The following is a 53,352-nucleotide window of genomic DNA, read 5'->3' on the forward strand; positions in this document are numbered from 1 at the left end:
TCCACGCACAGGGTGCGACGAAGGTCGGCGGCGTCGGCTTCTGCCTTGGCGGGCGTCTGGCCTATATGGCGGCGGCGCGGACCGACATCGACGCGTCGGTCGGCTATTATGGCGTCATGATCGACCAGATGCTCGGCGAAAGCCATGCGATTGCCAAGCCGCTGATGCTCCACATCCCGACCGAGGATCATCTCGTCGACCATGCTGCGCAGAAGGTCATTCACGAAGGGCTCGATCCGCACCCGAAAGTGACGATCCACGATTATCAGGGTCTCGATCACGGTTTTGCCGCGACGATGGGCAACCGCCGCAACGAGGACGGCGCGCAGCTCGCCGACGGCCGCACCCGCGCCTTCTTCGCCGAGCATCTCGCATGAGCGCGCATGAGGGTCTCGCCGCATGGCACGCCTATATGACGGGCGGCGGCGACCCGCAGGCGCTGAAAGATCTGCTCGCCGAGGATGCGGTCTTCCACTCGCCGGTGGTCCACACTCCGCAGGAAGGCCGCGACAAGGTCTTCGCATATCTCCATGCGGCGAGCCACGTCCTTGGCGGCGACGATTTCCGCTATCTGCGCGAGATCGTCGATGGCGATCAGGCGATGCTCGAATTCCAGAGCAGCCTCGACGGTATCCAGATCAACGGCGTCGATATCATCCGCTGGAACGAAGATGGAAAGATAAGTGATTTCAAAGTGATGGTTCGCCCGCTCAAGGCCATCAACAAGGTGTGGGAAAAGATGGCGGCAATGCTCGCGGCGCAGGCCGGATAGACGCGAAGCGCGGCCCATGCCCCGTCTGATCGCCTTCCCGATCCTGATCGCCGCGATCGCGCTCGCAGCCTGGTGGGCGCCGGCGCGCTGGACCTTGCTACTGTGGGTGCCGCTGCTTCTCGTCGCGATCTACGACGCGGTGCAGCGGCACCACAGTCTGCGCCGCAACTTTCCGCTGATCGCCCGCATCCGCTGGATGTTCGAGGAATTGCGCCCCTTCCTTTATTCCTATGTCGTCGAAGGGCCGCTGGACGGCCGCCCCTTTGCCCGCACCGAACGCGACATCATTTATGCCCGCGCCAAGGGCGAACTCGACAGCCATCCCTTCGGTACCGAACTCGACGTCTATTCGGACGAATATGAATGGATGAGCCACAGCATCGCGCCGAAGACCGGTGTCGACCGCAGTCAGCGCGTCCGCGTCGGCACCGGGCAATGCACGAAGCCTTATGACGTCGCGCTGCTCAACATTTCGGCGATGAGCTTCGGATCGCTCGGCGCGAACGCGATCGAGGCGCTCAATCTCGGCGCCAGGATGGGCCATTTCTATCATGACACCGGCGAAGGCGGCTACAGCCCCTATCACCGCAAACATGGCGGCGACATCGTCTGGGAACTCGGCAGCGGCTATTTCGGCTGCCGCGACGAGGGCGGTCAATTCGACCCCGAGCGCTTCCGCGACCGCGCCCAGAACGAGCAGATCAAGATGATCGAGATCAAGCTCAGCCAGGGTGCGAAGCCAGGTCATGGCGGCGTCTTGCCGGGCGCGAAGGTCAGCGCCGAAATTGCCGCGACGCGCGATGTGCCCGAGGGGCGCGATTGCGTCTCGCCGGCCGCGCATTCGGCTTTTTCGACGCCGATCCAGATGCTCGAATGGGCCGCAAAGCTGCGCGATCTGTCGGGCGGCAAGCCGGTGGGGATCAAACTCTGCGTCGGCCAGCCGCACGAGGTTTATGCCGTCATGAAGGCAATGATCGAGACCGGCATCCGGCTCGATTATATCGTCGTCGATGGCGCCGAGGGGGGCACGGGGGCCGCGCCGGTCGAATTTTCGAACAGCATCGGCATGCCGCTTCGCGAAGGGCTGATCTTCGTGCGCAATGCGCTCGTCGGCTGCGGGCTGAAGGAAGAGGTGCGGCTCGCCGCGTCGGGAAAGGTGCATTCGGGCGCTGGGCTCGCAGTCAACTGCGCGCTCGGCGCTGACTGGTCGAACGCCGCACGCGCCTTCATGTTCACGCTGGGCTGCGTCCAGTCGCTCAAATGCCATACCGACAAATGCCCGACCGGGGTCGCGACGCAGGATCCGGGCCGCCAGCGCGGGCTCGTCGTCGAGGACAAGGCCGAGCGCGTCCGGCGCTTTCAGGCCGCGACGGTATCGGCGCTCTGGGACATCAGCAGCGCGATGGGACTCGATAGCCCCTGGCAGATCCAGCCGCACCATCTGCACGAACGGTTGAATTCGGCGCGCTCGGACTCGATCGACCGCATCTATAAATTCTACGACCGCGGGGTGCTGCTCGAAGACCCGGACTCGGTCGCAGGTGCCCGCTATTGGGCCATGGCGCGCGCCAACAGCTTTCGCGCCGCTGTCTAGATCAGGCTGAGTTCCGCGAGTTCGCGATACAGTTCGGGCGGCAGATCGCCGATCCCGTCGCCATCACCGACACCCTTGGGTGCATCGCCTTCGGTCAGATAGCGCCACCCCTGATGCGCGCGCTTCGGCTGCGGATGCACGCGTTCGAGCAGGGCGGCGCAGACGATATCGATCCGCCCGTCGTCGCGATCGTCGAAGCGGAGGATTTCAACGCGCCCGACGAGCGTATGTTTGACGATGAAGTGCAGCTTGCCGCCGATCAGCTCGTCGGCACGCTTCGGCTTGAACCGCGTCGTGAACCGAACCTCGCCCTGCTCGGCGCGCGATGCAATCCGGTCGGCAAGCGAGGGATAGTCGGGACATCCAACGGCAACGCGGGTCATATGAAGCTGGGCCATCGTCAAGAAATCGGGTCGGAGGCCGGAGAGTTCAACTCCCCTCCACGATCAAATAATAGTCGCCGCGGCCTTGGGGCGATACCGGCGTCGCAAGCATCGAAAGCGGCACCATCAGCGCCGTCGATGGCGTCAGCTCGCCGATCGCGAACAATATATACCCCGTCGGCAAGCTGATAGTCAGGCCGACGATCCCGACCAGCATCAGCACGCGCCGACGCAATGCATCGCTGAACGTCACGGGTTCCGCCAGATATTCGCGCAGGATGGCACTCGCCTCTTCGTGCTGCGAGGCGGGAACGGTCAGGCGGAAACCCCCGATCGCCAACACCTCCAACGTCGATCCGGCATAATGCTCGCCGCCGACGTGAACGATGATTCCAGCAGCATCCAGCATCGCGGCGACGGTCAGGGCCTCGCTGCGGCTCACCAGCTCGGCAATCGGGACCATCGCATCGTCGGACATCGTCAAACGATGCGATGGAAGCCCGATAAAGTCTAGCCGAACAGCGTGCCCATTCCGACCGCGGGGTCGATCCAGCCTTCGTAGATCATCTTGACTGCGACATAGAGGATCACGGCAAGACCGATGTAAGCGATCCAGCGATAGCGCTCGATATATTTGGCGATGATATTCGCCGCGACGCCCATCAACGCGACCGCGAAAATCAGACCGACGATCAGGATTCCCGGATGCTCGCGCGCCGCGCCGGCGACCGCAAGCACATTATCGAGGCTCATGCTGACGTCGGCGACGGCAACCGCCCATGCCGCGCCGGCAAAGCTTTTCGCAGGTTTCAGGCCCGATTGCTCGTCGCCCTCGATCTCGGGCGATCCATGCGACTGACCGGTATGACGCAGCTCGCGCCACATCTTCCATGCGACCCAGATCAGGAGCAGGCCGCCGACGAAGATCAGCCCGACAATCTGCATCAACTGCGTCACGACAAGTGCAAAGGCGATGCGTAGCACCAGCGCCGCGAGCACGCCGATCAGGATCACTTTCTTGCGCTGTTCGGCGGGCAGGCCGGCCGCCAGCGCGCCGACGACGATCGCATTGTCTCCGGCCAGCACCAGGTCGATCATCAGCACCTGAAGAAAGGTCGCGAAGGCTGCAGGCTCGGTGATGTTCGAGAAATCGTTGACGATATGGCCCCAGATTTCGGCGGGACCGCCAAAACCACCAGCCGCCGCACCGGCCTGGACCATCAGTTCAAACATCACAGCGCGTCTCCGAAATAGCTGACCTCGGGTATCGGGTCATAAAAGGGGTGCAGCAGGCTGCGCCACATCTGATAGCGTTCCGATTGCCGAAATCCATCCCGATGATCTTCAACCGACCGCCATTCCGCCAACAGCAGATAGGGTTGTCCGGTTCCTGTCGGACGGTGAATATGAAGCGAAATAAATCCGGGCGACGCCTCGATCAGCGGCCGCGCTTCGGCGACGGCCGCTTCGAACGCCGCTTCGCTGCCCGCACGCACGGGAAGCAGCGCCTGTTCGAGAACGGCCATCGCCGCGGCTTACTGGTTCATGCTGTCGAAGAAATCCTCGTTGGTCTTCGAATCCTTGATCTTGTCGAGCAGGAATTCCATCGCGTCGATCGTGCCCATCTGCATGAGGATCCGGCGCAGCACCCACATTTTGCTGAGCTTGTCCTTCTCGACGAGCAGCTCTTCCTTGCGGGTACCCGACTTGCCGACGTCGAGCGACGGGAAGATGCGCTTGTCGGCAACCTTGCGGTCGAGGACGATTTCGCTGTTACCCGTGCCCTTGAATTCTTCGAAGATAACCTCGTCCATGCGGCTGCCGGTATCGATCAGCGCGGTGGCGATGATCGACAGCGAACCGCCTTCCTCGATATTACGCGCGGCGCCGAAGAAACGCTTGGGACGCTGGAGCGCATTGGCGTCGACACCGCCGGTCAGCACCTTGCCCGACGACGGGACGACGGTGTTGTAGGCGCGGCCGAGGCGGGTGATCGAGTCGAGCAGGATGACGACATCCTTCTTGTGCTCGACGAGGCGCTTGGCCTTTTCGATTACCATTTCGGCGACCTGGACGTGGCGCGTCGCGGGTTCGTCGAAGGTCGAGGACACGACCTCGCCCTTCACGCTGCGCTGCATGTCGGTGACTTCCTCGGGACGTTCATCGACGAGGAGGACGATCAGATAGACCTCGGGGTGGTTGTCGGTAATCGCCTTGGCGATATTCTGCAGCAGCACCGTCTTACCCGTGCGCGGCGGCGCGACGATCAGCGCGCGCTGGCCCTTGCCCTGCGGGCTGACGAGGTCGATGACGCGCGCCGACTTGTCCTTCACCGTCGGGTCGACCGTATCGAGCGACAGCTTCTGGTTCGGATAGAGCGGCGTGAGGTTATCGAAATTGACGCGGTGACGCACCGCCTCGGGATCGTCGAAGTTGACCTTGATCAGCTTGGTCAGCGCGAAATAGCGTTCGCCGTCGCGCGGCGCACGAATCTCTCCCTCGACCGTGTCACCGGTGCGCAGGCCATATTTGCGGACCTGGTTCGGCGAGACATAGATGTCGTCGGGGCCGGCGAGATAATTGGCGTCCGACGAGCGCAGGAAACCGAACGAGTCCGGGAGAACCTCGATCGTCCCCGATCCGATGATTTCCTCGCCCTCTTCGGCGAGTTCTTTCAGGATCGAGAACATCAGGTCCTGCTTGCGCAGCGTCGAAGCGCCTTCGACGCCCAGTTCCTCGGCCATTTCGACGAGCTGCGCGGGCGCTTTGGTTTTGAGTTCTTTAAGATGCATGGATGGATTCCAGGTAGAGATACAGGGAGATATTTGACTTAAATTCGTCGCACCGGTGGGTGCCTATCCGGCCGTGGGACGACCGTTTTCGATAGCTCGGCGCAGCGGGGCGCCGCCCGCAGGAAGCGGGGTTGATCGGCCCCTATAACCGGCTTTTGTCCAAGTCAATCGCGGCTGCGCCGAGATGGTGCCTCAGAAGGGGCGGACGACCACCAATATGACGATCAGCACCGCGGCAATGCCGGGAACTTCGTTGAGCAAACGCAGCTGCTTTTCGGTGAGCGGCCGCTGCCCCTTTGCGAGCTTCTTCGCATAACCGATCATCCAGCCATGATAGCCCGACAGGGCAATCACGAGCAGGAATTTGGCGAGAAACCAGCCCTCGTGCCAAAGGTCGCCGTTGAACGCGAGCATCAGCCCGAAGACCCAGACGAAGATGATCGCGGGTGCAAGAATGATCTTGCGGAGCCGGTCTTCGCGCTCGATCCATTTTGCGTCTTCGTCCGATCCGACCGCGGTCTGGTGATGATAGACGAAAAAGCGCGGCATCATGAACAGGCCGGCCATGAAAAAGATCACGAAGATGACGTGCGCCGCTTTGATCCAGAGCGTTGCCGACCCCAGGAAACCCGCCAGTTCCATGCCTATCCCCGCACGCGTTTGATCAGATGCTCGACATGGGCGATCGGCGTATCGGGCACGATGCCATGACCGAGATTGAAGATATGGGGCCGCGACCGGAACGCTGCAAGGATGCGGTCGATCGCCGCATCCAGCGCCTCGCCGCCCGCGACGAGCGCGAGCGGGTCGAGATTGCCCTGCACCGGGATATGTGCGGGCAGCGCCTTGTCGGCCCAGACCGGATCGACCGTCTCGTCGAGCCCGATCGCATCGGCGCCGACCTCGTTCGCATAGGCCGTCAATTTTCCTCCGGCGCCTTTCGGAAAGCCGATGACCGGGGTGTCCGGATGCAGCGCCTTCAGCCGGCGGACGATCTCGGCATTGGGCGCGATCACCCAGCGCTCGAACTGCGCCGGGGACAGGCTGCCCGCCCAGCTGTCGAACAGTTGCACCGCCTCGACGCCGTTCTCGATCTGACCGGACAGATAGGTCACGCTCAAATCGACGATTGCATCGATGATCGCCTGGAATGCGGCGGGATCGCCGAACGCCATGCGCCGGGCCTGCGCCTGATCCTTCGACCCCTGCCCTGCCACCATATAGGTCGCGACGGTCCAGGGACTGCCGGCAAAGCCCAGAAAGGTCGTCTCGGCCGGCAGCGATGCCGCGACGCGCGCCACGGTGCCATAGACCGGGTCGAGCCTCTCATGCGCGGCGTCGAGTGACGCCAAGGCGCTATCGACGAGCGGTGGCGCGAGCCGCGGACCTTCGCCGGCCTCGAACCACAGCTTCTGGCCGAGGGCGTGCGGGACGACGAGAATGTCGGAAAACAGGATCGCGCCGTCGAAACCGAAACGGCGGATCGGCTGCAAGGTCACCTCGGCAGCCGCTTCGCTGTCGTAGCACAGCTCGAGGAATCCGCCCTTGGTTTCGCGAAGGGCGCGATATTCGGGGAGATAGCGTCCCGCCTGGCGCATCAGCCACATCGCGGGCTTTTCCTGCCGCACCCCGTGCAGCGTAGCGAGCAAGCTCTTCGACGACGCCTTCACGCGGCCCCTCTTTCTCTCTTCATATATAATTAAATAGAATTGTGGTGGTTTGTTGGTCGGCGGACAGCGGGGCTTTAGGCCGGAGCGTCCCTTTTGCCAACATATTGACTCTGGCTGTCACTGGTAACGTCACGGAGTCGCTGCGTGCTCTCCCCGATATTCACAGCCTGTGGATAAATTTCATCCCTTGTGGACAACAGGTGGAGCGGAATCGGCAGCGCCGGGGATGAATCCACAGTCCAGATTCTGTCCCTGCGGTTATCCGAAACTTATCCACAGCCACCTTTTCGTCACGCCGTGTTTGATCCGGGATTGCCTTTTTCCGCGGCTTTCCGCCATGGTGGCGCGATGAGCCGCCTCCATCTGCACCTCATATCCGATTCCACGGGTGAAACGCTCGAAAATATCGCGAAGGCGGCAATCGCCCAGTTCGACGATGTCGAGGTCGTGCGCCATTTCTGGCCGATGGTACGGTCGGAATCGCATCTCGACCGGATCATTGCCGAAGTTCAGGCGAGCCCCGGAATGATCCTCTTCACCCTCGTCAATGGCGAGTTGCGCGCCAGCCTCGAACGCCGGGCTGCGGCGCTCAACCTGCCGACCGTGCCCGCGCTCGATGCGGTCACCGACGCACTGTCGCGAATGCTGGGACAGGAAGCCAAGGCGCGTCCCGGCCGTCAGCACCAGCTTGATGCCGCTTATTTTGCACGCGTCGAGGCGATCCAGTTTACCGTGGCCCACGACGACGGCATCGGGTGGGAGAATTGGGAGCAGGCCGACATCGTTCTTGCCGGCGTGTCGCGCACCTCGAAGACCCCGACGAGCATCTATCTCGCGAACCGCGGCTACAAGACTGCGAACATTCCGATCGTGCCCGAATCGCCGCCGCCGCAAGCGCTCTATCATCTGAAACGCCCGCTCGTCGTCGGGCTCACCACCGGTCTCGACCGGCTCGTTCAGGTTCGGCGCAACCGCCTGCTCTCGCTCAATCAGGCGCCTGAGACCTCCTACGTCGACGACGAACGCGTAAAAGCCGAACTCGCCTATGCCCGCCGGATGTTTGCCGACAATGGCTGGCCGGTGATCGATGTGACGCGCCGCTCGATCGAGGAAACCGCCGCGGCGGTTATCAAGCTTGTCGAGGACCGCACCGAAACATGACCTTGCTCCTTGCCTCGCAAAGCAGCGGCCGCGCCGCGATGCTCCGCGCCGCCGGCCTCGCCTTCGAGACGAGCCCCGCGCATGTCGACGAGGAGGCGCTGACCGCCTCGTTGCTTGCAGCTGGCCAAACCGCGCGCAACATTTCCGACGCGCTCGCCGAGGCGAAGGCGATCAAGATTTCGTCGCGGCTTCCCGGCGTGACGGTCCTTGGCGCCGATTCGACGCTCGCGCTCGATGATGGCGCGATGCTGTCGAAACCGGCGACCCCCGAGGAGGCGGCTGACCATCTTCGCCGCATGGCCGGCACCCGCCACCGCCTGTTCAGTGCTGCGGTCGCGGCGCGCGACGGCGCTCCCGTCTGGCGCGCGATCGGCGAGGCGAAGCTGTGGATGCGACCCTTGTCGGACACCTTCATCGACGACTATGTCGCGCAGAACTGGGACAGTATCCGCTGGACCGTCGGCTGTTACGAGATTGAGGGAGCGGGCGTGCAACTATTCGATCGGGTCGAGGGCGACCCCTGGACGATCATCGGCATGCCGATGCTTCCGCTGATGGCATGGCTGCGCGCCACCGGACTCGCACCGCAATGAGCAAGCCCTATGCAGAGGTGATCGGCGATCCGATCGCCCATTCGAAATCACCGCTGATTCATGGCTTCTGGCTCGATGCGCTCGGCCTCGACGGCGATTACCGCCGCGAACATGTGAAGCCCGCCGATCTCGATGCCTATATCGCCGGGCGCCGCGACGATCCCGACTGGCGCGGTTGCAACGTCACGATTCCGCACAAGGTCGCCGTCATGGATCTGGTCGACGATCCCGGCGATATTCGCGGCACAATCGGTGCGATGAACACGATCGTCCGCCAGCCCGATGGTTCGCTGATCGGCACCAATACCGATGCCGCCGGCTTTTATGCGCCGCTCGCCGAACTCGACCTCGAAGGCGCGCCCGTCGCAGTTGTCGGCGCGGGCGGTGCTGCCCGTGCGGTGCTGTTTGCGCTCGCTCGTGCCAATGTCGGCCGGGTCACCATCCTGAACCGTTCGCCGCTCAAGGCGATGGGCCTGCTTGCGACCTTCGGGCTCAAGGGCGATGTGGTCGCCCTCGATGCCCAGCTTCCGCCCGTCTCGCTGCTCGTGAACAGCAGCAGCCTCGGCATGACCGGCCAGCCACCGCTCGACCTCGACCTCGGAGCGCTGCCCGAGGATGCGATCATATATGATCTCGTCTACGCGCCGCTCCAGACCGGACTTCTCAAAGCCGCAGAAGCACGCGGGCTCGACACCGTCGACGGGCTCGACATGCTGATCGGGCAGGCCGCGCTCGCCTTCGAGCTGTTCTTCGGCCAGTCGCCCCCCGAGGGTCGCGACGAAGACTTGCGGGCCTTGCTTACCGCATGAGCTTTCGCAAGCACCTCGGCGAGCAACTGCGGCGGCCCTTCATTCTAGGCCTCACCGGCTCGATCGGGATGGGCAAGTCGACCGCTGCGCAGATGTTCGAGCGCGAGGGCGTCCCCGTCTTCGACGCCGATGCCGAGGTGCACAAGCTGCAAGGCCCGGGCGGCGCACTCGTTGCGGCGATCGAGGCGCGCTTTCCCGGCACCACCGGGCCGAACGGCGTCGACCGGCAAAAGCTCGGCGCCCGCGTCCTTGGTAACCGCCACGAACTCGCCGCGCTCGAAGCGATCATCCATCCGGCGGTGGGCAGGGCACAGCGCAAATTCCTGATGCGGCACCGCGCGCGCGATGTCGTCATCCTCGATATCCCCTTGCTCTTCGAAAAAGGCGGTTGGCGCCGCGTCGGTGCGATCGCGGTCGTCTCGGCGCCGGCGTGGATGCAGACGAAGCGCGTGCTGCGCCGCCCCGGAATGACCCGCGCCAAGCTGAAAGCGATCCGCCGCCTGCAGGTTCCCGACCGGGTCAAGCGCGCGCGCGCCGATTTCGTTATCGAAACGGGCCGGCCCAAAAGCGTGACGCATCGTCAGGTTCGCGCCATCGCCTCTTGTTTCCGCGCGCGATAAGGTCCAGATTAGCCGTTCAATGCGTGAGATTATTTTCGATACCGAAACCACGGGATTTGATCCCAAGTCCGGGGACAGGCTGGTCGAAATCGGGTGCGTCGAATTGATCGACCGTCGCGAAACGGGGGTCACGTTCCACGCCTATTTCAACCCCGAGCGCGACATGCCCGCCGCCGCCGAAGCCGTGCACGGGCTTTCGATCCAGTTTCTGTCCGACAAGCCGCTGTTCGCGACTCGCGTTGACGAGCTGATCGAATTTCTCGGCGATGCGCCGATGATCGCGCATAACGCCGCCTTCGACTTCGGCTTCATGAACGCCGAGCTCGCCCGGGCCGGGCGCCCTGGCCTCGATATGGGGCGGATGTGCTGCACTGTGCAGATGGCGCGCAAGCTTCATCCGGGGGCCAAGCACAGTCTCGACGCGCTCTGTACGCGCTATGGCATCGACCGCAGCCACCGGGTCAAACATGGCGCGTTGCTTGACGCCGAGCTGCTCGCGCATCTCTATATCGAAATGACGGGGGGGCGGCAGATCGGCCTCGGTCTCGGCGCTGCACCTGCGGCCGCCGCGCTTGTCGCCGATCCTGTTCGCGCCGTGGCACCGCCGCGGGCATTCCGCGAACCCCGCCCGCACACCGCGACCGCCACAGAGTTGGCGCGGCATGCCGAATTCGTCGCCGCACTGAATCAACCTTTGTGGCACGATAGTCCGTGACGGCTGCTCCCGGTTGTCACCGAGACCTTGAAGGAGAAGAAAGATGGAAATCCGCGTCTCTGGCCACCAGATCGAAACCGGCGAAGCGCTTCAGTCGCATGTGTCGGACCGGATGAACGCGATTGCCGACAAATATTTCTCCCGCGCGATCGGTGCGCACGCGACCTTCGGCAAGGGACCGCACGAGAGTTTTCAGTGCGACATCGTCGCGCATGTGATGCAGGGGCTGGTGCTCAAGGGACACGGTCAGGCGCAGGATGCGCACGTCGCGTTCGAGGGCGCGGCCGACCGTATCGAGAAGCAGCTGCGACGCTACATGCGACGATTGAAGGATCGTAACAATGGTCCCGTTGCGCCGTCGCCGACGGTCGACGAGATCGATGACAACGCCGCCTATGTCGTATTCGACGCCGGTGCCGAGGATGAGGATGCTGGCGATGCGCCGGCGATCATCGCCGAAACGCGCGTCGATATTCCGAGCAGCAGCGTATCCGACGCCGTGATGATGCTCGATCTGCGCAACACCAACGCGCTGCTCTTCGTCAACAGCAAGACCGGAACGCACAATATGGTCTATCGTCGCGATGACGGTACGATCGGCTGGGTCGAGCCGCGCTAGAACGCCGCCGGGTCCGGGCTGCTTGCGGCCCGGACATCCGGAAGGGGCACCCGATCGTTATACGATAGGACTGGATTTTCTTCGCCATCCAGCCTAAGGGCCGCGCCCAATGACGCCCGATGCCGGGTTGCGGGGCCAGGATTGTTCCCGATCGATTGCAAACAACGATGACCCCGGGCGCTTGTCCGGTGCCTATGCAGATTTGACCAGAACGATGAATCTTTCTTCCCTTCTCTATCCTGCGACCGTGCGCGCGCATGTGCAGCTCGATTCGAAAAAGGCACTTTTTCCGTTCGTCGGCGATCTTGCCGCGCGTTCGCTGGGGCTCGATGCCGGAGAAGTCAGCGAAGCCCTGCTTGAGCGCGAGCGCCTCGGCTCGACCGGTTTCGGTCGCGGGATCGCATTGCCGCATGCCAAGCTGGCCGATCTTTCGGGCGTTCGCGGACTGTTTCTGCAGCTTGCGCGGCCGATCGATTTTCAGGCGGTCGATGGCTTGCCGGTCGACCTGCTGTTCGTCCTGCTTTCGCCGCTCGATGCCGGCGCCGACCATCTGAAGGCGCTGGCCGGCGTGTCGCGGATGCTCCGCAACGACAGCATCGCCGAACGGCTGCGCGGCGCGAAGAATGACGAAGCGCTCTACGCGATGCTGCTCGACACCGAAACGCGCGATGCGGCGTAACGCCGCGCTGCTTTTTCCATGACCCGGCTCAAGAGCCGTTTTCTCGTCGACCTGTTGATCCGCCGCGCCGAAGCGGCCGGCGGCTTCGCGGCTGTGCTCGCCAGGGGCGACGAAACGTCCGGAATCATTCTGGTCCAGTGCAGCGAACGCGGCGAGCCCGGCCCGCTGCTCGAGCGCCGCTTTTCACCGCAGGGCGACTATATCTGGGAGGCGGTCGGACCCGACGACCCAAAAGATGGTGAATCCCTTGCAAACTACCAGGAACGGCGGCGACGCGCCGATCCCGACCTTTGGATCGTTGAACTGGATATCGCAGATGCGCCACGACTCGTCGCGGAGTGGGCGGCGTTAACTTGACTCTGTTGCGGCGCACAATAGGTGGCGCCCACCCCATAACGCGTAGGTCGTTCCGCGGGTTGCTTCGCTTTTTGTGAAGCATCCGGAAAAACGGTTCGGACACGCAGTCGGATGATGGCCGCAGGTGACATAGGGCAAATCAGCTCCCTCGCCTGTTTTTAGGTTCGGTCCATCAGCCGCCCTTTTGACGGAATATATGAGTCGCATTTTGAACGCTGCCAGCGTGGCTGCCGTCGGTATGACCGCAACCGCCATGCTGATGCTGGCCGAACCGGGCTTCGCGAGCGATCTCGCTGAAAGCGCGAATCTTCCCGCCATCACGCTGCCGGGCGCCGATGCGCCGGCCGCTGCTGAACCGGCGGATCTGTCGACCGAGGCTGCCCAGCCCGTCGCCACCCCCACCCCCGACAGCAAGGAAGAATCCGACGTCGAGCCGAAAGCGGCTCCGCTGGATTTCGACTCGCTCGCTGAACTCGTCGCCGCGACGCCCAAGCCGACCGATGTGGACCCCGAACTGCGCTGCCTTGCCGGCGCGGTCTATTTCGAATCGCGCGGCGAATCGCTGCCGGGCCAGCTTGCGGTCGCGCATGTCGTGATCAACCGCGCCAAGTCGGGCCGCTTCCCCAAGAGCCTGTGCGGCGTCGTCCATCAGCCGAGCCAGTTCAGCTTTGTGCGCGGTGGCAAGATGCCTGCGGTCCGCAACGCCACCCAGTGGAACAATGCCGTGGCGATCGCGCAGATCGCGCGCGACGGCAGCTGGAAGACGCAGGCGCCGGGCGCGCTGTTCTTTCACGCGCGCTATGTCTCGCCGGGCTGGCGCAAGACGCGCGTCGCGTCGATCGACAACCACATCTTCTATCGCTGATCGTGTGACCGGGGTGCGGCCACCGCATCCCGTTCATTGCCAAGCCATATTTCGTGGCGCATGATGTGGCGATGATGCGTCCTCTTTCTGCCGCCCTGCTCGTCGCAGCGGCGCTTGCGCTCGGTGGCTGTGCCACCGCGGTTCCGCCGGTCGAAGTGACCCGCTTCCACAATGCTGTCCCCGGCTGGGCGCCGGGCACCCGCTATGCCATCGCGACAGCGCCGGTTGACGGGCCGGCGGCGGGCATGCCCTCGCTCGAATGGAACAGCTACCGCGCCGCGGTGGATCAGCAACTGCAGCGGCAGGGACTCGTCGCGGCAGGTGGCAACGAAAAGGCGCCGCTCCTCGTCCGCATCGCTTTCGAGCGCGCCGAACAGGCCGATCCCGGTCGGCGGTCGCCGGTGTCGGTCGGCGTCGGCGGTTCGACCGGCAGCTATGGCTCGGGTGTCGGGCTCGGTATCGGAATCAATCTTGGCGGTGGTCCCAAGCGGATGGCAGATCTGCAGCTTTCGGTGCGGATCGACGATGCGGCGACGGGGCAGGCGATCTGGGAAGGCCGCGCGCTGACCGCGGTGCCGGTGAAGGCACCCGCCGCACAGCCGTCACTCGCGGCCGCGAAATTGGCCGAGGCCTTATTCAAGGACTTCCCCGGCGAATCGGGACGCACTATCAGCGTCCCATGACCATCAGCATCAACGCCGCTTTCGACAGCGGCAATATCGTCGTGGAATCGATCGACGGAACGTCGGCACGCCTGTCGATCCGCAAGGATCGCGAGTCCGATTTCTTTCAGTGGTTCCACTTTCGCGTCGCGTGCAACGTCGGCGATGCGCTCCAGCTTGCGATCACGGGGCTCGCCGATTCGGCCTATCCCGACGGCTGGCCGGGCTATGCCGTCTGCGCAAGCACCGACCGCGACCATTGGTTCCGCCTCGACACCGACTATGATTCGGCGAGCGGCACGCTCACCGTTCAGCACACCGCCGAAAGCCCGATCCTGTGGGTCGCTTATTTCGCTCCCTATTCGATGGAGCGTCATCACGACCTGATCGCTTCGGTTGCCGAGTGCGAGGGCGTCACCTATCGCTGCCTCGGCACCAGCATCGAGGGTCAGCCGATCGATTGTATTGAAATGGGTACCGGCGATATCCATGTCTGGCTCTATGCGCGTCAGCATCCCGGCGAATCGATGGCAGAGTGGTGGATGGAAGGCGCGCTCGAAAAGCTCACCGATCCTGCCGATCCCTATGCGCGTTCGCTGCGCCGGAAGTGCCGGCTGCACATCGTGCCGAACATGAATCCCGACGGCTCATGCCGCGGACATCTTCGCACCAACTATGCCGGCGTGAACCTCAACCGCGAGTGGGACAATCCGACGGCCGAGCGCAGCCCCGAAGTGCTGTGCATGCGCAATGCGATGGACGAAAGCGGCGTCGACTGGGCGATGGACGTCCATGGCGACGAGGCGATCCCTGCGGTCTTCCTTGCCGGGTTCGAAGGCATCCCGTCGCTGAAGAGCGAACAGATGGACAAATATAAGGCGTTTCAGACCGCGTTGGCGGCGAACACCCCCGACTTCCAGGTCGATCTCGGCTATGTCGAATCGGCGCCGGGTCAGGCCAACCTCAGCATGTCGACGACGCAGCTTGCCGAACGCTTCGGCGCGGTGTCGATGACGCTCGAAATGCCGTTCAAGGATAACCGCGATCTGCCCGATCCGGTGCAGGGCTGGTCGCCCGAACGGTCGAAGCTGCTCGCGCACGCGTGCCTCGCGACGCTGGACCAGCTGCTCTGATGCCCGAATCGGCGGCCGTCTGGCGGATCGTCGAGGATGATCTGTCGGGCGCCCCGATCCGCGCGCTGCTTGAGGTGCATTTCGCGGGGATGCTTGCGAACTCGCCGGCCGAAAGTTGCCACTTTCTCGATTTCGACGGGCTGCGCGCGGGCGACGTGACCTTCTGGTCGATCCACCGCGGCGACGAGCTTGCGGGCTGCGGCGCGCTCAAGATGCTGGGCAATGCGCAGGGGGAGATCAAATCGATGCGCACCGCCGAGGCGTTCCTGCGCCAAGGCGTCGCCGCGCACATGCTCGTGCATATCGTCGATGAAGCGCGAAACCGCGGCCTTGAACGCCTCAGCCTCGAAACCGGATCGAGCCCCGCGTTCGAGCCCGCGCTGGCACTGTATCGGGCGCACGGGTTCGCGGACTGCGAACCCTTTGCCGATTACCGGCCCGACCCGTTCAGCCGCTTCATGACCCGCGCGCTCTAGGCACGAAAACGGGGTCCGGAAGGGACTCCGGACCCCGCAATTCCCGTTCCAACCGGTTGGCTGTTAAGCGGCCTTCTTGTCCGCGTCGAACAGCGTCGGCGGCGTTCCGCCGATCGCGATCTTGTGCGGCTTCATCGCCTCGGGCACTTCGCGGACCAGGTCGATGATCAGCAGGCCGTCGGCCAGGTCGGCCTTGTCGACGCGCACGAAGTCGGCGAGCTGGAAGCGGCGTTCGAACGCGCGCGTCGCGATGCCGCTGTACAGCAGCTGGCGGGTTTCGCCCTCGGCGGCGGGCGCCTTGCGACCGCTCACGGTCAGCATGTTCTGCTGCGCGGTGATGTCGATCTCGTCACCCTTGAAGCCCGCGACCGCAACGATGATGCGGAAATGATCGTCGCCGAGCTTTTCGATGTCGAAGGGCGGATAGTTTTCGGCGGCCGAACCGCCGGTTTCCAGAAAGTCGAACAACCGGTCGAAACCGACGGTCGAACGGCGATAGGGGGTCCAGTCGAAACTGTTACGCATGACTCAATTCTTCCTTTCACAAGCGAAGCGAGGGACCGCGGACACGCGCCGCGATCGCCGTCCGGCCCCATGTCGGCGGCCGGATGATGCGAATTTGGTAACCGTCGGAACCTTTTCAAGAGGGCGGTTGGCCTTTGCGCAAAAGCCGCGCTAAGGGGCGGCAACGCTCGCCAGCCGAAGGACGAAAACATGCCGCAGCTCATCCTCATCCGCCACGGACAGTCGCAGTGGAATCTCGAAAACCGCTTCACCGGCTGGTGGGACGTCGATGTCACCGAAAAGGGCGCGGCCGAGGCGTGGGCGGCGGGCGAGCTGATGAAGGCCAAGGGCATATCACCCGATACCTGCTTCACCTCGGTCCAGACGCGCGCGATCAAGACGCTGAATCTGGCGCTCGAGGCAATGGGACGGCTCTGGCTGCCCGTGACCAAGGACTGGCGCCTCAACGAACGTCACTATGGCGGGCTTACCGGGCTCGACAAGGCCGAGACTGCGGCGAAGCATGGCGACGATCAGGTCAAGATCTGGCGCCGCAGCTTCGACATTCCGCCGCCGCCGCTTGACGCCGGTTCAGAATGGGATCTTGCGAGCGACCCTCGCTACGCCGGCATCGCGATCCCCTCGACCGAAAGCCTCAAGGACACGATCGCGCGCGTCCTGCCCTATTATGAAGCGGCCGTCGCGCCGCAGCTTGCGGCCGGCAAGACGGTGCTGATCTCGGCACATGGCAACAGCCTGCGCGCGCTGGTCAAGCATCTGTCGGGCATTTCGGACGCCGACATCACCGGCCTCGAGATTCCGACCGGCCAGCCGATCATCTATGAACTGAACGACGACCTGACCGCGCGCGACCGTTATTATCTCAGCGAGCGCTGAGATTTTGGTCCACTGACGTGGAACACGGCACCGGCCCGCTCCCCCACCCGGCCTCCCAACAGCCTATCCTGAAATGGGAGGCCGGGTGGGGGAGCGGGCCGGTGCCGCACGCTTCCGCACGCGGAAGCAGATTTAGAGCGTCCCGGTCACCGTCAGCTGGAAATATTGTCCGAACCGGCGCTGACGGCTTTCGCTGAACGCGATCGGCCCGTCGCGCCGATCGACGAACAGCGTGCGGTCGAGACCGTCCTTCATCCCGGCCAGATTGCGGTACGACAGCTTGACCGTAAAGCCCGCGACATCCTTGTGCTCGATATAGGCGGTCACAAACGGGCCGACCGTATATTCCTTCTCGATCGCGTCGAGCCGCAGGCCGGGCGCGTAGCGTTCGTCGAAATAGCCCGCCCCCCACGCCAGATCGCTGCCGGGTATGTCGTGGCGCAGGCTGAGGTCGACGACATAATCCTGCCCGTAGCTCTGGTCGCGCCACAGCCCGGTCAGCGGGTCGCGGACACGGTTGCGGCGCCAGGTGATGTCGCTATTGATCCGCGCCCCCGTCCAGCCGAGTGGATCGAGCAGAAGCGTCGCCTTCGAACTGATACGATACAGGTTCGCGGGTGGCAGATTGCCCTTGCCCTCGGTCGTCGGTGACAGCGGAATCTGGTCGACCAGATCCTGCGCATAGGCATAGGCGAACTGAACCGACGCATTGCCCCAGCGGCCGAAGTCCTGCACGAATTCCAGTTCGGTGCGGTTGACCACCGGCGGAACGAGTTGGCCGTTGCCCTGATTACCCTGATTGTTCGCGACATCGACCGAACTCGCGAAATCGAAGAAATCGAGCTGATCGACGCGGCGCTGGATGTGCCAGTTGATTGTCGTCTTCGGCCCGACCTTCCATGCGAAGGCCAGCTTGCCCTTCGGCCGGATGAAACGCCGCGTCAGCCCGCCCGGGCCCGACGAGGTCAGCTCGCTATATTCGGCGGCCAGATTGAGCTGCGCGGTCAGGTTCGCGGCCAGCGCGCGACCCCAGCTCAGCGAGGCCTCGGCGCGCTTCTCCTCCACCTTGGTCCGCTCGCCGCCGAAAACGACCGGCAGGAAGCTTCCATCGGGCTGCAGCGTCGCGAACTCGGCGTCGACGTCGAGTGTATTGTACGCTCCCTCCAGCGCGACCTGCCAATCGGTGCCGCCTGCGGTGCGCCAGCTATATTCGCCGCGCAGGATCGACTCGCTTTCGTCGGCGGCCTGCGTGAAGCGGTCGCCGCTCGTCCCGCCGACCGCGCGGTCGACGACGAAGCTGCTCACGGTCGGGCTATGTTCGAACCGGTAGAGGCCGATCAGCTTCAACCGGCCCTTGCCGAGGCCAAACTCATAGTCGCCGCCGATATCGAAATTGCGTTCGTCTTCCCTCGAACGATAGGTTTCGGTGACGCGCCCGGTCGCGGCGCGCGTCGACACTCCGTCGACCGCTTCGGTCAGATACTGGATCTGGGCGCCGGCGTTGAAATTCCATTTGTTGCCGTTCGCCGTGGTCCGCGACAGCGCCGCCGACAGTCGCGGACGGTCGCCATCGAAGGCGCCGAACTCATCGCGCGTGAACAGCAGAACGCCATTGCCGTCGTAAACCCGCTCGGGCCCCCAATGGCCTTGCCGGCTGGCTTCATTCTTCAGGCTGAGCGTCAGATCGGCGCCGCCGAGCTTCCCGGTCGTCGATACTTCGCCGTTCAGCCAATTATCTTCGAGCCGTGGCCGCCATTCGGGTTGCCAGCGGATCGTCGTTCTGAACCCGCCGCCGGATGCGCCGCGTCCCGCGACGAGCACGACATTGGCGACGCGTCCGGTCAGCCCCGGAACATTGAGGCTCGCGCCATCGACGATGTCGATATAGGCGACCTGCGCGGCGGTGATCCGCGACAGCGCGGTGCGCGCGTCGGTCGTCTTGCTCGCAACGCGCTCGCCGTTGATCAGCACATTTTCGGTCGCCTGCCCCAGCCCGCGGTCGCCGCCATTGGTACCGGTGACGATCAGGAATCCCGGAACCTTCTCGACCATGTCGAGTGCTGTGCGCGGCGCGAAGCGGGTGAAATCGGCGGGCAAATAGCGCTCGGCGCCGTTCACAGCCACCGGGATCGCCGGCGGTGCGTCGCCCGTAGGCGCAGGCGTTTCCTGCGCCACGGCCGGACAGATCAGACAAAAAGCCAGTGCCAGCGACGATGCCCTTGCGGCCACGCGCATAATTCCCTCCCCCGATTGCTGCCTTGAAACAGCTATTTGGCTGCAGCAGCGGAGGGCGAAATAGTCAAAACCCAATCCACCAACAACGGGTGGAGTCGACCGGCGCCAGGCTGTTCAGTCGCGCAGCAGTTCGTTGATCCCGGTCTTGGCGCGCGTCTGCGCGTCGACGCGCTTGACGATGACGGCGCAATAGAGCGAGGGTCCCGGCGTTCCGTCGGGCAGCGGCTTGCCCGGCAGCGAACCCGGCACGACAACCGAATAAGCGGGAACTTCACCGATGAAGACTTCGCCCGTTGCGCGGTCGATGATCTTGGTCGATGCGCCGAGGTAGACGCCCATCGAGAGCACCGCGCCCTCGCGCACGATCACGCCTTCGGCGACCTCGGCGCGGGCGCCGATGAAAGCGCCGTCCTCGATGACGACGGGTCCTGCCTGCAACGGTTCTAGCACGCCGCCGATCCCGGCGCCGCCGGACAGATGGACGTTCGCGCCGATCTGCGCGCAGCTGCCGACGGTGGCCCAGGCGTCGACCATCGACCCTTCACCGACATAGGCGCCGATGTTGACGAAGCTCGGCATCAGCACCGCGCCCTTGCTGATGAACGCGCCGCGGCGGACGATCGATCCCGGAACGGCGCGGAAGCCCGCCTCGCGAAAGCGGTTCTCGCCCCAGCCGGCGAATTTCGACGGCACCTTGTCCCACCAGGTCGCGGCGCCCGCGCCGCCCTCGATGATCTCCATATCGTTGAGCCGGAACGACAGCAGCACGGCCTTCTTCAGCCACTGGTTGACCTGCCATGTTCCCGATGCGTCACGCGCGGCGACGCGGTAGCTGCCGTCATCGAGTCCGGCGAGTGCGGTCTCGACCGCCTCGCGCACCGCGCCGGTGGTCGTCAGGCCCAACGTGTCGCGCGCGTCCCAGGCGGCTTCGATCGTGGCTTGCAGGTCGGTGCTCATGAAATTCCCCAAGGTAAAGGCAAGGTATCGAGCCAGTCGGCGATGTCGGTCGCGTGGAAATCGACATGCTCCGGCAGGTGGTCGCGATGGCCGCTTTCGCTGCCATTGTCCAGCCAGACGGTCGTCATGCCCAGCGCTTTGGCGGGGGTCAGATTGCGTGCCATATCCTCGACGAACAGGCTCTTCGCCGGATCGACGCCCAGATGCGACACCATCATCGCATAGGCGGCGGGATCGGGCTTGGGCGTATAACGTGTCGCGCGGATGTCGCAGATGCCGTCGAACAGGTCGGCGATACCCCGCGCCTGGAGCACCCGCGCCGAGTAATCGGCATCGGCGTTGGTAAAGATCAGCTTGCGGCCGGGAAGGCGTTCCAGCCCGGCGCGCAGCCGCGCATCGCTGCTCAGCCGGTCGAGCGCGATGTCATGGACGTCGACCAGAAAATCCTCGGGGTTCACGCCATGATGTCGCATCAGCCCCGCCATCGTCGTGCCATGGTCGTGGAAATATTGCTTCTGCACGCGCCGTGCCTCGACTGCGTTGACACCCAGCAGGCGCATGATGAAGGCGCCCATGCGCTCGTCGATCAGGTCGAACAGCTTCGCCGACGGCGGATAGAGCGTGTTGTCGAGATCGAAGATCCAGCTTTCGATATGGTCGATCGGCGCGGTCATGGCCCGGCCGCATAATGGGCGTCGCGCGCGGCCGCAAGGCGGATGCTTTACCTTCCGGCAACCGACAGGGGGCTAGCGTCGTGTGGGCCGGCCGGACTACAAGGCGGGTGTCAGAAGCAGGGGGACCGGCCATGGCCGATGTGCGTCGATTGAGCTCTATCCGGCGGATTGCGGGACGGCCCTTGCCGATGCTGCTTGGCATTGCGGCGTTGTCGCTCGCGGGTTGCGGCGGTGGTGGAGCGCGGCCTTCGCCGACGCCCGCGCCGACGCCGGCTCCTACTCCCGCGCCGACCCCCACACCGACGCCCACGCCGGCCCCGACTCCAACCCCGACCCCCACGCCGACGCCGCCCACCGGCAATTTCAACACCGCCGAGACGCGCCGGTCGGACGGGGTGAATTATCATGGCGCGATCACCGCCTATCAGGCGGGGGCGACCGGACAGGGCATTCTCGCCGGGGTAATCGACGACGGGATCGACGAGGACAGTCCCGAGTTTGCCGGACGCATCTCGTCGCTTTCATTGGACCTCGCGGGATCGCGCGGAATCAATGCGGAGGGGACGCACGGCACCAATGTCGCGCAGGTTCTGCTTGGCGGAAAGAATGACGCGGGCACTTTCGGTATCGCGTTCAACGCCAATTTGCTCGTGCTGCGCGCCGACCGGCCGGGAAGCTGCGCGACCACGGCGCCGGGCGATGACGAAAGCGGATGCCGCTTTGGCGAGACAGCGATTGCCGCGGGGCTCGACCGCGCGATCAGCGCCGGCGCGCGCGTCGTCAACATTTCGCTCGGCGGCGAGGACGCGCCGGGCGCAACGCTGCGCGCCGCGGTAGCACGCGCGACCGCGGCGGGAATCATCGTCGTCCTGTCGGCAGGGAACGAGGGCGATACGACCGCGAACGGCAACGACCCGAACAATCCCGAACCCTTTGCGCAGGGGCTGCGCGATGCCGGCGGCGGGCTCGTCATCATCGTCGGCTCGGTCAACGAGAATGGCGTCAGTTCGGGCTTCAGCAACCGCGCGGGCAGCTATGCTGCCTCTTATCTGTCGGCGCTCGGCGAAGGGGTGTGTTGTGCTTATGAAAATGGTGTCCTCAAGACCGACGGCAATTTTGTCTTCGTCCTGAACGGCACCAGCTTTGCGGCGCCGCAGGTGGCGGGGGCGGTCGCCCTCATCGCGCAGGCCTTTCCCAATCTGACCGGTCAACAGATCGTCCAGCTTCTCTATCAGTCGGCGCGCGACGCCGGTGCCGTCGGCGATGACGGGGTCTATGGTCAGGGCATTCTGGACATTGCGCGGGCGTTTCAGCCGATGGGGGCGACGACCCTTGCGGGTACGGCAACCGCCGTGCGGCTCGACGGCGCGCTGGGACTGCTCGGCGGGCCGATGGGCGATGCGGGAATGCGCGGCGCCGGAACCACCACCGGGCTCGTCACCGATGGCTTCGGCCGCGCCTTCAATGTTGATTTCGGCGGCTCGCTGGTGCCGCGTCGTCCCGATTTCAAATTGTCGGGAGCGATCGGCGGGCTGGTTCGCCAGCAAAGCGCGGCATCGGGCTCGCTCGCGCTGTCGGTGCTGACCGCGCCGGGCGGCGATGCGTTGACGGGCCTGTCGTACAGCGATGCGCAGCGCGCGCGGACGATCGCCGCCTCGATGGTCGCGCGCCTCGACGACCGGACGCGCATCGGTTTTGCTTCGGGACGCGGTCTCGGCGGGCTCGCGGCCGGCGAGCGCGGTGAATCGGGGCATGCGATGCTGATCGGCGACGGTGCGCAGGAAGGGCTGGGTTTTGGCGCCAGTCCCGGAATCGGAGTCCTGCTGCGCCGCCAGATCGGCCGTGGTCACGCGCTGACGCTGACCGCCGAAAACGGCTGGGTGTCGGGCTCGCGTTGGCAGGACGACCCGCTCGCCCGCTATCGTGCCGGCCGTGACAGTCGCTACCAGCGGCTCGGCGCGGCCTGGGACGGACGCTTCGGCCCGGTCCGCGCAATGCTCGGTGGCGGCTGGGTTCGCGAATCGGACAGCTTGCTCGGTGCCCGCCTTGGCCCCGTCTTTGGCAGCGGCGGCGCGACCAGCCTTGTCGGTGATGCCAGCCTCAGCCTGAATCTCGACGGCGGCTGGCGCTTGTCGACGGCGTGGCGCCAGATGTGGACGACGCCCGATCGCGGCGGACTCGTCGCGGGCGGCGCGCTGCGCTCGACCGCCTTCTCGTTCGACGTCGCGAAGGCGGGCCTGTTCGGCCCCGGCGATCAGGCCGCGCTGCGCTTTGCCCAGCCGCTCCGCGTCGCGCATGGCGGGATCGATCTGATGCTGCCGGTCGCCTATGATTATGATACCGCGACCGCCACCTTCGACCGCCGCACCTATAATCTCGCCCCGACCGGGCGCGAGCTGGTGGTCGAGGCAAGCTATGCCATGGCGCTGTTCGGCGGCGACCTGATCGCCAATAGCTGGTGGCGGCAGGATCCCGGACATATCGCTGCCATGCCCGACGACAAGGGCGTGGCGCTGCGCTTTACGACAGGCTTCTAGAGCGCGGTACGCAGCGCGGTCCACCGCTCCAGCTTGGCTGAAAAGCCGACCGTGTGCGCGGCGCTGCTCGATGGCAGATCGACGAGCGCGATGCTGCCCGGCCGCAGCAATTGCCTGCGTCCGATCGTCGCCGCCTTGCCGCCATTGAACGCGATCATGCGAAGGTCGGGCAGGGTTGCGACCAATGTCGCCAGATCCTGCACCTCGACCTCGCGGATATCCGAATCGCTGCTGCTCTGCCGTTCGGCGGTGCGGATCACGTCCCACAGCCCGATCTTCGCGTCGCGCAGCGCAGCGAGCCGGTCGTCATAGGGCATGTTCGCGAGCGGTCGATCGATCACCTCGCCCAGCAGGCGCCAGAACTGGTTCGTCGGGTGGGCATAATATTGCCGTTCGGCGAGCGACCGGGCGCCGGGCAGGCTGCCCAGAATCAGCAGGCGCGTATCGGGCGCGACGTGCGGGGCAAAGCTGGCGTGGCGAGGGGCGGCCATGACCAAAGCGCTACCGGCCCGATTTCCGCGCCGCAAGCGGTATCGCTCCACCCCTTATCGCTTGACCCGACCGGGAATCACCGCTAGGGGCGCCACCGTTCGAAAGTCACGGACTTCCGTATCTTTCGAGCGACAACAGCGCTTGAACATTGCTGGCGCGGATGGAGCCTCCGGAGGACGAACGAGTCCGCCGGGGTCTTTTGCTGTTATCAGGTCGGTCGTTTTTCGCCCTTTCGGGTGGTGCGGCCGGAGCTTCGTCCACCGCAGTACAGTAACCGTTCGCTCCCCCATGATATGGGGCGATGCGGACACATAAAGGTGAAGCATTCATGCCCACGATCAACCAGCTGGTCCGCAAGGGCCGGACTCCCCAGAAGGTGAAGTCCAAGGTCCCGGCGATGGACGCAAACCCGCAAAAGCGCGGCGTTTGCACCCGTGTCTACACGACGACCCCGAAAAAGCCGAACTCGGCGCTCCGCAAGGTTGCCAAGGTCCGCCTGACCAACCAGCGCGAAGTCATTTCGTACATCCCCGGCGAAGGCCACAACCTCCAGGAACACAGCGTCGTGCTGATCCGCGGCGGTCGTGTCCGCGATCTTCCCGGTGTGCGTTACCACGTCCTGCGCGGCGTGCTCGATACGCAGGGTGTGAAGGACCGCAAGCAGAGCCGTTCGAAGTACGGTGCGAAGCGTCCGAAGTAAGGACCGCTTTTCGGCTATTTGATCATCCCTGGCTGCGTATGCGCCGGGATGCTGTTGTAAAAGGAATTACCTATGGCTCGTCGTCGTCGTCCTGAACGCCGCGAAATCCTGCCCGATCCCCGTTTCGGGGATGTCGTGCTGTCGAAGTTCATGAACAGCGTCATGCTGGACGGGAAAAAGTCCGTTGCCGAAAGCATCGTTTACGGTGCGCTCGAATCGGTTGAAGCCCGCGCCAAGAAGGAACCCGTCGGCGTGTTCCACGAAGCGCTCGCCAACATCCGCCCGAACATCGAAGTTCGCAGCCGCCGCGTCGGCGGTGCGACCTATCAGGTTCCGGTCGAAGTTCGTCCCGAACGTGCACAGGCACTCGCGATCCGCTGGCTGATTACGGCTGCGCGCAACCGCAGCGAAACCACGATGGCTGCCCGCCTGTCGGGCGAACTGCTCGACGCGTCAAACAACCGCGGCAATGCGGTCAAGAAGCGCGAAGACACGCACCGCATGGCCGAAGCGAACCGCGCCTTCAGCCACTACCGCTGGTAAGCGCTGGCGGGGCGGCCCGCTTTCCGGAATCCGCCGTCTCGCAATCGTAACAATCGTTCCTATATCGGGGGTGGCTCAAAAGGCCTCCCCCCAAATCCAAGGAAAAGACCATGGCACGCAGCCATTCGCTCGAACATTATCGCAACTTTGGGATCATGGCGCACATCGACGCCGGCAAGACCACGACGACCGAGCGCATCCTTTACTACACCGGCAAGTCCTACAAGATCGGCGAAGTCCATGACGGCGCCGCGACGATGGACTGGATGGAGCAGGAACAGGAACGCGGCATCACGATCACGTCGGCTGCGACCACCTGCCTCTGGAAAGCTGACGAAGGTCAGGGCCCCGAGCATCGCCTGAACATCATCGACACCCCCGGCCACGTCGATTTCACGATCGAAGTCGAACGTTCGCTGCGCGTGCTCGACGGCGCGATCACCGCGTTCGACGGCGTTGCCGGCGTCGAGCCGCAGTCGGAAACCGTGTGGCGCCAGGCCGACAAGTATCGCGTGCCGCGCATGTGCTTCATCAACAAGCTCGACCGCACCGGCGCCGATTTCTATTATTGCGTCCAGACGATCATCGATCGCCTCGGCGCGGTTCCGGCTGTGCTTTATCTGCCCATCGGTTCGGAAGGCGGCTTCAAGGGCCTCGTCGACCTCGTCAACGAGCGTGCGATCATCTGGAAGGACGAAAGCCTCGGCGCCGAATTCTTCTATGAAGAAATCCCCGCCGATCTCGCCGACAAGGCAGCCGAATATCGCGAAAAGCTCGTCGAGCTCGCCGTCGAACAGGACGACGACGCGATGGAAGCCTATCTTGAGGGTACCGTTCCCGATGTCGCCACGCTGAAGAAGCTGATCCGCAAGGGTACGCTGGCGCAGGCGTTCGTTCCGGTCCTCTGCGGTTCGGCGTTCAAGAATAAGGGCGTCCAGACGCTGCTCGACGCGGTTGTCGACTATCTGCCTTCGCCGCTCGACATTCCTGACGTTCAGGGCATCAATCCCGACAACGACCAGCCCGACACGCGTGCGACGTCGGACTCGGCGCCGCTGTCGCTGCTCGCGTTCAAGATCATGAACGACCCGTTCGTCGGCTCGCTCACCTTTGCCCGCATCTATTCGGGAACCCTGAACAAGGGCACCTACCTGAACTCGGTGAAGGACAAGAAGGAAAAGGTTGGCCGCATGCTGCTGATGCATGCGAATAGCCGCGAAGACATCGAAGAAGCCTATGCGGGCGACATCGTCGCGCTCGCCGGCCTCAAGGAAACCACGACCGGGGACACGCTCTGCGCCACCAACGCGCCGATCATCCTCGAACGGATGGAATTCCCCGAGCCGGTCATCGAGCTGTCGGTGGAACCGAAGACCAAGGCCGACCAGGAACGTATGGGCATCGCGCTCAACCGTCTGGCTGCCGAGGATCCCTCGTTCCGCGTGTCGACCGACCATGAATCGGGTCAGACGATCATCAAGGGCATGGGCGAGCTTCACCTCGACATCCTCGTCGATCGCATGAAGCGCGAGTTCAAGGTCGAAGCGAACGTCGGCGCGCCGCAGGTGGCGTACCGCGAATCGCTCGCGAAGGCCGTCGACGTCGACTACACCCACAAGAAGCAGTCGGGTGGTTCGGGCCAGTTCGGCCGCGTCAAGGTCAGTGTCGCTCCCGGCGAACGCGGCGCGGGCATCACCTTCATCGACGAGATCAAGGGCGGCAACATTCCGCGCGAATATATCCCGTCGGTTGAAAAGGGCATGCGCGAGTCGGCTGAGAACGGCCACATGATCGGCTTCCCGATCATCGACTTCGAAATCAAGCTTACGGACGGCGCGTATCACGACGTCGACTCGTCGGCTCTGGCGTTCGAAATCGCGGGCCGTGCGGCGATGCGCGAAGTGGCGGCAAAGGCCGGCATCAAGCTGCTCGAGCCGGTGATGAAGGTCGAGGTTGTTACCCCTGAGGAATTCATGGGCGACGTGATCGGCGACCTTAACAGCCGTCGCGGGCAGATTCAGGGCACCGACAGCCGGGGCATCGCCCAGGTCGTCGAGGCGATCGTTCCGCTGGCAAACATGTTCGGCTATGTGAACCAGCTGCGCAGCTTCAGCCAGGGTCGCGCGAGCTACTCGATGCAATTCTCGCATTATGAAGAAGTGCCGACCAACGTCGCCGAAGAAGTGAAGGCCAAGATGGCCTGATGGGGTTTTAGGGACCCTGGGCCGCGCGGGCTTGCACCGCGCGGCAAGACCCTCTAAGGGCGGCGCCTGATTCAGCAGGCGCGTCCAGGACTGATCAACGCAAACATTGAACAAGAAGGTTGTTACATCATGGCCAAGGCTAAATTTGAGCGGACGAAGCCGCACTGCAACATCGGCACCATCGGTCACGTCGACCATGGCAAGACCTCGCTGACCGCAGCGATCACCAAGATCCTTTCCGAAAACGTCGCCGGCAACGCCGCCGTCGATTTCGCGAACATCGACAAGGCTCCCGAAGAGCGCGAGCGCGGCATCACCATTTCGACCGCACACGTCGAATATGAAACCGAAGGCCGCCACTATGCGCACGTCGACTGCCCGGGTCACGCTGACTATGTGAAGAACATGATCACCGGTGCCGCCCAGATGGACGGCGCGATCCTCGTCGTGTCGGCCGCTGACGGCCCGATGCCGCAGACCAAGGAGCACATCCTGCTCGCGAAGCAGGTTGGCGTTCCCACCATGGTCGTCTTCCTCAACAAGGTCGACCAGCTGGACGATCCCGAGCTTCTCGAGCTCGTCGAGCTGGAAATCCGCGAAGAACTTTCGAAGCGCGACTTCGACGGCGATAATATTCCGATCATCTCGGGTTCGGCTCTCGCCGCGCTTGAAAGCCGCGACGAAAACATCGGCAAGGACGCGATCCTGAAGCTGATGGCTGCCGTCGACGCATGGATCCCGCAGCCGGAACGTCCGCTCGACAAGCCCTTCCTGATGCCGATCGAAGACGTGTTCTCGATCTCGGGTCGCGGTACGGTCGTCACCGGTCGTATCGAAACCGGCGTCGTCAAGGTTGGTGAAGAAGTCGAAATCGTCGGCATCAAGGACACCAAGAAGACGACCGTTACGGGCGTTGAAATGTTCCGCAAGCTGCTCGACCAGGGCCAGGCTGGCGACAACGTCGGTGCGCTGATCCGCGGCGTCGGCCGTGAAGAAGTCGAGCGTGGCCAGGTTCTGGCGAAGCCCGGCTCGATCACGCCGCACACCGAGTTCACCTCGGAAGTATACGTCCTGTCGAAGGACGAAGGCGGCCGTCACACGCCGTTCTTTGCGAACTATCGTCCGCAGTTCTACTTCCGCACCACGGACGTCACCGGTGAGGTCATCCTTCCCGAGGGCACCGAGATGGTCATGCCGGGCGACAACGTCCAGCTGTCGGTCAAGCTGATCGCCCCGATCGCCATGGACCCGGGTCTGCGCTTCGCAATTCGCGAAGGTGGCCGTACGGTTGGCGCAGGGGTTGTCGCGACCGTTACAAAGTAATATAGGGCCGCGAGCCGCGCGATTCGGAACCGATTCGCGCGGCTCGTAGCTTAAAGATTTTCGATGGCCGATCCGGCTTCCTTGCGGAAACCGGAGCAGGCCATTTCGGCTCTTTCGCATCGTCAGACGGGATTCGACTGGATAAGTCATGGAAACGCAGAATATTCGCATTCGCCTGAAGGCCTTTGATCACCGCGTGCTCGATCAGGCCACCACCGACATTGCCGACACGGCACGTCGTACGGGCGCACTCATTCGCGGTCCGATCCCGCTGCCGACGCGTATCGAGAAATTCACCGTGAACCGCGGTCCGCATGTCGACAAGAAGTCGCGCGAGCAGTTCGAGGTGCGTACCCACAAGCGGCTGCTCGACATTGTGCAGCCCACCCCGCAGACGGTCGATGCGCTGATGAAGCTCGACCTCGCCGCTGGTGTGAACGTCGAAATCAAGCTGGCCTAAGCCAGCGAAGCCCCGGACTTGATCCGGGGTCTCTATCGGCCAGGCGCTTCGGTGCTGGCACAAGTCCGGAGCGATCCGGACCGACGATAGGGTGGATACCGCCGGTCGGCTTCTTCGGAAGCCATTTCAGACCGGGCTGCGTCCCCCGTCTCGCCGCAGGTCCTTCGGGATGGCGGCACCTCAGCCCGGACGGGGCGATGCATCGAAATTCTGGGCTGGGAGGGTTCCGCCGGGGTTTTCCCCCGATGGGGCCCGCAAGCCGTGCGGAATGGTCCGCCCGGCCTCTGTTGAGGAGTATGATCATGCGTACTGGCGTGATCGCGAAGAAAATGGGGATGACCCGCCTGTTTCAGGACGACGGCCGCCACGTGCCCGTCACCGTCCTGAGCCTCGAAGGCTGTCAGGTTGTCTCTGTGCGCGATAAAGACCGCGACGGCTATGTGGCCGTTCAACTCGGTGCCGGCTCGGCGAAGGCGAAGAATGTTGCGAAGCCGCAGCGTGGCGCTTTCGGCAAGGCCGAAGTCGAGCCCAAGGCGAAGATCGTCGAATTCCGCGTTGCTGACGACGCGACGCTCGACGTCGGCGCCGAGCTCTCGGCCGACCATTTCGTCGCCGGTCAGATCGTCGACATCCAGGGCGTGACCCAGGGTAAGGGCTTTGCCGGTGCGATGAAGCGCTGGGGTTTCGGCGGTATGCGCGCGACCCACGGTGTTTCCATCAGCCACCGTGCCCACGGTTCGACGGGTAACCGCCAGGATCCGGGCCGCGTCTTCAAGAACAAGAAGATGGCCGGTCACATGGGCGCCCGCAACCGCACCCAGCAGAATCTCGAAATCGTCCGCACCGACGTCGAACGCGGCCTTCTCTTCGTCAAGGGCTCGGTCCCTGGCTCGAAGGGCGGCTGGCTGCTCGTTCGCGATGCGGTGAAGCTGCCGCGTCATCCCGAGGCCCCCTATCCGGCGGGCATCAAGAGCGCGGCCAACACCAACGATGCCCCGGCTGACGCGCCGGTCGAAACGCCGGTCGAAGAGACCGTCATCGACACCGCGGCCACCGACGGCGCACAGGAGTCCTGATCATGAAGGTCAAGGTTCAGACCCTCGATGGCAAGGCTGGCGCCGACATCGATCTTAACGACGACGTCTTCGGCGTCGATGCGCGTGCCGACATCCTGCACCGCGTCGTCGCCTGGCAGCTCGAGAAGCGCCGCGGCCCTGCCCGCGCCGCTCGCGAGCGCAGCGACGTTGCCCGCACCGGCAAGAAGTTCGGTCGCCAGAAGGGCGGCGGTACCGCCCGTCACGGCGATCGCAAGGCGCCGATCTTCATCGGCGGTGGTAAGGCGCATGGTCCCCGGGCCCGTACCTTCGGCCACTCGCTGAACAAGAAGATCCGCACCCTCGGCCTGAAGATGGCATTGAGCGACAAGGCGAAGGGCGGCAAGATCGTCGTTCTCGACACGCTCGAGCTCAAGGACGCCAAGACGAAGGCGCTTGCCGGCAAGCTCGGCAAGCTCGAACTCGGCAACCGCGCGCTCTTCATCGACGGTGACGCGGTGCACGAAAGCTTCGCGATGGCATCGGCCAACCTGATCGGCATCGACTCGATGCCGGCCGCGGGTGCCAATGTCTATGACATCATCCGTGCCGACACGCTGGTCCTGACCCGCGCGGCGGTCGAAAAGCTGGAGGCCCGTTTCAATGGCTAAGGCAAAAACTGTCGACGCGCGTCACTATGACGTGATCCTCGCTCCGGTGATCACCGAAAAGTCGACCCTGCTCAGCGAAAACAACGCCGTGGTGTTCAAGGTTGCGGACGACGCGACCAAGCCCGCGATCAAGGCGGCCGTCGAGGCGCTGTTCGATGTCAAGGTGGTTAGCGTCAACACGCTCATCACCAAGGGCAAGACCAAGCGCTGGAAGGGCAAGCCCTACACCCGCAGCGACGTGAAGAAGGCGATTGTTCGTCTGGCCGAAGGCCAGTCGATCGACGTCACCACGGGCGTCTGATTGTAGGAAGAGGCAGAGAAAATGGCACTTAAATCCTATAATCCGACCAGCCCCGCGCAGCGCGGCCTGATCCTCGTCGATAAGTCGTCGCTGTGGAAGGGCAAGCCCGTCAAGGCGCTGACCGAAGGCAAGCGCAAGACCGGCGGTCGCAACAACAAGGGTCATGTGACCTCGCGCGGCATCGCCGGCGGCCACAAGCAGAAGTACCGCTTCATCGACTTCAAGCGTCGCAAGTGGGACATGCCGGCTACCGTCGAGCGTCTGGAATATGACCCGAACCGCACGGCGTTCATCGCGCTCGTGAAGTATGAGGACGGTGAGCAGACCTATATCCTGGCGCCGCAGCGTCTGGCGGTCGGCGACACGGTCGTCGCGGGCAAGAAGACCGACGTGAAGCCGGGCAATGCGATGGAACTGTCGCAGATGCCGGTCGGCACGATCGTCCACAATATCGAGATGAAGCCGGGCAAGGGTGGCCAGATCGCCCGTTCGGCTGGCACCTATGCCCAGGTCGTCGGTCGTGACCGCGGTCTTGTCATCGTGCGTCTCGGTTCGGGCGAACAGCGTTACATCCGCGGCGAGTGCATGGGCACGGTCGGCGCGGTGTCGAACCCGGACAACCAGAACACCAACCTGGGCAAGGCTGGCCGCAACCGCTGGCTCGGCAAGCGTCCGCTGACTCGCGGTGTCGCGAAGAACCCGGTCGATCACCCGCATGGTGGTGGTGAAGGCCGCACCTCGGGTGGCCGTCATCCGGTTACCCCGTGGGGCAAGCCGACCAAGGGTGCCCGTACCCGTCACAACAAGTCGACCGACAAGATGATCATCCGGTCGCGTCACGCGAAGAAGAAGAGGTAAGCCATGGCTCGCTCGGTCTGGAAGGGTCCGTTTGTCGACCTTCATCTCCTCAAGAAAGCCGAAACGGCCCAGGACGGCGGCAGCTCTGCCCCGATCAAGACCTGGTCGCGTCGGTCCACCATCCTGCCGCAGTTCGTCGGGCTGACCTTCAACGTCTACAACGGCCGCAAGTTTGTGCCGGTGTCGGTCAATGAAGACATGGTCGGCATGAAGCTGGGTGAATTTGCGCCGACGCGCTTCTTCCCCGGCCACGCGGCCGACAAGAAGGGCAAGCGCTAATGGGCAAGGAAAAGTCCCCCCGCCGCGTTGCGGATAACGAGGCTCTCTCGGTCGGCACGCAGATTCGCGGTTCGGCTCAGAAGCTGAACCTCGTTGCTTCGCTGATCCGCGGCCGCAAGGTCGAAGACGCGCTCAACATCCTCACCTTCTCGAAGAAGGCGATGGCTGTCGACGTGCGCAAGGTTCTGGCGAGCGCGATCGCGAATGCCGAGAATAACCACAACCTCGATGTTGATGCCCTGGTCGTCCAGGAAGCCAGCGTCGGCAAGTCGATCTCGATGAAGCGCTGGCACGCTCGTGGCCGCGGCAAGTCGACCCGGATCGTCAAGCCGTTCAGCCGCATCCGCATCGTCGTGCGCGAACAGGAAGAAGAGGCGTAAGATGGGCCAGAAGAGCAATCCGATCGGCCTGCGCCTGCAGGTCAACCGCACCTGGGACAGCCGCTGGTTCGCCGAAGGCCAGGATTATGGCCGCATGCTGGTCGAGGATCTGAAGATCCGTCAGTATGTGTTCAAGACCCTGCCGCAGGCCGCGATCTCGAAGGTCGTGATCGAACGCCCGGCCAAGCTGTGCCGCGTGTCGATCTATGCGGCCCGCCCGGGCGTCATCATCGGCAAGAAGGGCGCGGACATTGAAAAGCTGCGCAAGAAGCTGGGTGAACTGACGGGCAGCGACGTTTCGCTGAACATCGTCGAGATCCGCAAGCCCGAAGTCGACGCCAAGCTCGTCGGCCAGGGCATCGCCGACCAGCTCGAACGCCGCGTTGCGTTCCGCCGCGCCATGAAGCGCGCGGTGCAGTCGGCCATGCGTCTTGGCGCTGAAGGCATCCGCATTAACTGCGCCGGCCGTCTGGGCGGCGCGGAAATCGCGCGTACCGAATGGTATCGCGAAGGCCGGGTGCCGCTGCACACGCTGCGCGCCAATGTCGACTATGCCGAATCGACCGCCCACACCGCCTATGGCGTGTGCGGGATCAAGGTGTGGATCTTCAAGGGTGAGATCCTCGGCCACGACCCGATGGCAACCGACCGTCTGATGCTCGACGCACAGACGACCGGTGTCCGTCCGGCTCGTGAAGATCGCCGCTAAGGACTGCTGACATGCTGCAACCGAAAAAAACCAAGTTCCGCAAGGCATTCAAGGGCCGTATCCACGGCCTCGCCAAGGGTGGCACCGACCTGAACTTCGGCTCCTACGGCCTGAAGGCGATGGAACCCGAGCGCATCACCGCGCGCCAGATCGAAGCGGCTCGCCGCGCGATCAGCCGTGCGATCAAGCGTCAGGGTCGCCTCTGGATCCGCATTTTCCCCGACGTCCCCGTGTCGTCGAAGCCCGCCGAAGTCCGCATGGGCAAGGGCAAGGGTTCGCCTGAATATTGGGCGGCCCGCGTCAAGCCCGGTCGCATCCTGTTCGAACTCGACGGCGTTCCGGGCCCCGTGGCCGCGCTGGCGTTCGAACGTGCGGCGATGAAGCTGCCGATCAAGACGAAGGTCGTTGCCCGCCTCGGCGACACCTCGCATCTGGAGGGTTGAGGGCCATGGCCAAGACCGAAGATCTGACCAAGAAGACCGACGACCAGCTCTCCGAGCAGCTCGGCGAACTGAAGCGCGAGGCCTTCAACCTCCGCTTCCAGGCCGCCACCGGGCAGCTGGAAAAAGCGTCGCGGGTCAAGGAAGTGCGCCGCACGATCGCGCGCGTCAAGACCGAGCAGACCGGGCGTTCGCGCTCGGCTGCCAAGTAAGGAGACCGACCCATGCCGAAGCGCATTCTGACCGGCACGGTGGTGTCCGACAAGGGCGACAAGACCGTCGTGGTGAAAGTCGAGCGGAAGGTGAAGCACCCTCTGTACGGCAAGATCATCCGTCGTTCGAAGAAGTATCACGCCCACGATGAGGACAACGCCATCAAGGCTGGCGAAACCGTCCGCATCGAGGAAACGAAGCCGATTTCGAAGCTGAAGACCTGGAAGGTTCTCGACAAGGTCGAGGTCTCGACCAAGGCGAAGAAAGCCGACGAGATCGACGCGTAAGAAGTTTCACGGAACCGCCGGGATGGCCCGGTAGGCCCAGGAAGAAGGAAATGCATCGATGATTCAGATGCAGTCACAATTGGAAGTCGCCGACAACAGCGGTGCGAAGCGCGTCCAGTGCATCAAGGTGCTCGGCGGGTCGAAGCGTCGCGTCGCCGGCGTGGGCGACGTGATCGTCGTGTCGATCAAGGAAGCCCAGCCGCGTGGCAAGGTGAAGAAGGGTGACGTGCATCGCGCCGTCATCGTCCGCACCGCCAAGGACGTGCGCCGCGCCGATGGCTCGGTGATCCGTTTCGACAGCAATGCCGCCGTCCTCGTCAACAAGAACGAGGAGCCGATCGGCACCCGTATCTTCGGCCCCGTCGTCCGCGAACTCCGCGGCAAGGGCTATATGAAGATCATCAGCCTGGCGCCGGAGGTACTCTGACCATGGCGAACAAGATCAAGAAGGGTGACACGGTCGTCGTCCTGTCCGGCAAGGACAAGGGCAAGACCGGTGAAGTGACGCAGAGCCTGCCGAAGGACGGCAAGGTCGTCGTCGCTGGCGTCAATGTCATCACCCGCCACCGCAAGCCGACCCAGACCAACCCGCAGGGTGGTCTGGAGCGCAAGGAAGCGCCGCTCTTCGCGAGCAAGGTTGCGCTCGCCGATCCCAAGACCGGCAAGCCGACGCGCGTCCGCTTTGAAACCAAGGACGGCAAGAAGGTCCGCGTGGCCGTGAAGTCCGGGGAGACGATCAATGGCTGACACCTACACCCCGCGCATGCGCAAGCTCTATGACGACAAGATCGTCAAGGCGATGACCGAAAAATTCGGTTACAAGAATGCGATGGAAGTGCCGAAGATCGCAAAGATCACGCTCAACATGGGCGTCGGCGAAGCCACGCAAGACAAGAAGAAGGTCGAATCGGCCGCTGCCGAGATGGAACTCATCGCCGGCCAGAAGCCGGTCGTGACCAAGGCCAAGAAGTCGATCGCCCAGTTCAAGCTGCGCGAAGGCATGCCGATCGGTTGCAAGGTGACCCTGCGCCGCGAACGCATGTTCGAGTTCCTCGATCGCCTGATCACCATCGCGATGCCGCGTATTCGCGACTTCCGTGGCGTGTCGGCGACCAGCTTCGACGGTCGTGGCAATTATGCCATGGGCCTGAAGGAACAGATCATCTTCCCCGAGATCAACTATGACCGCATCGACCAGGTGCGCGGCATGGACGTGATCGTCACCACCACCGCTCGTACGGACGAAGAAGCCCGCGAACTGCTCAAGCTGTTCGGCTTCCCCTTCCCGATCGAAGCGCAGGAAAAGGAAGCCGCCTGATCCCTTCGGGACCAGGCAGGCTCTTTCAAGAAGGAAAGAGAACTTAAGTCATGGCGAAACTGAGTTCGATGAACAAGAATGAGCGTCGTAAGCAGCTGGTGAAGAAATACGCCGGCCGCTATGCGAAGCTGAAGGCGATTGCGGCAGACACCTCGCTCGACGAGGGCGAACGTCTGATCGCACGCCTCAAGATGGCGGAAATTCCGCGCAACGGTAACCCGACCCGCATCCGCAACCGCTGCGAGCTGACGGGGCGCCCGCGCGCCTATTACCGTAAATTCCGGCTGTGCCGTATCCAGCTCCGCGATCTGGCCAACAAGGGCCTGATCCCCGGTGTTGTGAAGTCGAGCTGGTAAGGGACTGACAAGATGGCAATGACCGATCCTCTGGGTGATATGCTCACCCGCATCCGCAACGGCCAGTCGGCGAAGAAGGACAGCGTCCTGACGCCCGCTTCGACCCTGCGCGTCCGCGTTCTCGATGTTCTTCAGCGTGAAGGCTATATCCGTGGCTACAGCGAAGAAGCGCTGGGCTCGAAGGGCCAGCACAAGGGCATCCGCATCGAACTGAAATATTTCGAAGGCCAGCCGGCGATCCGCCATGTGGCTCGCGTTTCGAAGCCGGGTCGCCGCGTCTATTCGGCCTCGAAAGAGCTGCCGATCGTGCGCAACGGCCTGGGCATCACCATCGTGTCGACCCCGCGCGGCGTTCTTTCGGACGCCGAAGCCCGCGAACATAATGTCGGCGGCGAAGTGCTGGCGGAGGTGTTCTGATGTCGCGCATTGGTAAAAAGGCAGTAGCGGTTCCCGGCGGCGTCACTGCCGCGATCGACGGCGGCCAGCTGTCGGTCAAGGGTCCGAAGGGCACGCTGGCGATGCCGCTGTCCGACAACATCAAATATGAAGTCGGCGAAGGCAGCATTTCGGTCCAGCCCGCGAACGACAGCCGCGAAGCTCGTGCCTTCTGGGGCATGCAGCGCACGCTGGTGCAGAACCTGATCACGGGCGTGACCGAAGGCTTCACCAAAGTCCTCGAAATCACCGGTGTCGGCTATCGCGCCAACTCGCAGGGCAAGACTCTGAAGCTGCAGCTCGGCTACAGCCACGATGTTGATTTCGCGGTGCCGGAAGGCATCGAGATCAAGACGCCGGACAACACGACGATCGAGATCAGCGGCATCGACAAGCAGCAGGTCGGCCAGGTCGCGGCGGAAATCCGTCGTTGGCGCAAGCCGGAGCCCTATAAGGGCAAGGGCATCAAGTATCGCGGCGAGTACATCTTCCGCAAAGAAGGCAAGAAGAAGTAAGCCATGGCACATCTTACCACTTTCCAAAAACGTCGCCAGCGCGTCCGTACCGCGCTCCGTCAGCGCGCCGCCGGGCGTCCGCGCCTTTCGGTGCACCGCTCGGGCCGCCACATCTATGCGCAGCTCATCGATGATGCCGCCGGCAAGACGCTGGCCGCAGCCTCGACGCTCGACAAGGATGTCCGCGGCAAGACCGGCGCTACTGCGGCTGCTGCAGCCGATGTGGGCAAGCGCCTTGCCGACGCCGCCAAGAAGGCGGGCGTGACGCAGGTCGTGTTCGACCGCGGCGGCTTCCTGTTCCACGGGCGCATCAAGGCGCTGGCCGACGCGGCTCGCGAAGGCGGATTGGAGTTCTGATTATGGCAGACGAAGTACAGAACGTCGAAGGCGCTCCCGAAGCAGCCCCCACCACCGATGGCCAGGCACCGCGCCGCGGTCGTGGCGGCGGCCGCGATGGCGGTCGTGGCGGACGTGACGGTGGCCGTGGCCGCCGTGACGACCGTCGTCCCCGCGACGAGGATGGCGGCGAAGAGCTGATCGAAAAGCTCGTCCACATCAACCGCGTTTCGAAGACCGTGAAGGGCGGCAAGCGCTTCGGTTTTGCCGCGCTCGTCGTCGTCGGCGACGGCAAGGGCCGCGCCGGTTTCGGTCATGGCAAGGCGCGCGAAGTGCCCGAAGCCATCTCGAAGGCGACCGCCGCTGCCAAGAAGGCGATGATTCGCGTTCCGCTGCGCGACGGCCGCACGCTGCACCATGATGGCCGCGGCCATTTCGGTGCCGGCAACGTCACGCTGCGCTCGGCGCCTGCGGGTACCGGCATCATCGCCGGTGGTCCGATGCGCGCCGTGTTCGAATCGCTGGGCGTCGCCGACGTGGTGACCAAGTCGGTCGGCACCTCGAACCCCTACAACATGATCCGTGCGACCTTCGAGGCGCTTGGCGAACAGACCAGCCCGAAGTCGGTCGCGCAGCGTCGCGGCAAGAAGGTTTCGGATCTGATCAAGCGTGGCGGTGCGTCCGACCGCGCAGCCGAGGCGGAAGCCGCGGCGGTGACGGAGTAAGACAATGGCCGACAAGAAGATCAAGATCCGCCAGATCGGCTCGCCGATCCGTCGTCCGAAGAGCCAGCGCGCCATTCTGACCGGCCTCGGCCTGGGCAAGATGCACCGCGAGGTCGAACTGGTCGACAGCCCGGAAGTGCGCGGCATGATCCGCAAGCTTCCGCACATGGTGGAAGTTGTCGAGGGCTAAACTGCGGTGAAGCTCTATCGCCTGTTGACCGGTCCCGACGACAGCGCCTTTTGTGCGCGGGTCGAGGGACTGCTCAACCGGGGGTGGCAGCTTCACGGTAGCCCCTCGATCACCAGTGTCGATGGCCGCGGCTATGTCGCCCAGGCCATTGTGATGGAGAAAGCCGGGCCCTATCCCGGTTTTCAGCCATCGAGTGAAATCGAACCGGACTAAGCCAGAACATAAATTGGCTTTTCGGCCCTCAGCGCGACAACAGCGAAAGCGAGTGCAAAGACATGACTATCAAGCTCAACGAACTTCGTGACAACAATGGCGCCCGCAAGGGCCGTATGCGCGTCGGACGCGGCATCGGCTCGGGCAAGGGCAAGACCGCCGGCCGCGGCCAGAAGGGCCAGAAGGCCCGCAGCGGCGTCGCGATCAACGGCTTCGAGGGCGGCCAGATGCCGCTCCACATGCGTATCCCGAAGCGCGGCTTCAACAACATCTTCGGCAAGGATTTCGCCATCGTCAATCTGGGCATGATCCAGAAGCTGGTCGACGCGAAGAAGCTCGATGCCAAGGCCGTGATCGACCATGCCGCGCTCAAGGCGGCTGGCGTGGCGCGCGGTGGCAAGGACGGCGTCCGCCTCCTCGCCAAGGGTGAATTCACCGCCAAGCTGACCTTCGCGGTCGCCGGTGCGTCGAAGGGCGCGATCGAGGCGGTCGAAAAGGCTGGCGGCAAGGTCGAGCTTCCAGAAGTCAAGGAAGTGGCGCCCGAAGGCAAGAAGGCCCAGCGCCGCGCCGCGGCAGCAGCCAAAAAGGTCTAATGCTCCTGGGGGCGGGTCGGCATCGGTCGACCCGCCCCCGACGCATTTGAATCGGGCCTTTCCCCTTGCGCTTCGACCCATGCGAACGCACATAGGCGCCGGGTCGCGGGGGGCGCGGTCCTGACGAACCCGAGGAAAGATACCCATGGCCTCTCGCGCCGACCAGCTTGCTTCCAACCTGAACTTTTCCAAGTTCGGCCAGGCGACCGAACTTAAGAACCGCATCTGGTTCACGATCGGCGCGCTGATCGTTTTCCGCTTCCTGTCGTTCGTGCCGCTGCCCGGGGTCGACCCCGTTGCGCTGTCGCGGCTCTATTCGCAGGCGGCGTCGGGCGGCATCCTCGACATCTTCAACACCTTCTCGGGCGGCAGCCTGGAGCGCATGAGCATCATCGCGCTCGGCGTCATGCCTTACATTACGGCGTCGATCGTCGTGCAGCTCGCCTCAGCGCTCGCCCCCAGCCTCGCCGCACTCAAGAAAGAGGGCGAGAGCGGGCGCAAGAAGCTCAATCAATATACGCGCTACGGCACCGTCTTCCTGACCGCGATCCAGGGCTATTTCATCGCCGTGGGTCTCGAGACGCTCGGTCAGAGCCAGGGAATTGCAGCGGTCGTCGACCCCGGCATGATGTTCCGCCTCGGCGCGGTGATCAGCATCGTCGGCGGTACGTTGTTCCTGATGTGGCTCGGTGAGCAGATCACCAGCCGCGGCATCGGCAACGGCGTGTCGCTGATCATCATGGCGGGCATTCTCGCGCAGCTGCCGCGCAGCTTCGCGCAGATGTTCACGCAGGTCCGCGAAGGCTCGATGGGCGGCGGCACGATCCTTGCCGTCGTCGGCGGCGCGATCGTCATCATCGCGTTTATCAGCTTCATGGAGCGCGCGCAGCGCCGCGTCCTCGTCCAGTACCCGAAGCGCGCGACGCAGCGCGGCGTGATGCAGGCCGACCGCAGCCATCTGCCGCTCAAGGTCAACACGGCGGGCGTGATCCCGCCGATCTTCGCCTCGTCGCTGCTGCTGATGCCGCTGACGGTCACGCAGATGCTCGGCAACAATGTCCAGCAGGATACGCGCTGGGGCGAATTCCTCGTCTCGCTCAACCAGTATCTCGCACACGGGCAGCCGCTCTACATGGCGCTCTACGCCGCGGGCATCATCTTCTTCTGCTTCTTCTACGTCGCGGTCGTCTTCAATCCCGAAGAAACCGCCGACAATCTGAAGCGCCAGAACGGCTTCATTCCCGGCATCCGCCCAGGTAAGAACACCGCCGCCTATCTCGATTTCGTGCTGACGCGCATCACCGTGATCGGTGCGGCCTATCTGGCGGCCATCTGTCTCGTCCCCGAATATTTCATCGCGGGATCGGGTCTGCCGTTCCAGCTCGGCGGCACCAGCCTGCTGATCATCGTCAACGTGACGATCGACACGATCAGCCAGATCCAGAGCCACATGCTCGCGCATCAATATGGCGATCTTATCAAGAAGGCCAAATTGAAGGGCGGCGTTGCGCGGCGCTGATACCGCCGCTACGCGATTCTCTCACAGGGCAGGGGAAACAGGGGTCGTCATGACGCTGAATATCATTTTGCTTGGGCCGCCGGGAGCGGGCAAGGGTACGCAGGCTTCGCGGCTCGAAAGCGAGCATGGCATGGTCCAGCTGTCGACCGGCGACATGCTCCGCGCCGCCGTCAAGGCGGGAACTCCGATCGGGGTCCAGGCGAAAGCGGTGATGGACGCGGGCGAGCTGGTGTCGGACGAGATCGTCTCGGGCCTCATCGGCGAACGGCTCGACGAGCTGGGCGGAGAAACCTCGGTCATTTTCGACGGCTATCCGCGTACGGCCGCACAGGCCGATTCGCTCGACCAGATCCTCGCCGACCGGGGCCGCAAGCTCGACCATGTGATCGAACTGGTGGTTGAGGAAGAGGCGCTCGTCGACCGGATCACCGGCCGCTTCAGCTGCGCCAAGTGCGGCGCGGGCTATCACGACCGCTACAAGCTCCCGAAGGTGGAGAATGTTTGCGACGTTTGCGGCAGCAGTGAATTCAAGCGCCGCCCCGACGACAATGAGGAAACCGTGCGTACGCGCATGGCCGAATATCGTGCCAAGACCGCGCCGATCCTGCCGATCTACGAAGCCCGCGGCATCGTCAGCAAGGTCGACGGCATGGCCGACATCGATCATGTCAACGACGCGATCGAGGCGATCCTCGGCAGCGACGCCAGCTAGCCAGCGTCTCTGCCGCCGTCTATAAAGGCGGAGAAGGGGACAGGGCATGCATCTCAGGACTATCTTCGGCGCGGCATTGCTGTCTTCGGCGGCGCTGGCAGCTGCACCGGCGGCGGCGAAAGTCATCGACCAGAGCGATATCGGCTTCACCGTCGCGCATACGGCGCAGGTTGCCGCGAGCCCCGAAGACGTCTGGAAAATGCTCCGCCTGCCCGACAAATGGTGGTCGAAGGAGCATAGCTGGTCGGGCGACGCCGCCAATTTCTGGCTCGATTCGCAAGCTGGCGGCTGCTTCTGCGAAAAGCTTCCCGGTACCGTCCCCGGCAGCGTTCAACATGCGCGGATCATCTTTGCCCAGCCGAATCAGATGATGCGCCTGTCGGGCGCCTTCGGGCCATTGCAGGGCGAAGCTGTTACGGGAACGCTGACGATCCAGATCAAGCCGACTGCGACGGGGAGCGCGATCCGCTTCGACTATGTCGTCGGCGGCTATATGCGCTTCAAGGTCGCCGACGTCGCGCCCGCGGTCGACAAGGTGCTGGGCGAGCAGCTCATCGGTCTGGCGAAGGCACTCGGCGGCTCGCTGCCCGTCGCCAAGGACGATGATGACGACGTCAAAGAAGCGCCGGCCAAGAAGAAGGATGAGCCCGGACTCGACGATGCGGTCGCCGATCTCGTCAAGGACACGCCGAAGGACGATTAGGGCTTGGGCTGGCTGCGCAATTTGGCGAGCGCGGCAAACGGCCCGGCCTGTTCCTCGCTGAGCACGCCTTTTTCGGCAAGGATGCGGTCGGCATCGGGGTGACGCGGGAAGGGATCGAGCGCCAGCGACATCGTTTGCACCGCGGCCTCGCCGACATCGGCGCGTTCGCCCTCCAGCGGCAATATGTCGAGGTCGGCATCGCTGATCTCGACCTCTTCGTCCAGGTTCGCTGCAGGCTCAGCATCACGCAGGAAGCGAAGGTCGAACACTTCGTCGACCTTGGCGGGGACCGGCAAATCGGTTGCGGCACAGCTTTGCACAAGCTTCGCTTCGATCCGTCCTCTGACGGCGATCCCGCCGGCGACCGCGTGGATCTCGGCCGTTACGACGAAACGGTCGAGCGCGACGAGCCCCAACCGCTTTGCAATGGCGGCCCGCGTTGCTTCGTCGGCCTCGAGCGTCAGGCTGCGCCCCTGCGCCGCGTCGGCGACGGTGACGATGTGCGAAAATTCGGGCGCGCTCATCGCATCAGCCCGCAAGACGGTCTGCGACGATCAGCGCGTCAACCGGCGTCGCGGCAAGAGCGCCGCGCAGCTTTGCGACCTCCGCCATGACATGCGCCAGGCCGCCCTCGGGCGGTTCCTTGCCGCGCCAGAGGTTGCGTACGAGCGCTGCCGACAGCTCGTCGGACCCGTCGGCCGCTCGATAGGCGCCCAGCCGGCCGCCGAGGGCTCCGACCATCCGTCCGATTTGCTTGCCGACGACCATGTCGCCAAAACCGATCTGGCGCATCTGGCCGTCCATGTCGTCGACGAACAATTCGGTGAGCTGGACGCCGGCCACAGCCTGATCCGGATCGTCGTCGATGCGGTGAAGGACAAGCGCGAGAACAAGGCTGATCATGTCGAAACGACCGTCGAGCGTATCGGGCACCCCCCCCTTGGCATACCAGTGCGGCGCGCGCGCGGTGGCCACGACGGCGTTCCAGAGCGGACGGCGCGCCTCGCGCGGATCGGCCTCGGACTTGAAGAGCTTGCGGAGTGAAGAAAACATGCCGGAACGCTTAGGCCGAATCGAGTCATCGGAAAAGGCCCCTCGGTCAGCTTGGCGCAAGCTTTGCGGCGGCATAAGCCGCTTGTGCGCGCCGTCCGCTTGCGGTTAAGAGGCGCGATTGCCAGCGTCGGCGTAGAGCGGCGCAACGGAGACATGTTGATGCCGATCCAGAACCCGAAGCTTCCCGCCCGCCCCGTGCGCCTGATCGTAGTCGGGCTGGCGCTCGCGCTGACCGTCAGCGGTTGCGCGCAGCTGAAGGGGCGGCAGGGTTATGTCGTCGATCCGGTGCTGACCGATGCGGTCACGCCCGGCGTCGACAATCGCGAATCGGTGGAAAAGACGCTGGGCCGTCCGACCTTCGTCGGCCAGTTCAGTGACAATGAATATTATTATGTATCGCGCGAAACGCGGCAGCTGGCCTTCGCGCGGCCGCGTCCAGTTGCGCAACAGGTGCTCCGCGTGAAGTTCGATCCGGCAGGCAATGTCGTCGCGGTCGACAAGACCGGGCTCGAGCTCGTCAGCAGACTGAGCCCCGAAGGCGACAAGACGCCGACGCTTGGTCGGCACCGTAGCTTCTTCGAGGATATCTTCGGCAATATCGGCGCGGTCGGTGCGCCGGGCGTCGGCGGCGGCGGTTCGCAGGGGCAATAAGCCCGCTCCAGCAGCCCCAAAGGGTGAAAGAGGCGGCGCCGGAAGGCGCCGCCTTTTCCTTATCCTGCGATGCCGCCGGCAGCGAGCACCGCGAGCGTCACCAGATCCGACGCGGTCGACGCCATCGTCGCGACCTGCACCGGCTTTTCCATGCCGATCAGCATCGGGCCGATGACCGCACCGGCGCCGAGTTCGCGTAGCAGCTTTGCCGACAGGTTCGCCGACTGCAGCCCCGGCATGACGAGGACGTTCGCAGGGCCCGACAGACGGCAGAAGGGATAGTTGCGCATCACCTTTTCGTTGAGCGCGACGTCGGGTGCCATCTCGCCTTCATATTCGAAGCCCGGATTCCGTTCGTCGAGGATCGACACGGCCTCGCGGATATTGTCGAGCCATGATCCCGGCGGGTTGCCGAAGGTCGAATAGGACAGGAAGGCGACGCGCGGCTCGTGGCCCATGCGGCGCGCGACTTGCGCGGTGCGTTCGGCGATGTCGGCGAGCATTTCGGCGGTCGGCCGTTCGTTCACCGTCGTGTCGGCCATGAAAATCGTGTGATGCTGGTCGACGAGGACATGGATGCCGAACGGCGTCTTGCCTTCTGCATGATCGATCACGCGGCGAACCTCGCGCATCGACTGCGAATAGGTGCGCGTCGTGCCGGTAATCATCGCATCGGCAAGGCCGATTTTCAGGAGCAGCGAGCCGAAGATATTGCGGTCGCGATTGACCATGCGCTCGATGTCGCGGCGCAGATAGCCGCGGCGCTGGAGCCGTTCGTAGAGCATGTCTACCATCTGCGGCACGTGCGGCGAATTGACGCTGTTGTGAACCTCGAAGCTCTCGGCGTCGGCAACACCCATCGCGCGCAGCTTGTCGTGCAGCCCTTCGCGGCCGACGAGCACGGGAATGCCGTAGCCGCCGTCGCGGAACTGGATCGCGGCGCGCAGCACCACTTCTTCCTCGCCCTCGGCAAAGACGACGCGCTTGGGGTTCGCGCGCGCTGCTTCATAGGCGAGCGTCAGAACCGAGGTGGTCGGATTGAGCCGCGCGCGCAGGCGCGTGCGATATTCTTCCAGATCCTCGATCGGCTGCTGGGCGACGCCGGTGTCCATCGCCGCTTTTGCTACCGCCGCGGGAACGATTTCCATCAGGCGCGGGTCGAAGGGCGACGGAATGATATATTCGGGACCAAAGCTCGACGCCCGCCCGCCATAAGCCGCCGCAACCTCTTCGGGCACCTGCTGCCGCGCGAGGTCCGCGATCGCATAAGCTGCCGCGATCTTCATCTCTTCGTTGATCGCCGTCGCACGCACGTCGAGCGCGCCGCGGAAGATGAAGGGGAAGCAGAGGACATTGTTGACCTGGTTCGGATAGTCCGAGCGCCCCGTCGCGATAATCGCGTCCGGCCTCGCGGCCCGGGCATCGGGCGGCGAGATTTCGGGATCGGGGTTCGCCATCGCGAAGATGATCGGCGCGGGCGCCATGTCCTTCACCATCTCGGGCTTCAGCGCGCCCGCGGCGGAAAGGCCGAGAAAGACGTCGGCGCCGACCAGCGCTTCGGTCAGGTTGCGCGCTTCGGTCGGCACCGCATGCGCCGACTTCCACTGGTCCATGCCCTCGGTACGGCCCTGATAGATCGTGCCCTTGCGGTCGCACATGATCACATTTTCGTGCCGCACGCCCATCGACTTGATCAGCGACGTACAGGCGATGGCTGCGGCGCCGGCACCATTGACGACGACCTTCACCGTCGACAGGTCGCGCCCCGTCAGGTGGCAGGCGTTGATCAGGCCGGCGGCGGTGATGATCGCGGTGCCATGCTGGTCGTCATGGAACACCGGGATGTTCATCTTCTCTTTCAGCGCCTGTTCGATGATGAAGCAGTTCGGCGCTGCGATATCTTCCAGGTTGATCCCGCCGAAGCTCGGCTCGAGCAGCGCGACCGCGTCGATGAACGCCTGCGGATCCTCGGTATCGACCTCAAGGTCGATCGAATCGACGTCGGCGAAGCGCTTGAACAGAACCGCCTTACCTTCCATCACCGGTTTCGAGGCGAGCGCGCCGAGATTGCCGAGACCAAGGATCGCGGTGCCGTTCGAAATGACCGCGACCAGATTGCCCTTAACCGTATAATCATAGGCCTTGGCCGGATCCTCGGCGATCGCAAGCACGGGCACCGCGACGCCGGGCGAGTAGGCGAGGGAAAGGTCGCGCTGCGTCGCCATCGGCTTCGACGCGACGATCTCGATTTTTCCGGGCCGGCCATATTCGTGGTAAAGCAGGGCCTCGCGGTCCGAGAACTGCACCTTGTTGCCGCTGTCCATGTTAATCCCCTTGGTTCGATTTCCAGACGCGCGCCCGTTTCCCAATCCCCTAGCGTCACCGGCGGCGATTGTAACCGCCAATGTTGCAGCCGTGTGCCTTGCCATGCCGCCGCCAATCACTAAGCAGGGTCCGATGTCTGCCACCGCCCGTTCCGCCGCCAACAGCAACAGCGCCCCCGCCGCCACACCGATGATGGCGCAATATTGGTCGCTCAAGCAAAAGGCCGACGATTGCCTGCTCTTCTATCGCATGGGCGACTTTTTCGAATTGTTTTTCGACGATGCGAAGGCGGCGGCTTCGACGCTCGACATCGCGCTCACCTCGCGCGGTGAACATGGCGGCGAGCCGGTGCCGATGTGCGGCGTTCCCGTCCATTCGGCCGAATCCTATCTCGCGCGGCTGATCAAGGCAGGGCACCGGGTCGCGATTGCCGAACAGGTCGAAACCCCCGCCGAGGCCAAGGCGCGCGGCGGGTCGAAGGCGCTCGTCGCGCGCGATATCGTTCGCTTCGTTACCGCAGGGACGCTGACCGAAGAAGCGCTGCTCGAAGGCCGCAGCGCCAACCGGCTCGCCGCGCTTGCCCAAGTCGGCAGCGAAGGCGAGGTGGCCATCGCCGCCGCGGATATTTCGACCGGACGGTTCGAGGTGGTGGCGGTGCGTCCCGAACAGGTCGATGCCGAACTCGCGCGGCTCGCACCGTCCGAGCTGCTCGTCAGCGAGAGTGCCGACGATGTGCCCGACTGGGTCGCGCGGCAGCTGGTGCGCCGGCCGCAATCGGATTTCTCGAGCACGACGGCACAAAAGCGCCTTGAAAGCTTCTTCGCCGTCCAGACGCTCGACGGCTTCGGCCAGTTCGGCCGCGGCGAACTGGCGGCGATGGGTGCGCTTGTTGCCTATCTCGATCATGTCTCGACCGGTCAGCCGATCTTTCTGCAGCCACCGCTTCGGCATCAGGCCTCGGGCCGGATGGCGATCGATGCGGCGACGCGCGAAAGCCTCGAACTCGTCCGTACGATGGCGGGGGCCCGCGACGGCAGCCTGCTCGGGACGATCGACCGCACAGTGACCGCGGCGGGTGCGCGTCTGCTCGCCGACGATCTTGCGAGCCCGCTGACCGACAAGGCGGCGATCCTCGACCGCCTCGACCTCGTCGATGGCCTTGCGCGCGACGCGCTGTGGCGTGGCGATCTGCGTGCCGCGCTCCGCGCGCTGCCCGATGCCGGCCGCGCGCTCGGCCGCCTTGTTGCGGGGCGCGGCGGCCCGCGCGACCTCGCGCAGCTTCGCGATGCGCTCGGCGGCGCGCGGTTGCTCCGCGAGCGCCTCGCACGCCGTCCGGACCTGCCGCCGCTCCTGGCGCGCCTGCTTCCCGGCCTCGACGGCCATGGCGCGCTCGTCGACGAACTCACGCGTGCCCTCATCGAAACCCCGCCGGTCGACGCCGCACAGGGCGGTTATGTCGCCGAAGGTTATGACCACGCGCTCGACGCCTTGCGCGAAACCGCGCGCGACGGGCGCAAGGCGATTGCATCGCTGGAGGCGCAATATCGCGACCGGACCGGCATCGCCTCGCTCAAGATCCGCCATAACGGCGTGCTCGGTTATCATGTCGAGGTGCCGGCGAAGCATGCCGATGCGCTGATGGCGCCCGAATCGGGCTTCACGCATCGTCAGACGCTCGCTGGCGTTGTGCGGTTCAATTCGTCGGACCTTCACGAAGCCGCGAGCCGGGTCACACAGGCGGGTGTTCACGCGATCGCTGCCGAGGCCGCGCATCTCGAAGCGCTCACCGATGCGGCCGTATCGCGCCGCGAAGCGATCGCCGCGAGCTGCGACGTCCTCGCGCGGATCGATGTCGCTGCGTCGCTCGCCGATCATGCCATGAGCCACAATTGGTGCCGTCCCGACCTCGCCGATACGCCGTGTCTCGACGTGGCGGGCGGGCGGCATCCGGTCGTCGAAGCGGCGCTGGCAAAATCGGGCGAACGCTTCGTCCCCAACGATGTTTCGCTCTCCGAAACCGACCGGCTCTGGCTCGTCACCGGCCCGAACATGGGCGGTAAATCGACCTTCCTTCGCCAGAATGCGCTGATCGTCGTGCTCGCACAGGCTGGCGGCTTCGTCCCCGCCGCGTCGGCGAAGCTCGGCCTTGTCGACCGCCTCTTCAGCCGCGTCGGCGCCAGCGACAATCTGGCGCGGGGACGTTCGACCTTCATGGTCGAGATGGTCGAGACCGCGGCGATCCTCGCGCAGGCGACCCCGCAAAGCTTCGTGATCCTCGACGAGGTCGGTCGCGGCACCTCGACCTATGACGGGCTTGCGCTCGCCTGGTCGGTGGTCGAGGCGGTGCACGAGACCAACAAGTGCCGCTGCCTCTTCGCAACGCATTATCATGAGCTCACGCGCCTCGCCGAAACGCTGAACGCGCTGTCGCTTCACCACGTTCGCGCGCGCGAATGGCAGGGCGATCTGGTGCTGCTCCACGAGGTTGCCGAGGGTCCGGCGGACCGCAGCTATGGCTTGGCGGTCGCGCGCCTCGCGGGTGTGCCGGCCGGGGTCGTCAAACGCGCCGAAGCGGTGCTCGCCAAGCTTGAGGCCGGGCGCGAAAAGACCGGCGGACTTGCCGCGGGGCTGGATGATCTGCCTCTCTTCGCCGCGACGCTCGCCGAAGCCCCGGCGGCGGTGCAGGATGCGCTACGTGATGCGCTGGCAGGGATCGATCCCGACGCGCTCGCCCCGCGCGAAGCGCTCGACGCGCTCTATCGACTGAAACAGATTCTGGTCGACGAGACATGAGCGATCTGTTCGATAATCTCGACGACCGCCGCGCGATCATCGACCGCCGCGTGCTGTCGGACCGGCTTCGCGAGATTGCCGAGGAGACGAGCGATTCGGGCAAGCGCCGGCGGGCGATGGTCGATCTGCTGAAGGATGCGCTCGAAACGGGGCGCGCCGAGATCAACAGGCGCCTGCTGGAACATCCGTCGTCGGGGCGCATCGCCGCCACCGCGACTGCCTTTCTGATCGACCAGATCGTCCGCGTCAGCCACGACTTCACGGTCGATCATCTCTACCCCTCGGGCAATCGTTCAGCGGGTGAGCGCATCACCCTGATCGCGGTCGGCGGCTATGGGCGCGGCGAAATGGCGCCGTTCAGCGACATCGACATCGGCTTTCTGACGCCGTTCAAGCAGACGAGCTGGACCGAGCAGGTGATCGAGGCGCAACTCTACACGCTGTGGGATCTGGGGCTGAAGGTCGGGCATTCGTCGCGCTCGATCGATGAGATGATCCGCGCCGCGAAGGAGGATCTGACGATCCGCACCGCGCTGCTCGAGGCGCGCTTCATCTGGGGCGACCGCGACCTGTACGATCAGGCGGCGGCGCGTTTCGATGCCGAGGTTGTCGCGAGCAATTCGCGGGCGTTCGTCGCCGAAAAACTCGCCGAACGCGACGAGCGCCACAAGCGCATGGGCGATTCGCGCTATGTCGTCGAACCCAATGTGAAAGAAGGGAAGGGGGGGCTGCGCGACCTCCACACGCTCTTCTGGATCGGCAAGTTCATCCACCGCGTACGGACGGTGCCAGAACTGGTCGATGCCGGGCTGATGACCGCGCGCGAGCTGAGGCAATTCGAGCGGGCGGAGAATTTCCTGCTCGCGGTGCGCTGTCACCTCCACATCCTCGCGGGGCGGGCCGAGGACCGGCTGACCTTCGATTTCCAGCGCGAGATCGCGCAGCGGATGCATTTTGCCGAACGACCGGGCAAGAGCGCGGTCGAGCGCTTCATGCAGCTCTATTTCCTGCACGCGAAGGCGGTCGGCGACGTCACCGGTACCTTTCTCGCGCATCTCGACGAACAGATGGCGGCGCGCGGGCGGCGGTTCCTGCCGACGCTCCGGCGGCGGCCGGGCAAGCTCCATGGCTTTGTGCTCGACCGCGGCCGGCTGGCGCTGCCGGGCGATGACTTTTTTGCGGCGGACCCGGTGCGCCTCGTCGAGATTTTTGCTCTCGCCGACAAGCACGGGCTCGAAATCCACCCACAGGCGATGCGGCAGGCGCGCCATGACGCGAAGCTGATCGAGACGCAGGGTGTCCGCCGCATCGCGCGTGCGAACGAATTGTTCCTCGACGTGCTGACCAGTCCGCGCGATCCCGAAACGGTGCTGCGGTGGATGAACGAGGCGGGGGTATTCGGCCGCTTCGTGCCCGACTTCGGGCGCGTTGTCGCGCAGATGCAGTTCGACATGTATCATCATTATACGGTCGACGAGCATACGATCCGCGCGATCGGGCTGCTCGCGGACATCGAACAGGACCGGCTCAAGGACGACCATCCGCTCTCGACCGCGATCATGGACCAGATCCATTCGCGGCGCGTCATCTATGTCGCGGTGCTGCTCCATGACATCGCCAAGGGACGCGGCGGCGACCATAGCGTTCTTGGCGCAGAACTCGCGCTGCGCGTCTGCCCGCGGCTGGGGCTGAGCGAGGCCGAGACCGAGACGGTGTCGTGGCTGGTGCGCCATCACCTGCTGATGTCGGCGACCGCGTTCAAGCGCGATCTCGCCGACTTCAAGACGATCCTCGATTTCGCGCAGGTCGTGCAGTCGGCCGAGCGGCTCCGCCTGCTGCTCGTCCTCACCGTCGTCGACATTCGCGCGGTCGGGCCCGGGGTGTGGAACAGTTGGAAGCGGCAATTGCTGACTGAATTGTTCGATGCCGCTGAGGAAGTGCTGCGGCTCGGCCACAAGCAGCGCGGACGCGAGGCGCGGATCGAGGCGAAGAAGGAAGCGGTCGCGGGCCTTCTCGCCATGGATGAAAAGGCGTTCGCGAAGCTCGTCAAACGCCTGCCTGAAAGCTATTGGATTGCCGAGCCGGTCGAGGTGATCGCGGCCAACCTCCGCCACATTCAGGACGCCGGCGATGCGCCGCTGCATATTGCGGCGGAACCCGACGAAGACCGCGGCGCGACGCTCGTCATGGTGCTCGCCGCCGACCACCCGGGACTTTTCTATCGCATGGCAGGGGGTATTCACCTCGCCGGCGGCAACATCATCGACGCGCGCATTCATACGACGCGCGACGGGCTCGCGCTCGACAATTTCCTTGTGCAGGACCCGCTTGGCCGACCGTTTGCAGAGTCGGGGCAGATCGCGCGCCTGACCCGTGCGATCGAGGACGCGCTCGCCAACCGTCAGAAACTGCTCCCGAAACTCGAAGCGCGGGCGCTGCCGCGCACCCGCGCCGAGGCGTTCCGTATCGCGCCGAACGTCTTCATCGACAATAAGGCCTCGAACCGGTTTACCGTGATCGAGGTCAACGCGCAGGACCGCCCCGCGCTCCTCAACCAGCTCGCCTATGCGCTCTTCCAGTCAAAGGTCACGGTCCACAGCGCGCATGTCGCCACCTATGGCGAGCGCGCCGTCGATACCTTCTATGTCACCGACCTGATCGGCGACAAGATCGACAGCGCCGCACGGGTGAAGTCGCTGGAGAAGCGATTACTCGAGGCGGCGACGAGCCAGAGCGAGGAAGCGGTCGCTGCGTGACTGCCCAAGGGTAGTGAGTTGTCGCTACCTGTTCCAAAGTTCAGGAAAGTTCAGCCCTGCGCGTTCCGCGATTTGGACCGTGCAATGTGCTGGGCGCGCGTGGTCGTGGTGATACCCCGCAAGCCGGTCAGCGACCGTATTTATCCACCGAGTGAATGAGCCGGGATCGACGCTGACATAGCTGGATATTGTAGGAAAGGCCTTTTTTGAGGGCGGCAATGTCGGCTTTGGGGTGGGAAACGGACGTTCGGGTGGTAGATAAACGTCATGGGAGCAACACTCGGCGAGAATTTGCAACGCGAGTGGGATCAAGAGCCTCAGGCTCCTGATCTCTGGGAGGCTCTAAAACTCATTGATGAAGACCGGGCATCGGGCATTTCGAAGCTGACCGAGCTGTCTGCGACCGGCTCTGCGCTTGCCATGATGTATATGGGCGAAATTCTTTCCAGAGAGGAAGGTGAGAGCTCAAGCGACGTGGCTGAACGTTGGCTCCTGAGATCGGCGGAAGCTGGATCAATCGAGGGGCGCTTTCAACTTGCGACGCACTACGAACGGGTAAGAGCAGGTCAAAGGGCAATCGAAGAGCACAAAAAGCTGGCGGAGGTCGGCTATGCCCCGGCGATGTATTTACTTGGGTCGATCTTTTATAGCGGGACTTTGGTTGATCGCGACATTCACAAGGCCGTGAAGTTCTTCGAGCAAGCCAAGAACGCCGGCCATCTCCCTGCGATGGGATACCTGTCATGGATATATCGCAGCGAAAGCTTCGGTTGGAAGAGTAAGTTGCGAGCACACTGGAACTGCCTTGTCAAAATTCCAGCCGTGATCTGGTTTGTTGCTCGACACCCTCATAGTGACCGAATGCGCGGTTTCAGTCTCCCGTGGTCGCCCGGTTGATCCGACATTGGTGAATGTCCGCAACCGGTCGCTTGCTGCCATCGCATCAGTTCGGCGAACGACGGCGCAAATGTGATTGGGAAGCGGACGACTACCGGCTGCTGTTTTGGGCGGGAGCGAAATGGCTTACTACTAACAAGGAAGTCCCATCCTCGCGGCCCGCTATAGTTTTTCCTGTTACAAAGACTGCACGCTCGATAGGCTCTTGCTGGGGCTCATCGCGGAGGCGCCGAGTGATCAGATCGTAATCTTGCTCAGCCTCCGCCGATCCAAATCGAAAACCTAATCCACCTTGGCACCCAGCTTGCGTTAAGCGTGCTCCGCATTCGATGCAGCCTGTCCCAGCCCAAGACCGCAGGATTGCCGTACCCTTTACATTGTCGCCAACCTTCGGCCACGAGCATGATCCGTCTCCCAGCACCACCGGCTGCGAACTACATCCTCCCAAAACGAGGAAAATTGTCAGGGGAACGACAGCCAAAATCTGTTGTAAAAAGGCGGATCGCGTACGCATAGCCGCAAGATAGTCTCAGCACTGAGTGTCCGCAATTGGGTCGATACCGGCCATATTGTCATAAGTAGCCAGATGGCCTTATGCGCGCAGCGTCGCTCCAAGCTTCGCCGCCGCTGCGACAATTTTGTCGGCGATCGCTTTCAGATCCGC

66 protein-coding genes (2 of these 66 only partly in view) are annotated in these 53,352 nt (G+C 64.0%); 50 read left to right on the plus strand and 16 right to left on the minus strand.

Translation table 11 applies throughout. The annotated features are described in order from the left end of the window. The 3 genes in view from ACQY80_RS07380 to ACQY80_RS07390 are tightly spaced (at most 16 nt apart) and all read left to right on the plus strand, a layout consistent with a single transcriptional unit that may run on beyond the window. Positions 1-377, plus strand: the 3' portion of a protein-coding gene (locus ACQY80_RS07380) for a dienelactone hydrolase family protein (protein ID WP_428685132.1). Its footprint begins 322 nt before the window's first position; the window shows 377 of its 699 coding nt (coding positions 323-699); the start codon falls outside the window, past its left edge; its stop codon occupies positions 375-377. Beyond that, on the plus strand, positions 374-772 hold the full coding sequence (locus ACQY80_RS07385; RefSeq protein ID WP_428685134.1) for a nuclear transport factor 2 family protein: 399 nt from the start codon (positions 374-376) through the stop codon (positions 770-772). The genes ACQY80_RS07380 and ACQY80_RS07385 overlap by 4 nt, the downstream gene beginning before the upstream one ends. Before the next feature lie 16 nt (positions 773-788). Continuing rightward, a complete protein-coding gene (locus ACQY80_RS07390; protein WP_428685136.1) occupies positions 789-2,366 on the plus strand; it encodes an FMN-binding glutamate synthase family protein in 1,578 nt (525 codons plus the stop codon). Here the strand turns inward: ACQY80_RS07390 and ACQY80_RS07395 are convergent. The 7 genes from ACQY80_RS07395 to hemE form a co-directional block, all read right to left on the minus strand. Further along, on the minus strand, positions 2,363-2,749 hold the full coding sequence (locus tag ACQY80_RS07395) for a DUF1489 family protein (protein ID WP_428685138.1): 387 nt from the start codon (positions 2,747-2,749) through the stop codon (positions 2,363-2,365). The two genes, ACQY80_RS07390 and ACQY80_RS07395, sit on opposite strands and share 4 nt — an antisense overlap. A gap of 46 nt (positions 2,750-2,795) precedes the next feature. Then, positions 2,796-3,227, minus strand: coding sequence for a hypothetical protein (locus ACQY80_RS07400; RefSeq protein WP_428685140.1), 432 nt, complete (start codon positions 3,225-3,227; stop codon positions 2,796-2,798). 32 nt (positions 3,228-3,259) lie between these two features. Further along, on the minus strand, positions 3,260-3,982 hold the full coding sequence (locus tag ACQY80_RS07405) for a TerC family protein (protein ID WP_428685782.1): 723 nt from the start codon (positions 3,980-3,982) through the stop codon (positions 3,260-3,262). After that, entirely contained in the window at positions 3,982-4,275 is a 294-nt protein-coding gene (locus ACQY80_RS07410; protein ID WP_428685142.1) for an antibiotic biosynthesis monooxygenase family protein, read from the minus strand. The genes ACQY80_RS07405 and ACQY80_RS07410 overlap by 1 nt, the downstream gene beginning before the upstream one ends. 9 nt (positions 4,276-4,284) lie before the next feature. Next, a complete protein-coding gene (gene rho / locus ACQY80_RS07415) occupies positions 4,285-5,541 on the minus strand; it encodes a transcription termination factor Rho (RefSeq protein ID WP_179497681.1) in 1,257 nt (418 codons plus the stop codon). 192 nt (positions 5,542-5,733) lie between these two features. After that, on the minus strand, positions 5,734-6,183 hold the full coding sequence (locus tag ACQY80_RS07420; protein ID WP_428685144.1) for a CopD family protein: 450 nt from the start codon (positions 6,181-6,183) through the stop codon (positions 5,734-5,736). 2 nt (positions 6,184-6,185) lie between these two features. Further along, the gene (gene hemE / locus ACQY80_RS07425; RefSeq protein WP_428685784.1) at positions 6,186-7,148 is read right to left on the minus strand and encodes a uroporphyrinogen decarboxylase; all 963 of its coding nucleotides are present in this window, start codon (positions 7,146-7,148) and stop codon (positions 6,186-6,188) included. Between the two features lie 411 nt (positions 7,149-7,559). Here hemE and ACQY80_RS07430 point away from each other — a divergent pair, with 411 nt between their 5' ends. The 12 genes from ACQY80_RS07430 (at position 7,560) to ACQY80_RS07485 (ending at position 15,900) form a co-directional block, all read left to right on the plus strand. Further along, positions 7,560-8,372, plus strand: coding sequence for a pyruvate, water dikinase regulatory protein (locus ACQY80_RS07430; protein WP_428685146.1), 813 nt, complete (start codon positions 7,560-7,562; stop codon positions 8,370-8,372). Continuing rightward, a complete protein-coding gene (locus ACQY80_RS07435) occupies positions 8,369-8,965 on the plus strand; it encodes a Maf family protein (RefSeq protein WP_428685148.1) in 597 nt (198 codons plus the stop codon). The genes ACQY80_RS07430 and ACQY80_RS07435 overlap by 4 nt, the downstream gene beginning before the upstream one ends. Next, entirely contained in the window at positions 8,962-9,774 is an 813-nt protein-coding gene (aroE, locus tag ACQY80_RS07440) for a shikimate dehydrogenase (protein ID WP_428685150.1), read from the plus strand. The genes ACQY80_RS07435 and aroE overlap by 4 nt, the downstream gene beginning before the upstream one ends. Then, positions 9,771-10,394 carry a dephospho-CoA kinase gene (gene coaE, locus ACQY80_RS07445; RefSeq protein ID WP_428685152.1) on the plus strand — a complete coding sequence of 208 codons (624 nt, stop codon included), beginning with the start codon at positions 9,771-9,773 and terminating at the stop codon, positions 10,392-10,394. The genes aroE and coaE overlap by 4 nt, the downstream gene beginning before the upstream one ends. A 19-nt stretch (positions 10,395-10,413) precedes the next feature. Then, positions 10,414-11,109, plus strand: coding sequence for a DNA polymerase III subunit epsilon (dnaQ, locus tag ACQY80_RS07450; protein ID WP_428685154.1), 696 nt, complete (start codon positions 10,414-10,416; stop codon positions 11,107-11,109). Between the two features lie 43 nt (positions 11,110-11,152). After that, positions 11,153-11,728 (plus strand): ribosome hibernation-promoting factor, HPF/YfiA family, encoded by a 576-nt coding sequence (gene hpf / locus ACQY80_RS07455; protein WP_428685156.1) that lies wholly within the window; start codon positions 11,153-11,155, stop codon positions 11,726-11,728. 214 nt (positions 11,729-11,942) lie between these two features. Then, complete coding sequence (locus tag ACQY80_RS07460; RefSeq protein ID WP_428685158.1) at positions 11,943-12,407, plus strand: PTS sugar transporter subunit IIA; 465 nt, start codon at positions 11,943-11,945, stop codon at positions 12,405-12,407. An 18-nt stretch (positions 12,408-12,425) separates the two neighbouring features. Then, positions 12,426-12,764 carry a DUF1491 family protein gene (locus ACQY80_RS07465; protein ID WP_428685160.1) on the plus strand — a complete coding sequence of 113 codons (339 nt, stop codon included), beginning with the start codon at positions 12,426-12,428 and terminating at the stop codon, positions 12,762-12,764. A gap of 196 nt (positions 12,765-12,960) precedes the next feature. Then, a complete protein-coding gene (locus tag ACQY80_RS07470; RefSeq protein WP_428685162.1) occupies positions 12,961-13,629 on the plus strand; it encodes a cell wall hydrolase in 669 nt (222 codons plus the stop codon). Positions 13,630-13,700: 71 nt separating this feature from the next. Continuing rightward, positions 13,701-14,312: a DUF4136 domain-containing protein gene (locus ACQY80_RS07475; protein ID WP_428685164.1), complete on the plus strand. Its 612-nt coding sequence runs from the start codon at positions 13,701-13,703 to the stop codon at positions 14,310-14,312. After that, on the plus strand, positions 14,309-15,424 hold the full coding sequence (locus ACQY80_RS07480; RefSeq protein WP_428685166.1) for a M14 family metallopeptidase: 1,116 nt from the start codon (positions 14,309-14,311) through the stop codon (positions 15,422-15,424). Before ACQY80_RS07475 ends, ACQY80_RS07480 begins: the two co-directional genes overlap by 4 nt. Beyond that, positions 15,424-15,900, plus strand: a complete 477-nt coding sequence (locus tag ACQY80_RS07485; protein ID WP_428685168.1) for a GNAT family N-acetyltransferase — start codon at positions 15,424-15,426, stop codon at positions 15,898-15,900. The genes ACQY80_RS07480 and ACQY80_RS07485 overlap by 1 nt, the downstream gene beginning before the upstream one ends. A gap of 63 nt (positions 15,901-15,963) precedes the next feature. Here ACQY80_RS07485 and ACQY80_RS07490 read toward each other — a convergent pair whose 3' ends face one another. Beyond that, a complete protein-coding gene (locus tag ACQY80_RS07490) occupies positions 15,964-16,425 on the minus strand; it encodes an Hsp20 family protein (RefSeq protein WP_428685170.1) in 462 nt (153 codons plus the stop codon). A gap of 189 nt (positions 16,426-16,614) precedes the next feature. On the opposite strand from ACQY80_RS07490, the gene gpmA reads away from it, so the two are divergent. Beyond that, positions 16,615-17,301: a 2,3-diphosphoglycerate-dependent phosphoglycerate mutase gene (gpmA, locus tag ACQY80_RS07495; RefSeq protein ID WP_428685172.1), complete on the plus strand. Its 687-nt coding sequence runs from the start codon at positions 16,615-16,617 to the stop codon at positions 17,299-17,301. Between the two features lie 132 nt (positions 17,302-17,433). On the opposite strand, the gene ACQY80_RS07500 is transcribed toward gpmA, so the two are convergent. The 3 genes from ACQY80_RS07500 to ACQY80_RS07510 form a co-directional block, all read right to left on the minus strand. Further along, positions 17,434-19,530, minus strand: coding sequence for a TonB-dependent receptor plug domain-containing protein (locus ACQY80_RS07500; protein WP_428685174.1), 2,097 nt, complete (start codon positions 19,528-19,530; stop codon positions 17,434-17,436). A 120-nt stretch (positions 19,531-19,650) separates the two neighbouring features. Continuing rightward, positions 19,651-20,493, minus strand: coding sequence for a 2,3,4,5-tetrahydropyridine-2,6-dicarboxylate N-succinyltransferase (dapD, locus tag ACQY80_RS07505; RefSeq protein ID WP_428685176.1), 843 nt, complete (start codon positions 20,491-20,493; stop codon positions 19,651-19,653). After that, positions 20,490-21,167 carry a pyrimidine 5'-nucleotidase gene (locus tag ACQY80_RS07510; protein WP_428685177.1) on the minus strand — a complete coding sequence of 226 codons (678 nt, stop codon included), beginning with the start codon at positions 21,165-21,167 and terminating at the stop codon, positions 20,490-20,492. Before ACQY80_RS07510 ends, dapD begins: the two co-directional genes overlap by 4 nt. Before the next feature lie 131 nt (positions 21,168-21,298). Between ACQY80_RS07510 and ACQY80_RS07515 the strand changes: the two genes are divergently transcribed. Next, a complete protein-coding gene (locus tag ACQY80_RS07515; RefSeq protein ID WP_428685179.1) occupies positions 21,299-23,704 on the plus strand; it encodes a S8 family peptidase in 2,406 nt (801 codons plus the stop codon). Here the strand turns inward: ACQY80_RS07515 and ACQY80_RS07520 are convergent. Beyond that, entirely contained in the window at positions 23,701-24,195 is a 495-nt protein-coding gene (locus tag ACQY80_RS07520; RefSeq protein ID WP_428685181.1) for a DNA-deoxyinosine glycosylase, read from the minus strand. The two genes, ACQY80_RS07515 and ACQY80_RS07520, sit on opposite strands and share 4 nt — an antisense overlap. A 329-nt stretch (positions 24,196-24,524) precedes the next feature. On the opposite strand from ACQY80_RS07520, the gene rpsL reads away from it, so the two are divergent. The 29 genes from rpsL (at position 24,525) to ACQY80_RS07665 (ending at position 42,213) form a co-directional block, all read left to right on the plus strand. Next, entirely contained in the window at positions 24,525-24,896 is a 372-nt protein-coding gene (rpsL, locus tag ACQY80_RS07525) for a 30S ribosomal protein S12 (RefSeq protein WP_428685183.1), read from the plus strand. Positions 24,897-24,968: 72 nt separating this feature from the next. Continuing rightward, complete coding sequence (gene rpsG, locus ACQY80_RS07530; protein ID WP_428685185.1) at positions 24,969-25,439, plus strand: 30S ribosomal protein S7; 471 nt, start codon at positions 24,969-24,971, stop codon at positions 25,437-25,439. A gap of 110 nt (positions 25,440-25,549) precedes the next feature. Further along, a complete protein-coding gene (fusA, locus tag ACQY80_RS07535; protein ID WP_428685187.1) occupies positions 25,550-27,643 on the plus strand; it encodes an elongation factor G in 2,094 nt (697 codons plus the stop codon). 129 nt (positions 27,644-27,772) lie between these two features. Next, complete coding sequence (gene tuf / locus ACQY80_RS07540) at positions 27,773-28,966, plus strand: elongation factor Tu (protein WP_428685189.1); 1,194 nt, start codon at positions 27,773-27,775, stop codon at positions 28,964-28,966. A 148-nt stretch (positions 28,967-29,114) separates the two neighbouring features. Continuing rightward, on the plus strand, positions 29,115-29,426 hold the full coding sequence (gene rpsJ, locus ACQY80_RS07545; protein ID WP_003042199.1) for a 30S ribosomal protein S10: 312 nt from the start codon (positions 29,115-29,117) through the stop codon (positions 29,424-29,426). Between the two features lie 302 nt (positions 29,427-29,728). Beyond that, a complete protein-coding gene (gene rplC, locus ACQY80_RS07550) occupies positions 29,729-30,502 on the plus strand; it encodes a 50S ribosomal protein L3 (protein ID WP_428685192.1) in 774 nt (257 codons plus the stop codon). Between the two features lie 2 nt (positions 30,503-30,504). Beyond that, on the plus strand, positions 30,505-31,131 hold the full coding sequence (rplD, locus tag ACQY80_RS07555) for a 50S ribosomal protein L4 (protein ID WP_428685194.1): 627 nt from the start codon (positions 30,505-30,507) through the stop codon (positions 31,129-31,131). After that, the gene (locus ACQY80_RS07560; protein ID WP_105999105.1) at positions 31,124-31,432 is read left to right on the plus strand and encodes a 50S ribosomal protein L23; all 309 of its coding nucleotides are present in this window, start codon (positions 31,124-31,126) and stop codon (positions 31,430-31,432) included. The genes rplD and ACQY80_RS07560 overlap by 8 nt, the downstream gene beginning before the upstream one ends. Positions 31,433-31,453: 21 nt before the next feature. Beyond that, positions 31,454-32,290 (plus strand): 50S ribosomal protein L2, encoded by an 837-nt coding sequence (gene rplB / locus ACQY80_RS07565; RefSeq protein WP_058806666.1) that lies wholly within the window; start codon positions 31,454-31,456, stop codon positions 32,288-32,290. Positions 32,291-32,293: 3 nt separating this feature from the next. Beyond that, the gene (gene rpsS, locus ACQY80_RS07570) at positions 32,294-32,569 is read left to right on the plus strand and encodes a 30S ribosomal protein S19 (protein WP_037556370.1); all 276 of its coding nucleotides are present in this window, start codon (positions 32,294-32,296) and stop codon (positions 32,567-32,569) included. Next, positions 32,569-32,949: a 50S ribosomal protein L22 gene (gene rplV / locus ACQY80_RS07575; RefSeq protein WP_428685197.1), complete on the plus strand. Its 381-nt coding sequence runs from the start codon at positions 32,569-32,571 to the stop codon at positions 32,947-32,949. The genes rpsS and rplV overlap by 1 nt, the downstream gene beginning before the upstream one ends. 1 nt (position 32,950) lies before the next feature. Further along, positions 32,951-33,658: a 30S ribosomal protein S3 gene (gene rpsC, locus ACQY80_RS07580; protein WP_120217696.1), complete on the plus strand. Its 708-nt coding sequence runs from the start codon at positions 32,951-32,953 to the stop codon at positions 33,656-33,658. An 11-nt stretch (positions 33,659-33,669) separates the two neighbouring features. Continuing rightward, positions 33,670-34,101 carry a 50S ribosomal protein L16 gene (gene rplP / locus ACQY80_RS07585; protein WP_428685199.1) on the plus strand — a complete coding sequence of 144 codons (432 nt, stop codon included), beginning with the start codon at positions 33,670-33,672 and terminating at the stop codon, positions 34,099-34,101. A gap of 5 nt (positions 34,102-34,106) precedes the next feature. Next, positions 34,107-34,310, plus strand: a complete 204-nt coding sequence (gene rpmC / locus ACQY80_RS07590) for a 50S ribosomal protein L29 (RefSeq protein WP_428685201.1) — start codon at positions 34,107-34,109, stop codon at positions 34,308-34,310. Between the two features lie 12 nt (positions 34,311-34,322). Further along, positions 34,323-34,598 carry a 30S ribosomal protein S17 gene (gene rpsQ, locus ACQY80_RS07595; RefSeq protein WP_428685203.1) on the plus strand — a complete coding sequence of 92 codons (276 nt, stop codon included), beginning with the start codon at positions 34,323-34,325 and terminating at the stop codon, positions 34,596-34,598. A 58-nt stretch (positions 34,599-34,656) separates the two neighbouring features. Next, on the plus strand, positions 34,657-35,025 hold the full coding sequence (gene rplN, locus ACQY80_RS07600; protein WP_033074348.1) for a 50S ribosomal protein L14: 369 nt from the start codon (positions 34,657-34,659) through the stop codon (positions 35,023-35,025). Between the two features lie 2 nt (positions 35,026-35,027). Beyond that, positions 35,028-35,345 carry a 50S ribosomal protein L24 gene (rplX, locus tag ACQY80_RS07605; RefSeq protein ID WP_077145772.1) on the plus strand — a complete coding sequence of 106 codons (318 nt, stop codon included), beginning with the start codon at positions 35,028-35,030 and terminating at the stop codon, positions 35,343-35,345. Then, on the plus strand, positions 35,338-35,916 hold the full coding sequence (gene rplE / locus ACQY80_RS07610) for a 50S ribosomal protein L5 (protein WP_428685206.1): 579 nt from the start codon (positions 35,338-35,340) through the stop codon (positions 35,914-35,916). Before rplX ends, rplE begins: the two co-directional genes overlap by 8 nt. Before the next feature lie 50 nt (positions 35,917-35,966). Continuing rightward, positions 35,967-36,272: a 30S ribosomal protein S14 gene (rpsN, locus tag ACQY80_RS07615; protein ID WP_088473648.1), complete on the plus strand. Its 306-nt coding sequence runs from the start codon at positions 35,967-35,969 to the stop codon at positions 36,270-36,272. A 12-nt stretch (positions 36,273-36,284) separates the two neighbouring features. Continuing rightward, entirely contained in the window at positions 36,285-36,689 is a 405-nt protein-coding gene (gene rpsH / locus ACQY80_RS07620) for a 30S ribosomal protein S8 (protein WP_428685208.1), read from the plus strand. Next, positions 36,689-37,222, plus strand: a complete 534-nt coding sequence (gene rplF / locus ACQY80_RS07625; protein WP_428685210.1) for a 50S ribosomal protein L6 — start codon at positions 36,689-36,691, stop codon at positions 37,220-37,222. The genes rpsH and rplF overlap by 1 nt, the downstream gene beginning before the upstream one ends. 3 nt (positions 37,223-37,225) lie before the next feature. Then, a complete protein-coding gene (gene rplR / locus ACQY80_RS07630) occupies positions 37,226-37,579 on the plus strand; it encodes a 50S ribosomal protein L18 (protein ID WP_105999115.1) in 354 nt (117 codons plus the stop codon). A 2-nt stretch (positions 37,580-37,581) separates the two neighbouring features. Continuing rightward, positions 37,582-38,283 (plus strand): 30S ribosomal protein S5, encoded by a 702-nt coding sequence (gene rpsE / locus ACQY80_RS07635; RefSeq protein ID WP_428685212.1) that lies wholly within the window; start codon positions 37,582-37,584, stop codon positions 38,281-38,283. 4 nt (positions 38,284-38,287) lie between these two features. Continuing rightward, positions 38,288-38,473 (plus strand): 50S ribosomal protein L30, encoded by a 186-nt coding sequence (gene rpmD, locus ACQY80_RS07640; RefSeq protein WP_428685214.1) that lies wholly within the window; start codon positions 38,288-38,290, stop codon positions 38,471-38,473. Positions 38,474-38,479: 6 nt separating this feature from the next. Continuing rightward, on the plus strand, positions 38,480-38,686 hold the full coding sequence (locus ACQY80_RS07645) for a DUF1737 domain-containing protein (RefSeq protein WP_037556386.1): 207 nt from the start codon (positions 38,480-38,482) through the stop codon (positions 38,684-38,686). 62 nt (positions 38,687-38,748) lie between these two features. After that, the gene (rplO, locus tag ACQY80_RS07650; RefSeq protein WP_428685217.1) at positions 38,749-39,279 is read left to right on the plus strand and encodes a 50S ribosomal protein L15; all 531 of its coding nucleotides are present in this window, start codon (positions 38,749-38,751) and stop codon (positions 39,277-39,279) included. A gap of 145 nt (positions 39,280-39,424) precedes the next feature. Next, the gene (gene secY, locus ACQY80_RS07655) at positions 39,425-40,798 is read left to right on the plus strand and encodes a preprotein translocase subunit SecY (protein WP_428685218.1); all 1,374 of its coding nucleotides are present in this window, start codon (positions 39,425-39,427) and stop codon (positions 40,796-40,798) included. A gap of 55 nt (positions 40,799-40,853) precedes the next feature. Beyond that, on the plus strand, positions 40,854-41,510 hold the full coding sequence (locus ACQY80_RS07660) for an adenylate kinase (RefSeq protein WP_428685786.1): 657 nt from the start codon (positions 40,854-40,856) through the stop codon (positions 41,508-41,510). 46 nt (positions 41,511-41,556) lie between these two features. Then, complete coding sequence (locus ACQY80_RS07665; protein WP_428685220.1) at positions 41,557-42,213, plus strand: hypothetical protein; 657 nt, start codon at positions 41,557-41,559, stop codon at positions 42,211-42,213. On the opposite strand, the gene ACQY80_RS07670 is transcribed toward ACQY80_RS07665, so the two are convergent. Both ACQY80_RS07670 and ACQY80_RS07675 read right to left on the minus strand, forming a co-directional pair. Beyond that, entirely contained in the window at positions 42,210-42,737 is a 528-nt protein-coding gene (locus ACQY80_RS07670) for a YceD family protein (RefSeq protein WP_428685222.1), read from the minus strand. The two genes, ACQY80_RS07665 and ACQY80_RS07670, sit on opposite strands and share 4 nt — an antisense overlap. Before the next feature lie 4 nt (positions 42,738-42,741). Beyond that, positions 42,742-43,266, minus strand: coding sequence for a ubiquinol-cytochrome C chaperone family protein (locus ACQY80_RS07675; protein ID WP_428685224.1), 525 nt, complete (start codon positions 43,264-43,266; stop codon positions 42,742-42,744). A 159-nt stretch (positions 43,267-43,425) separates the two neighbouring features. Between ACQY80_RS07675 and ACQY80_RS07680 the strand changes: the two genes are divergently transcribed. Beyond that, complete coding sequence (locus ACQY80_RS07680; protein WP_428685226.1) at positions 43,426-43,917, plus strand: outer membrane protein assembly factor BamE; 492 nt, start codon at positions 43,426-43,428, stop codon at positions 43,915-43,917. Positions 43,918-43,976: 59 nt separating this feature from the next. Here ACQY80_RS07680 and ACQY80_RS07685 read toward each other — a convergent pair whose 3' ends face one another. Then, entirely contained in the window at positions 43,977-46,241 is a 2,265-nt protein-coding gene (locus ACQY80_RS07685) for an NADP-dependent malic enzyme (RefSeq protein ID WP_428685228.1), read from the minus strand. Positions 46,242-46,374: 133 nt separating this feature from the next. Between ACQY80_RS07685 and mutS the strand changes: the two genes are divergently transcribed. The 3 genes from mutS (at position 46,375) to ACQY80_RS07700 (ending at position 52,688) form a co-directional block, all read left to right on the plus strand. Further along, positions 46,375-49,035 carry a DNA mismatch repair protein MutS gene (gene mutS / locus ACQY80_RS07690; protein WP_428685230.1) on the plus strand — a complete coding sequence of 887 codons (2,661 nt, stop codon included), beginning with the start codon at positions 46,375-46,377 and terminating at the stop codon, positions 49,033-49,035. After that, entirely contained in the window at positions 49,032-51,791 is a 2,760-nt protein-coding gene (locus ACQY80_RS07695; protein WP_428685232.1) for a [protein-PII] uridylyltransferase, read from the plus strand. The genes mutS and ACQY80_RS07695 overlap by 4 nt, the downstream gene beginning before the upstream one ends. 267 nt (positions 51,792-52,058) lie before the next feature. After that, positions 52,059-52,688: a tetratricopeptide repeat protein gene (locus ACQY80_RS07700; protein ID WP_428685234.1), complete on the plus strand. Its 630-nt coding sequence runs from the start codon at positions 52,059-52,061 to the stop codon at positions 52,686-52,688. A gap of 592 nt (positions 52,689-53,280) precedes the next feature. Here the strand turns inward: ACQY80_RS07700 and pheT are convergent. Continuing rightward, a protein-coding gene (gene pheT, locus ACQY80_RS07705) for a phenylalanine--tRNA ligase subunit beta (protein WP_428685236.1) crosses the window boundary here: on the minus strand, positions 53,281-53,352 show its 3' portion. The gene runs 2,310 nt beyond the window's last position; the window shows 72 of its 2,382 coding nt (coding positions 2,311-2,382); the start codon falls outside the window, past its right edge; its stop codon occupies positions 53,281-53,283.

Origin of the sequence: Sphingopyxis sp. (assembly GCF_965279755.1) — a bacterium.
Taxonomy (GTDB): Bacteria; Pseudomonadota; Alphaproteobacteria; order Sphingomonadales; family Sphingomonadaceae; genus Sphingopyxis.

Excerpts from the sequence above, each read along its gene's own strand:
- ACQY80_RS07385 (WP_428685134.1), top strand. The coding sequence starts at position 374 with ATGAGCGCGCATGAGGGTCTCGCCGCATGGCACGCCTATATGACGGGC.
- ACQY80_RS07390 (WP_428685136.1), top strand. The coding sequence starts at position 789 with ATGCCCCGTCTGATCGCCTTCCCGATCCTGATCGCCGCGATCGCGCTC.
- ACQY80_RS07395 (WP_428685138.1), bottom strand. The coding sequence starts at position 2,749 with ATGACCCGCGTTGCCGTTGGATGTCCCGACTATCCCTCGCTTGCCGAC.
- ACQY80_RS07400 (WP_428685140.1), bottom strand. The coding sequence starts at position 3,227 with ATGTCCGACGATGCGATGGTCCCGATTGCCGAGCTGGTGAGCCGCAGC.
- ACQY80_RS07405 (WP_428685782.1), bottom strand. The coding sequence starts at position 3,982 with ATGTTTGAACTGATGGTCCAGGCCGGTGCGGCGGCTGGTGGTTTTGGC.
- ACQY80_RS07410 (WP_428685142.1), bottom strand. The coding sequence starts at position 4,275 with ATGGCCGTTCTCGAACAGGCGCTGCTTCCCGTGCGTGCGGGCAGCGAA.
- rho (WP_179497681.1), bottom strand. The coding sequence starts at position 5,541 with ATGCATCTTAAAGAACTCAAAACCAAAGCGCCCGCGCAGCTCGTCGAA.
- ACQY80_RS07420 (WP_428685144.1), bottom strand. The coding sequence starts at position 6,183 with ATGGAACTGGCGGGTTTCCTGGGGTCGGCAACGCTCTGGATCAAAGCG.
- hemE (WP_428685784.1), bottom strand. The coding sequence starts at position 7,148 with ATGTGGCTGATGCGCCAGGCGGGACGCTATCTCCCCGAATATCGCGCC.
- ACQY80_RS07430 (WP_428685146.1), top strand. The coding sequence starts at position 7,560 with ATGAGCCGCCTCCATCTGCACCTCATATCCGATTCCACGGGTGAAACG.
- ACQY80_RS07435 (WP_428685148.1), top strand. The coding sequence starts at position 8,369 with ATGACCTTGCTCCTTGCCTCGCAAAGCAGCGGCCGCGCCGCGATGCTC.
- aroE (WP_428685150.1), top strand. The coding sequence starts at position 8,962 with ATGAGCAAGCCCTATGCAGAGGTGATCGGCGATCCGATCGCCCATTCG.
- coaE (WP_428685152.1), top strand. The coding sequence starts at position 9,771 with ATGAGCTTTCGCAAGCACCTCGGCGAGCAACTGCGGCGGCCCTTCATT.
- dnaQ (WP_428685154.1), top strand. The coding sequence starts at position 10,414 with ATGCGTGAGATTATTTTCGATACCGAAACCACGGGATTTGATCCCAAG.
- hpf (WP_428685156.1), top strand. The coding sequence starts at position 11,153 with ATGGAAATCCGCGTCTCTGGCCACCAGATCGAAACCGGCGAAGCGCTT.
- ACQY80_RS07460 (WP_428685158.1), top strand. The coding sequence starts at position 11,943 with ATGAATCTTTCTTCCCTTCTCTATCCTGCGACCGTGCGCGCGCATGTG.
- ACQY80_RS07465 (WP_428685160.1), top strand. The coding sequence starts at position 12,426 with ATGACCCGGCTCAAGAGCCGTTTTCTCGTCGACCTGTTGATCCGCCGC.
- ACQY80_RS07470 (WP_428685162.1), top strand. The coding sequence starts at position 12,961 with ATGAGTCGCATTTTGAACGCTGCCAGCGTGGCTGCCGTCGGTATGACC.
- ACQY80_RS07475 (WP_428685164.1), top strand. The coding sequence starts at position 13,701 with ATGATGCGTCCTCTTTCTGCCGCCCTGCTCGTCGCAGCGGCGCTTGCG.
- ACQY80_RS07480 (WP_428685166.1), top strand. The coding sequence starts at position 14,309 with ATGACCATCAGCATCAACGCCGCTTTCGACAGCGGCAATATCGTCGTG.
- ACQY80_RS07485 (WP_428685168.1), top strand. The coding sequence starts at position 15,424 with ATGCCCGAATCGGCGGCCGTCTGGCGGATCGTCGAGGATGATCTGTCG.
- ACQY80_RS07490 (WP_428685170.1), bottom strand. The coding sequence starts at position 16,425 with ATGCGTAACAGTTTCGACTGGACCCCCTATCGCCGTTCGACCGTCGGT.
- gpmA (WP_428685172.1), top strand. The coding sequence starts at position 16,615 with ATGCCGCAGCTCATCCTCATCCGCCACGGACAGTCGCAGTGGAATCTC.
- dapD (WP_428685176.1), bottom strand. The coding sequence starts at position 20,493 with ATGAGCACCGACCTGCAAGCCACGATCGAAGCCGCCTGGGACGCGCGC.
- ACQY80_RS07510 (WP_428685177.1), bottom strand. The coding sequence starts at position 21,167 with ATGACCGCGCCGATCGACCATATCGAAAGCTGGATCTTCGATCTCGAC.
- ACQY80_RS07515 (WP_428685179.1), top strand. The coding sequence starts at position 21,299 with ATGGCCGATGTGCGTCGATTGAGCTCTATCCGGCGGATTGCGGGACGG.
- ACQY80_RS07520 (WP_428685181.1), bottom strand. The coding sequence starts at position 24,195 with ATGGCCGCCCCTCGCCACGCCAGCTTTGCCCCGCACGTCGCGCCCGAT.
- rpsL (WP_428685183.1), top strand. The coding sequence starts at position 24,525 with ATGCCCACGATCAACCAGCTGGTCCGCAAGGGCCGGACTCCCCAGAAG.
- rpsG (WP_428685185.1), top strand. The coding sequence starts at position 24,969 with ATGGCTCGTCGTCGTCGTCCTGAACGCCGCGAAATCCTGCCCGATCCC.
- fusA (WP_428685187.1), top strand. The coding sequence starts at position 25,550 with ATGGCACGCAGCCATTCGCTCGAACATTATCGCAACTTTGGGATCATG.
- tuf (WP_428685189.1), top strand. The coding sequence starts at position 27,773 with ATGGCCAAGGCTAAATTTGAGCGGACGAAGCCGCACTGCAACATCGGC.
- rpsJ (WP_003042199.1), top strand. The coding sequence starts at position 29,115 with ATGGAAACGCAGAATATTCGCATTCGCCTGAAGGCCTTTGATCACCGC.
- rplC (WP_428685192.1), top strand. The coding sequence starts at position 29,729 with ATGCGTACTGGCGTGATCGCGAAGAAAATGGGGATGACCCGCCTGTTT.
- rplD (WP_428685194.1), top strand. The coding sequence starts at position 30,505 with ATGAAGGTCAAGGTTCAGACCCTCGATGGCAAGGCTGGCGCCGACATC.
- ACQY80_RS07560 (WP_105999105.1), top strand. The coding sequence starts at position 31,124 with ATGGCTAAGGCAAAAACTGTCGACGCGCGTCACTATGACGTGATCCTC.
- rplB (WP_058806666.1), top strand. The coding sequence starts at position 31,454 with ATGGCACTTAAATCCTATAATCCGACCAGCCCCGCGCAGCGCGGCCTG.
- rpsS (WP_037556370.1), top strand. The coding sequence starts at position 32,294 with ATGGCTCGCTCGGTCTGGAAGGGTCCGTTTGTCGACCTTCATCTCCTC.
- rplV (WP_428685197.1), top strand. The coding sequence starts at position 32,569 with ATGGGCAAGGAAAAGTCCCCCCGCCGCGTTGCGGATAACGAGGCTCTC.
- rpsC (WP_120217696.1), top strand. The coding sequence starts at position 32,951 with ATGGGCCAGAAGAGCAATCCGATCGGCCTGCGCCTGCAGGTCAACCGC.
- rplP (WP_428685199.1), top strand. The coding sequence starts at position 33,670 with ATGCTGCAACCGAAAAAAACCAAGTTCCGCAAGGCATTCAAGGGCCGT.
- rpmC (WP_428685201.1), top strand. The coding sequence starts at position 34,107 with ATGGCCAAGACCGAAGATCTGACCAAGAAGACCGACGACCAGCTCTCC.
- rpsQ (WP_428685203.1), top strand. The coding sequence starts at position 34,323 with ATGCCGAAGCGCATTCTGACCGGCACGGTGGTGTCCGACAAGGGCGAC.
- rplN (WP_033074348.1), top strand. The coding sequence starts at position 34,657 with ATGATTCAGATGCAGTCACAATTGGAAGTCGCCGACAACAGCGGTGCG.
- rplX (WP_077145772.1), top strand. The coding sequence starts at position 35,028 with ATGGCGAACAAGATCAAGAAGGGTGACACGGTCGTCGTCCTGTCCGGC.
- rplE (WP_428685206.1), top strand. The coding sequence starts at position 35,338 with ATGGCTGACACCTACACCCCGCGCATGCGCAAGCTCTATGACGACAAG.
- rpsN (WP_088473648.1), top strand. The coding sequence starts at position 35,967 with ATGGCGAAACTGAGTTCGATGAACAAGAATGAGCGTCGTAAGCAGCTG.
- rpsH (WP_428685208.1), top strand. The coding sequence starts at position 36,285 with ATGGCAATGACCGATCCTCTGGGTGATATGCTCACCCGCATCCGCAAC.
- rplF (WP_428685210.1), top strand. The coding sequence starts at position 36,689 with ATGTCGCGCATTGGTAAAAAGGCAGTAGCGGTTCCCGGCGGCGTCACT.
- rplR (WP_105999115.1), top strand. The coding sequence starts at position 37,226 with ATGGCACATCTTACCACTTTCCAAAAACGTCGCCAGCGCGTCCGTACC.
- rpsE (WP_428685212.1), top strand. The coding sequence starts at position 37,582 with ATGGCAGACGAAGTACAGAACGTCGAAGGCGCTCCCGAAGCAGCCCCC.
- rpmD (WP_428685214.1), top strand. The coding sequence starts at position 38,288 with ATGGCCGACAAGAAGATCAAGATCCGCCAGATCGGCTCGCCGATCCGT.
- rplO (WP_428685217.1), top strand. The coding sequence starts at position 38,749 with ATGACTATCAAGCTCAACGAACTTCGTGACAACAATGGCGCCCGCAAG.
- secY (WP_428685218.1), top strand. The coding sequence starts at position 39,425 with ATGGCCTCTCGCGCCGACCAGCTTGCTTCCAACCTGAACTTTTCCAAG.
- ACQY80_RS07665 (WP_428685220.1), top strand. The coding sequence starts at position 41,557 with ATGCATCTCAGGACTATCTTCGGCGCGGCATTGCTGTCTTCGGCGGCG.
- ACQY80_RS07670 (WP_428685222.1), bottom strand. The coding sequence starts at position 42,737 with ATGAGCGCGCCCGAATTTTCGCACATCGTCACCGTCGCCGACGCGGCG.
- ACQY80_RS07675 (WP_428685224.1), bottom strand. The coding sequence starts at position 43,266 with ATGTTTTCTTCACTCCGCAAGCTCTTCAAGTCCGAGGCCGATCCGCGC.
- ACQY80_RS07680 (WP_428685226.1), top strand. The coding sequence starts at position 43,426 with ATGCCGATCCAGAACCCGAAGCTTCCCGCCCGCCCCGTGCGCCTGATC.
- ACQY80_RS07685 (WP_428685228.1), bottom strand. The coding sequence starts at position 46,241 with ATGGACAGCGGCAACAAGGTGCAGTTCTCGGACCGCGAGGCCCTGCTT.
- mutS (WP_428685230.1), top strand. The coding sequence starts at position 46,375 with ATGTCTGCCACCGCCCGTTCCGCCGCCAACAGCAACAGCGCCCCCGCC.
- ACQY80_RS07695 (WP_428685232.1), top strand. The coding sequence starts at position 49,032 with ATGAGCGATCTGTTCGATAATCTCGACGACCGCCGCGCGATCATCGAC.
- ACQY80_RS07700 (WP_428685234.1), top strand. The coding sequence starts at position 52,059 with ATGGGAGCAACACTCGGCGAGAATTTGCAACGCGAGTGGGATCAAGAG.